This window comes from Archangium sp. Cb G35, from assembly GCF_001896145.1.
Classification (GTDB): Bacteria; Myxococcota; Myxococcia; order Myxococcales; family Myxococcaceae; genus Archangium; species Archangium violaceum.
On record NZ_MPOI01000017.1, the window covers coordinates 239,396 to 297,066 of the forward strand.

Here is a 57,671-nt window from a genome sequence, read left to right on the forward strand (position 1 = left end):
GCTGGTGCACCTGCACCTTCAGCTCGAGCGCACGCACCGCGTCGTTGTACGCGCGCAGCGAGACGAAGAGCGCATGCACGCGCTCCAGGTCCGCCACCGCGTGGGGCTCCACCTCCAGCGCGCGGCGAGCCGCGTCCAGGGCCTCCTCGCGGCGGCCCATGCCCGAGAGCACCTCGGCCAGCCGCAGGCGCAGCGCCTTCACGCCCTCGGCCGACTCCTGCAGCGGAACGAGCCGCCGCAGGATGCCCACCAGCTCCTCCGCCTGCCCCGTCTCCTCGTACAGCTCGCGCAGCGTGTCCAGCACGCCCCGGTGCCGCGCGTCGCGGTCCAGCGCGGCCTTGAGGTAGCTCACCGCCGCCTCGGGCTGCTTCAACAGCCGGTACAGCACCCGGCCCAACCGCTCGTTGAGCCGCACCACCTCGCGCGGATCCAACGTCTGCGACAGGCGGTCCGCCAGGAGCGTGCGCAGCTCCTCGTGCCGGCCGGACTTCTCGAGGAGGGCCTCCAGCGCGGTGACCGCCTGCTCGTTGCGGGGGTTCTTCGCCAGCAGCTCGCGGTACAGCTCGATGGAGCGGTCCAGGTCCTCCAGTCCCTCGGCGGACACCTGCGCCATGCGCGTGAGGACCCGCTCACGCTCCGGGCCGGTGACACGCTCGGACTGCAGCTTGAGGATGTTGTACAGCTTGTCGTGCGCGCCGGCCGAGTCGTAGATGGTCTCCAGCAGCCGCGCCGAGGCCAGGTGCCCCGGCTCCAGCGCCATCACCTGCTCGAACGCGGAGGCCGCGCGATCCATGCCGTCCAGCTTCTCCTGGACCAACTGGCCCAGGCGGAAGAGGAAGCCGACCTTGTCCGCCTTCTCCTCCGCCGTGGAGGCCAGCGCCTCCAGGACGTTGGACAGCTCCGGCCACGCCTCCAGCGCCACGTACAGCCGATCCAGCGCGGCCAGCGCCTTCTGCTGTGCCGCCGGGTTCAGCGTGCGCGCGCGCTCGTAGTAGACGACGGCGCGCTCGGGCTCCTGCAGACGCGCCTCGAACAGATGGCCCAGCTTGAGGCACATGTCCGAGGCGTCCTGGGCCTCGGCCACGCGCGGCAGCGACTCCTCGTAGGCCACCACCAGCTCGTCGTACGAGCCGGCCGCGTCCGTGGCGCTCTCCAGCCGCTTCCGCAGCTCGCCGTCGTTCGGGTCCTCCTTGAAGGCGCGGAAGAGCGCCAGGAAGGTGAGCTCCGGCTCGCCCTGGCTCTCGCGCAACGTGGCCAGCTCGCTCAGCAGCGACTTGCGCTCGAACGCGTCCGGCGACACGCCCACCCGCGTCTCGATGACCGACGCGAGCCGCCCCACGTCCCCGCTCGCCCGGAAGGCGCGCAGCAGCGTCTCCACCGCGAGCAGGTTCTGCGGCTCACGGTTCACCAGCGCCTCCAGCCGGCCCACCGCTCCGGCATGGTTGGGCTGCAGCGAGAGCACCTCGCCGTAGAGCGCCAGTGCCCCCGCCTTGTCCAGCAGCTTCGTCTCGCGCAGCACCGCGAGGCGGAAGCGCAGCTCCAGCCCCTCCTCGGGCGTCACGAGCGCGATGCGGCGGGCCAGCACGTCCGCCATCTCCGGCCAGCGCTCCAGCTTCTGGCACAGGGCGTCCATCCGCGTCAGCGCGGCGGCGTCGTCCTGCTTCACGTCCAGCAGGCGCCGCAGGGTGGCCAGTGCGCCCAGCCCGTCCTGCAGCTTCTCCTCCTGGAGCACGGCGATCTGCAGCAGCACCGACGCGCGGCGGGCCGGCTCCTCGGCGCTCGCGAGCTGGCGGCGCAGCACCTCCAGCAACTCCTGCGGCGTGCCCGTATCGGCCACCAACCGCGCCACGCTGTCGAGCGCGTCCGTGTCCGTGGGCCGCAGCGTCAACACCTTGCGCCACGAGGCCAGCGCCTCGTCGTCCTCGCCCAGGCGCGCCTGCAACCGGGCCAGTGCCCGGTACAGCTCGGCACGGGCCGCGTCACTCGCCCGCGGAGCAATCTCCGAGAGGATGGCCGCGAACTCCTCGGTCGCTCCCGCCTTGTCCACCAACGAGAGGCACAGCTCCAGCGTGCGCGGATCGTCCGCCGCGTCCCGCAGCGCACGCGTGCCGGCCAGGAAGGCCATCTCCGCGTTGTCCAGCGGGCCCGCGTACGTCTCCGCGATGCGGCGCAGCAGCGCCGCGCGCTCCTGGGGCACCGGCTCGGCGGAGACGCGCGACTCCAACATCTGCACCTGCTTGAGGTGGTCGCCCACCGACGCGAACACCGGCTCCAGCGCCAGCGCCGCCTGGCCACGCAGCGGGCTCTCCGAGCGCGCCATCTCCTCCAGCGCGCCCACCGCGCCCGGGTGTCCCTCGCGGCGGCGGAGCACGTCCTGGTACAGCTCCAGCGCCCCGCGCGGATCATCCAGGCGGCTGAACTTCAGGCGGCCCAGGCGCACGCGCAGCTCGCTCCCCTCTTCCTGGGCCTTGCGCGCGTCGGCGAGCTGGATCTCCCGCTCGATGTGCTGCGCCAGCTCAGGCCAGCGCTCCATCTGCGTCAGCACGCGGCCCAGCAGCTTGAGCGCGTTGGCGTCCTCGGGCCGGCGCTCGAGGATGTCCCGGTACGTCTGCGCCGCGAGCGCCTTGTCGGCGAGCGTCTCCTCGGCGAGGTGCGCCAGCTCGAAGAGCAGGTTCACCTGCGCGGGCACGGACGGCTCGGCCGTCACCTGCCGGCGCATCGCCAGCGCCAGCTCGCGGGTCGCACCGGTCCGCCGGTGCACGCGCGCGATGGACTCCAGCACCTGCTTGTTCTGCGGATCGCGCCGGCTGACCTCCTCCAGCGCGCGCACCGCCAGGTCGTACCGCTTCAGGCGGCCGTCGTAGATGCCCGCGAGCCGCCGCCACAGATCGCCCGCCAGGGGCTCGGTGGCTCCGCGCTCGAGCTGATCCTCGTACGCCGCCGCCACCTCCTCGAAGGAGCCGGAGTCGGCCGCGAGCCGCTCCAGGTCATCGCGCACGCCGTCACCCTGCGGGGCCTCGTTGAAGGCACGCAGGCGCGCGGCGAAGGCGAGCGACGTCTGGCCCAGCGCCTCGCGCAGGGTGGCGATCTCCTGGATGCGCTCCAACTTCCGCGCGGGCGACGTGACGGGCAGGAGCAGCTCCAGCACCTCCACCAGCTTCCGGGTGTCGTTGAGCCCGCGGTAGACGGGCTCCAACAGCCGCGCCGCCTCCACCCGCTGCGCATCGACCTGGAGCATGCGCTCCAGACCCGCGACGGACTGCGGATCTCCCGGAGTCAGCGCCAGCAGGTCGCGATACGCGGTCAGCGCCTCGGCGTGGTTGCCCTCCTTCTCCACCAACTGGGCCCGGCGCAGGATGAAGCCGCGGCGGGACTCGGCGTCCGTGGCCTGCTCGGCGAGCAGATCCAACACGTCCGCCTGCTCCGCGAAGCGCCGCGTCTTGGCGAAGAGCTTGTCCAGCGCGAGCAGTCCATCGGCCGCCCTGCGGATGGCCAGCGCCGAGCGCCACGCCTCGATGGCCTTGGCGTCATCACCCGCGGCCGCGTAGGCCTCACCGGACTTCACCAGCAGGGCACGCCGGGCCTCGGGGTCCGTCACCAGCGCCGACTGGGCGGCGTAGACCTCGGAGAGGCTCTTGGCGTTCTGCCCCCGCTCGTACAGCCGCGAGAGGGCCTCGAGCGCCTGACGATCCTGCGGCGCGTCCTGGAGGATCTTCTTCCAGACGCTGGCGGACTCCTCCGTCTGGCCGAGCTGCTCACGCAGCTCCGCGGACCGGCGCAGCAGGCCGAGCCCCGAGGGGTCACCCGTGGGCAGGTCCAGGGCGGCCTCTTCGTACAGCTCGGCGAGCATCTCGAAGGAGCCCGTCTCGCGCGCGAGCCGCTCCAGATCCGGCTGCTGGCCCTCGCGATCCAGGCCCTGGGAGAAGGCCTTCACCGCCGCCATGAAGGCAAGCGACGGCTGCTGCATGTCCTGCTCGTAGATGCGGCGGATGTCCGCGGCGAGCTGCACCTTCTCCGCGCTGAGGGCGGAGGCCATGCGCGCCTCGCGCAGGGCCACGCGGCGCTGGTGATCGCCCAGCCGCGCGAGCACGGGATCGAGCACCTCCAGCGCCCCCGCGCTCATCGGCACGGCGGCCTTCACCCACTCCTCGAGCGCGGAACGGGCACCGGGGTGGCCCGGATCCTCGGAGAGGATGCCCTGGTAGAGCTGGAGCGCGCCGTTGGGGTCATCCAGCCGCGTGCGCTTCAGCTCGGCGAGGCGGAAGGAGACCTCGCGGCCCTGCGGGCTCTGCCCCTCCTGCGTCCGCCGCAGGCCGAGCGCCCACGCCAGATCCTTCTCGCGGCCTGGCTCCGCGTAGAGCCGGTCCAGGGCGACGGCGGCCTCGCGCTGGAGCGGATCCCGCTCGGCGATGGCGCGCCATGCGGCGGCGGCGCTCTCCTTGTCGCTCAGCTTCGACTCGTGCAGCAGGGCGGCCTCGCGCAGGTACGCGAGCTGCTCGGCCACCTCGGGCGCGGCGGCGGCGAGCTTCTCCAGCACCTCGGCGAGCGCGGCCCACTCCTCACCCGCGCGGTGCAGGCGCTGCAACGAGCGCAGGCAGTCGAGATTGCCCGGCTCCAGCGCCAGCAGGGCCCGGAGCGACTTCAACGCGGCGTCGCGATCGTCGAGCTTCTTCTCCTGGACCTCGGCCAGCTCGCGCAGCAGCCCCGCCCGGGCGGGACCCACGCTGCCCTCCTCGGTCAGCTCGATGATGATTTCCGCGTAGGCGTCCAGCGAGTCCGCGTCCTCGGCGGCCTGGCGAGCGGCGGCGCGCAGGGGCATGTCCCCCGGCGCCAGGCGCAGGGCCCGGGCGAGCGAGGCGAAGGCCAGCTCCGGCTGGCGCAGCTGCGTCAGGTGCACCTGCGCGGCCTGACGGAGCACCAGCACCCGGGACGCGTCATCCCGCGCCACCTCGGCGAGCACGTCCAGCGCGGCCACCAGCTTGCGGTGGTCCTTCGTGGCCTCGTAGGCGGGAATGAGGGCACGCGCCGCCTCCTCGCGGGCGTTGCCGGAGCCGAGCATCCCCTCGAGCGCGGCACGGGCGTCCACGTCGGAGGGGCGCTGGCGGAGGATGTCCGCGAAGCTGCGCACCACGTCGGTGCGGTCGCCCGACGAGTCCTGCAGCACCTGCGAGCGCTTGAGCGTCAGACGCGCCACGCGATCCAGGTCACCCGCGTCCTCCGCGAGCGCGATCTGCCGTGCGAGCACCTCGCCCAGCTCCCGGTTGCGTCCGGCCTTCTCGTACAGCTCGGCCAGGCGAGGCAGGTGACGCACCTCGTCCGCGCCGGAGTGGATGGCGGCCTGGAGGGCCTCGGCGGCCTGCTGCGGCCGGCCCAGGCCGGCGTTGAGCTCCACGAGCTGCAGCTGCAGCTCGATCTTCTCCGCCTTCGTGGCCGTGGCGATCCGCTTGCGCAGCAGGGCATCCGCGTCCGCCGCGCGCCCCGCCTTGCCGTACAGGTTGATCAACCGGCCGAGCACCTCGGGAGACTCGGGCTGCCGCTGCAGCGCCGTCTCCAGCGAGCCAATCGCCTCCGGGAGCGCCCCGGACTGCTCGGCCAGCGTCGCCGCCTCGGAGAGCAGCTGCACCGCGAGCGCGGGCACCTCCGCCTCGGTAGCCAGCGCCCGCAGCACGCGCACCAGCTCCGCGTGGGAGGACAGGTCATGCGCCAGACGCGCCGCCTCCGCGCGGCTCACCTCGTCCGCGGGAGCCTCGCGCAGGGTCTTCACGCGCAGGTCGAAGGCGGCACGGCCGTCGGCCAGCTGCTTCTCCTGGATGTTGGCGATCTGACCGGCCAGCCGCTGCCGCAGCGCCACCTCCTTCGTGGCCTCGAGCTGCTGCAGCAACGCGGACACCTGGCGCTGATGATCACCCGCGCGGCCGTAGTGGCCGGCCAGCGCCTCGGAGATCTCCGCCGTGCGAACACCGGCCGCCGAGAGCCGCTCGAGCCCGCCCAGCACCACGCCCGTGGCGACGTTCTCCGCGAGCAGCTGGAGGAAGATGCCCACCGCGTCCTGCGGACGGTTCAGGCGCTCGGCGTACAGACGGGCCTGGCGCGCCGCCCAGTCGCTGCGCTCCACCTGCGTCTCGGCCAGCTTCGCCAGCTTGCCAGCCAGCGCCGCGGCCTCCTCGAACTTCGACAGCGCCACGCACACCGCCTGCAGGCGCCGCACGGGGCCCGGATCCTCCGGAGAGAGCTTCACCAGCTCGCGCACCATCGGCTCCAGCTCGGACGGAGCCACGCCGGTGGCCTCGCGCCGGGAGATCTCCGCTTCCAGGCGTGCCTTGGGGTCATCCGCGAGCGCGGCGGCGGCCCGGAGCGCCTTCACCGCTTCCTGCGCGGTGCTGTCACCCGGAGCACGCGCGAGCACCTCCCGCCAGGCCGCCTCGGCCCCCGCGGGATCCGCCAGCGTTCCCTGGAGCAGCTGCGCGAGGTGCCGCCAGAGCGAGAGGGCCGACTCGGGAGGCGCGACCACGGCCGCCCGGCGCAGCGCCACCGCCAGGGCGGGCTCCGCGTGGGCCTTGCCCGCCTGCTCCATCACGGAGTCCAGCAGCATGGGACGGCCGGGCTCCAGTGCCAGGGCCCGGGCGAGCACCTCGAAGGCACCGCGCGCGTTGTCCGCCTCCTCGTAGAGGAGCGCGAGTCCCTCGCAGAAGGCCACGCGCTCGGCGCGCGGACGGGGGGCGAGCAGCGCCAGATCCAGCAGCGGCTCCATCGCCTCGAAGTTCTCTTCCTCCGCCAGGAGACGGGCCAGCTGGAAGGCCGCGAGCGCGTTGGCCGGGTCCAGCTTGAGCGCGGCCTCGAGGTGCGCGCGCGCCGCGTCTCCATCCTTCTGATGCAGGCAGAGGTCCGCCAGCCGCAGCCGCAGGGCCACCTGCGTCACGCGATCCTTCACCGTGCCGAGGTAGCGCTCCAGCAGGGCGAGGGCGTCCGCCCCCCGGCCCTGCTCCAGCATCAACTCGGCGCCGAGGCTCGCCACGTCCGCGCGCGCCGGATCCACGCTGGTGGCCTTCTCGAAGGCGGCGAGCGCCCCGGCCACGTCGTTGAGCCGGGTGAGGCGCAGCGTGCCCAGCCGCAGCCACAGGTCCACCTGGGCATTGCGCTCGCGCGCCTCGCCCGCCATCGTCTCGAACCAGCTCTGCGCCGGCCCGAAGTCACCGTTGCGCTCGGCCACGCGCTCGATGAGGTTGAGGGCCTCGGGCATGCCGGGCCACAGCAGGAAGCAACGATCCAGCGCCTCCTTCACCTTGTCCGCGGCGGCCGGCTCGTACCAGGCATGCAGCTTGGCCACCAGGAGGGACAGCCGCGCCGCGCTCTTGCGATCGCGCTCCTCCAGGGACATGCCGCGCAGCATGCGCGCGCGCTCGCGCCACGCCTGCTCGAAGCGCTGCAACGTCTGCGTGGCCTTCTCCGCCCGGGCATTCTGCGGATCCAGCTCCCGCACGACGGCCAGCGCCTGCTGGGCGAGCACGTGCTCGGTGGGATCCTCCACCAGCCTCTCGGCGAAAGCGGCGTACTCCTCCACCATGCCCTCGCCACCGAGCGCACCGCGCTCCCGCTCCAGCGACTCGAAGACGGGCTGGAAGCGCTCCTCGGACATCAGGAGCTGACGGGCGCGCTTGAAGGTGGCGCGCTCCGGCTTCGCACGCGCGGCCCGCTGCAGGCACAGCACCGCACGATCCCTCCGGAACAGCTTCTGCTCGTGGAGGTTGGCCGCCTTCATGAAGAAGGCCGCGGCCTCGTCGCCGTGGCTCAGGCCGCCGAGCCGCTCCAGCACGTCCACGAGCCCGGTCATGTCCTGGCGCGCCTCGTAGACGGTCTTCAGCCCGCGCAGCACCGGCCGCGGATCCTCGGCGATCAGCAGCGCGCGCCGCAGCAACTCCTCGGAGCGGCCGGGGTTGCGCAACCGCTCGTAGGCAAGCTGTCCGGCGCGCACCAGCACCCGAACCGCCTCGGCGTTCGGAGTCTCTCGTGCGCGTCCCTCGTAGAGACGGATGAGGTCCTCGACGCGGCCAGCCTTCTCGAGTGAAGCCTCGACCTCGGCGAAGGGCCGGTCGGAAGCGACACGCTCAGCGGGTCGACGGAGGTTCGACTGATCCATGAAGGGCGGGCCTCGCAAAAGAAAGGGGCGGGAGCGGACTCTACAGCCCGCTCACCGCCCCCAGCAATTGCGTAAATCCCGCCAACTGTCGAGATTTATTGGCTTTCTTGCTCGTTTGCAGCCGGAGCGGACGAGCTCCCCTCGGAACCCTTCGCGCCCTCGGCGCCAGTCTCTTCGGCCTCTTCGGCGGCCGCGGCGGCATCCGCGGGCCGCTTGGGCGGCGGAGTAGCGGGCAGGGCCTGGGCACGCTGCACGCCCTCGTTGTCACCGAGCTTGGTGAACAGCTCGGTCGCCTTGTCCCTCAGCTGGAGCTCCTCGGCCAGGGCGGCGGCCTTGGGCAGGTGGCCAATCTGCTCGTAGAGCACCATGGCCTTCTCCTTGCGGCCGATCTCCTCGTAGAGCGCCGCCGCGGTGGCGGACTCCCCGAGCAGCTCCAGCCACCGGGCGCGGCCGGCGGGCTTGTTCTCCGCCTCGGCGCGGGCGAGTTCCTTCTGCGCCAGGGCCTTGGCCTCGTCCGCCAGCTTCAGCCGGTTGAGGAAGTGGAAGGCCTTGGGAGGCGGCAGCGTCCCGAGCACCTCCACGGCCTCCTTGCCACGACCGGCGTTCACCAGCAGGGTGGCCGCACCGAGCCGATCCCCGCGCTCGACCAGGGCCTTCACCTCCAGGTCCCGGACGCGGTTGGCCGCCGCGAAGTCGCGGGTGCGCTCGTACGCCTTGCGCGCCAGCGCCAGCTTCCCGGCACGCTCGTAGGCGAGCCCCGCCTGATCGAACTGACGGGCCCGCTCGTACAGCCGGGCGACGTTCTCGAAGTCACCCTTGCCGATGAAGATCTCCATCAGCAGCTCGTAGGCGCCCGCCTTCTCGAGCACCTGAGGCACCTGATCGGCGGGGATCGTCCCCATGAGGCGGCGGGCAGCATCGTTGTCCTTGCCCGCCAGCGCGCTGCGCAGGGCGCTCTTCACGTCGCCACCGGCCTCGAAGAGCCGGGTGGCCTCGGTGAAGGAGTTGTTGCGCTCGTGCATGCGCGCCGCGTCGCGGGTACGGCCCATGCCCTCGAGCTGCTTCGCCTGCTCCGGCCAGTCACCCGTCAGCTCGGGCAGCGGCTGCCGGCGCTCGCGATCGCCACGCTCGCGATCACCACGCTCCCGGCGCTCGCCCTCGGGACGCTCACGACGCTCGCCACGCTCCCGGCGCTCACCCTCACGGCCCTCACGGCGCTCGCCACGCTCACGTCCCTCGCGGCGCTCTCCCCGGTCCCGACGCTCACCGCGCTCACCCTCGCGGCGCTCTCCCGCGGGAGGACGGGCAGCGGCGGGCTCCTCGCGCTCGGGCTGCGGCTCGCGGCCGCTCAGCGCGAAGGCCGCCGAGGCGCGATCCGGATCTCCAGCGGCGCGCCAGGCACGGCCCACCAGGTACATGACGTCCACGTAGGCCTGGAACTTCTCCTTCGCCGGATCCGCGGCGGGAGCCGCGGGCGTGGCGGCGGCCTCCGCGGGAGCGGCAGCGCCCTCCGCCGGAGCAGCGGCCTCACCCCCGGTGGCCTCCGCGGGAGCCGGAGTGGCCTCGGCGCCCGCCTCGGGAGCGGCCGGAGCAGCTCCGGACTCACCCGCCGCCGGGCTCTCGGGCTGGGGCGGACGCGTCTGGCGCTGCACGCGCAGCAGCGTGGTGATGAGCCGGCCACGCACGTTGAGATCCAGCTCCTCGAGCGACTTCACCCGCATGGCGCGCAGCGAGCGGACGATCGACTCGAGCGGCGACTTCTGGGCGGCGAAATCGCTCTTGCCCAGCGCCTTCTCCAGGGTGCTCAAGTCAGCGATGACGCGCTGGCCCGGACCGATGGGGCCTTCCGCACGATCGCGCCCGCGACCCCGGGGACCATCGCCCCGGCCGCCGCGGCCTCCGTCGCGACCCCCGAAACCCCCGTCGCGACCACCGAAACCACCACCCGGACCCTCACGGCGCGGCCCCTGGCCGGGCCCACCGCCCGGTCCACGCCCACCGCGCGGTCCACCGCTTCCATTCTCCTGAGGCACGTGTTTCTCCCGCTAAAACGCGTAGCGAAGGTTCGGCGTCACCGCGAACCCGAATGACTGAGACCTGACGAAGAAGCTGCCCGTCACCTCGATACCTACCGAGAAGTGGCGAAGGCGTGTGTAGTACTCCAGTCCCGGTCCGGCGAATACCAGAATGTCGGGGTCCGGCAGGAGTTGCTGCGGCCTGAACAGGGCGTACCCGGCGCCGCCGCGGATGTAGATCCACGTACGCTGGACCTCCTGGGCATCGGCCAGACCCACCAGGTGGAAGCGCGCCACCGCGCCGGGCACCAGCATGGAGAAGTCGCCAGAGGCAGCGCCTCCCGAGTTGCCCACGTACTCCGAGCCCGCCCGGTTGGAGGCGCCCATCACGAAGACACCCAGTGACAGGCGCTCGCCGATGTCCACGCCCACCTCCAACTGGGCCGTCAGCCCGGGAGAGAAGGGCCGCGGGCCCGAGGTGGACGGCGGATTGACGATGAAGAACGGGCCACCGAACACCGAGAAGTAGATGCCGCGCTCGATCTCCTCGAAGGACTCGGCTGGCCTGTCACCAGCGGCCTGCGCATGCGCGAGCGCGGGGAGGGTCAGTGCGGCGCAAACGACGAAGGGGCGGAAGGCTTTCATGCGGGGGCGGACGTTAGCCCAGCAGCGCCTGGACGCCAGTGCCAAAAAGCAGATGGGCGGCCCCGCCCTGGCGGAACCGCCCACCTGAATGTTTTCACTGCTCAGCGGAGGCTACTCGCCGGCCGCCTTGAAGATGAACGGATAGGTGACGGTCACCGAGCCGCCGCCCTTGGGCTTGGGGAAGGACCAGGTGCGGACGCGGCCGGCCACGCACTGCTCCAGCTCGGAGTTGCCCGCGGTGGACTGGGCCACGGAAGAGCTGATGACGTTGCCCTCGGAGGCGATGATGAAGCGGACGGACACCTTGCCGCCCAGCTTCGGGAAGCGGTTGAGCAGGCTCTCGTAGCAGTACTTGATCTGCGACTTGTTGCGCTGGATGACCTGACGGATGAGCTCCTTGTCGAGCGAGCCGCTCACCGTGGCGTCCTCGGCCGCGATGCCCACGTCCACGCTCTGCTTGCCACCCAGGCCGCCCACGCCGGAGCCGTAGCCACCCATGCCGCCGCCGCGGCCCTTGGTGCCAACAGCGCCGATGCCGATGACGCTACCGCCGCCACCGCCACCTCCACCGCCGCCCTTCAGACCGAGACCACCGAGGCCGCCCACCATGCTGCCCTTGCCGACGAGGCCGCCCATGGCGCTCTTCAGGTCACCGCCGAGGCCACCACCGCCGAAGAGGCTGGAGGCGCCGCCCTTGCCGCCGAAGATCTTGGCCGCCATGTTCTTGGCAGCCGCCTTCTTGTCGGACTTGGCGGGGGCCGAGGGCTGGTTGGTCTGCTTGACGACCTCCTTCTTGGCCCCATCGTCCTTCTTCGCCTTGGCCTTCTCGGCCTGCTTCTCCGCCTTCTGCTGGTTGAGCTTCTCGAGGAACTTGTTCTTCTGCGTCTCGGGCGGCTTGACGATGAGCTTGGCCAGGCGCGAGTTGTTGCCCGCCAGCTCGTCCGCGTACTCGTCACCGGCAGCGGCGTGGTTGGCCGCGGCGATGACGAACATGGCGCCGAGGAAGAACGTCACCAGGAAGATGTTGATGACGGTGAAGTCCATCGACTCGCCCATCGCCGCGATGGCGCGCTTGGGGGCGGACTCGTAGGCAACCTCCAGCGTCACGCCGCCCAGGTCCACCCAGAGGAAGTCATCCTCCTTGAGGGTGATCGCATAGGCCTCGCCCTCGTGGGTGGCCTTGCCGGACTCGATGACGGCCTTGAGGTCCGAGGTGTCGCCCTTGCGGGTGAGCTCGCCCTTCATCTTGCCGGTGAAGAGCACGGTGTAGCCCTGGCCGTCGGTGCGCACCACCTCGAAGCGCTCGCCGCCCAGCTTGGCGTCACCCATGATGAAGTCGACGCCCTTGGCGGTGCCGACGGTGAAGGAGCGCTTCTGGCCCGGGGAGAGGAAGAAGTCACCCACGCGCTGGTCGCCCCACATGAAGTGGAGGCCCAGGCCGAGCGGACCATTGCCCTTGCGGATGGCACGGCGCACGCGCGGAGCGGGCTCGGCGGGAGCGTGCTCCACGGGAGCCGCCACCGGCTGCGCGACGGCCTTCGGAGCGGGAGCGGCCACCGGCTGCTGCACCACCACCGGCACGGGGGCGGGCGTCACGGCGGCCGCGGCGGCCGGGGACACCGCCGCCTGGGACAGGCCCACGGCCAGCGGGGTCTCGGCGACAGGGGCCACCGGAGCCGGCGCCGGCGGGGTGCTCGCCGCGGCGGTCGCCAGGTTCACCGCGGCCACGGCGGCGGGATTCTCCAGGCGGATGGTGGTGCCACCGACCTTGATCTCATCGCCGAAGGCCAGCTGACCCTTGTTGACGCGCTTGCCGTTGACGTAGGTGCCCTCGACGCTGCCCATGTCGATGATCGACAGGCTGCCGTCGGCGGCTACCTCGATGACGGAGTGAATGCGGCTGACCTTCTCGTCCTCCAGGCACAGGTGTGCGGAGGCGAGACGGCCGATCTTGATGATGTCGCGCTCGAAGTCCTTCGCGGTGACGAGTGTCTCACCCTTGAAGACCTTGAGTGTCAGAGGGACGGGCATGGAAATTCCCCAGTTGGCTTTCGGCGATCTCTAGGACAACGCGTGCGGTGGCGGGTTCCCGGCTTTTTTCTACAGCTCACCCACCGACTGCATCACCTTGTCCTCGAAGTCCTCGCGGATGCGGATCAGGTTGGAGTGCTGGACCTTGCTGCGAGCCTCGACGTACTCGCCGTCGGGCTTGGTGAGGTCACCCTCGATGGTGTCGTCCTCGAAGTCGATGCTCTGGGAGCCGCCCTTCTGGGCCTTGCCACCCCCACCCGCCTCCCGGCGAGGCGCGCTCTCTCCCTCGTCCTGGGCAACGGCCGGGCTCACCGCGAGTACCACGCACAGCATCAGGAGCTTCCGCATGACTTTCTCCGAGCGGTTCCCTCTCCGGGGTTCCGCAGTACGTCCACCAGCGCCGGAATCCGGCGCCAGCGGACGAAGGTTCGCATCATTCCCCCCACCCTCGCCACACACTCCTAGAAGATGTCGTCAGACGGCTCGGCGGGTTCCGCCTTGGCTGGATTCTTCTGCGGAGGCGCGGCGGCGGGCTGGCCGTCGGCGGGCGGAGTGTTGGCGGCGGGAGGCGGCGTGCCACCGGCGGGGGTGGCCTCGGCCGGGGCGCCGGTGCCCGAGGCGGGGGTGACATCGCCACCCTGCCTGGCCTCCTCGGCCTTCATCGCCTCCTGCTGCTGCTTCTGGAGCGCCTCGAGCTGCTTCTGCTGCTCCTCGGCGGCCACGGCCTCGCGCTGGGCCTGGACGATGGTCTCGGCCTCGCGCAGCAGCCCGAAGATGGGGTGCTCGGCGTTGAGGGCCACCTCACCGCCGGACATGGCGATGTACTTGCGGTACAGCTCGATGGCCCGCTCCGGAGCACCCTTGTGGCGGTGCAGCAGGACGGCGCGGTTGAAGTGGACGGCGGCCATGTTCGGGTCGAGCTTCTCCGCCTCGTCGTACTCCTGCATGGCCTTGTCCAGCTGGCCCTGGCCCTTGTAGGCGATGCCGAGGTTGAGGTGGGCGGCGGCGTTCTTGCTGTCGGCCTGGAGGATGCGGCGCAGGTGCTCCTCGGCGCCGGGGTAGTCCTCCGAGTCCAGCTCCATCTGCGCCAGCTGCACGCGCGAGGGCACGTAGTCGGCGCGGACCTCGATGGCTCGCTTGAAGGACAGGCGCGCCGCGTCCTTCTTGTCCTCCTGCAGGAGGACGAGGCCGATGGTGTGGTGCAGCTCGGGATCGTTCTGGTCGATCTTCATGGCGCGCAGGGCCACCAGCTTGGCCATGGCCAGCTGCTTGCGCTCCAGGTAGCTGCGCATCATCACCTTGTAGGCGGTGACGGACTGGGGCTCGCGCATGAGGGCGGCGCGCGCCAGCTCCATGGCCTTCTCCTGGTCACCGGTCTGCCGGTAGATCTCCGCCAGACGGGCGCGGGCGTTGCCGTCGTCCGGGTAGATCTTGAGGATGCCCTGGTAGAGGGACACCGCGCCGGAGACGTCACCGGCGTTCTGGGCGATCACCGCCAGGTTCTCGGAGGCCTGGCGCAGGGTGGGCTTCTTCTTGAGGGCCGCCTGGTAGCGGGAGACGGCATCCTGCGTGTTGCCCTGCCGCTCGGCGAGCACACCGAGGTTGTACTCGGCCTCGGCCACGTTCGGGTCCGCGTCCAGCGCGGCCTTGAACTTGCGCTCGAGCGACGGGTAGTCGAAGGCGTTGGCCTTCTTCTGGGCCTCCATCGCGCCGAGCGCGTCCTCGAAGAGGAGCTTGGCGCGGTTGGAGATGGGGACCGGCTCGTTGGGCTTGAGGTTCGTCTTGCCACCGGTGGTGCCGGTATCCGAGGCGGCCTTGGTGCCCGTGCAGCCCGCGGCGAACAGCGCCGCGAGCGCGGCCAGGAGGAGTGAGCGCATCATGGGGGGGCGATTCATTAGAGGAAGTCCTCCGGTTCCTGCTCGTCCGTCCCGGCCTTCTTGGGCGTCCCCTCCTTGGTGGGAGCGGACGGACCATCGACCTGGGTGGCCGTCTGCTGCTGCAGCCGCTTGGCGAGATCCGACACGTCCTCGGCGGCCTGCTGGGTCTGCGTCTGCTCGGCCGCGGCCGTCTCGACGACGGGCGGCGGCACGTCCTGGATGGCGGTGAGCATGTCTCCACCGATGACCAGGTCACGGCCCTTGGAGAGGGCCACCTTGTCCTCGACCATCGTGGGGAACTGATCCGGGCGGTAGGTGTTGCGCAGCATCTTCAGGCTCTCGGCCGCGCAGTTGTTGAAGATGTCCAGCTCACGAGCCTTGGCCACGGCGTTGCCGAAGGCCTCGGCGGCGCTCTCCTTGAGCGGCTGGGCGTTGTTGCCGAACTCCTCGCGCAGCGCGCCCTCCGTCTCCTCGTCGATGCCCGGGGGCATGGGCGCGTTGATGAGCTTGTCCGCGAAGTTGTCGTAGACGAGACCCAGGCGGTACAGGGCGCAGATGCCGGGCTCGGCCGCGCCGATCTGCACCGTCTGCACGTACTTCTTCTCCACCACCGCGCGCGAGTCGTTCTTGTCCTTGATGGAGGCCTTGAACTTCTCCGGGCTGGCCGGCCGGCCCCAGGACAGCTTCACGCGGGAGTAGAACTGGAAGTCCGGCTCCACGCTGCGGAACTGGGCACGGGCCACCGGCTCCAGCGCCGACTTCTCCAGCGACGTCTGCAGACGCTTGGGCAGCTTCTCGTAGTAGTCGAGGATGCGGTTGTAGAGGCGCTCGGTATCCTTGGGACGGCGCAGCTTGTTCTCGTAGATGTCGACGATGCGGCCCTCGGCCATGAGGAACTTGCTGGGGCTGCGCATGTACTGGCGCTCGTACTCCTCCAGCTGCGTCATGGCCTTGACGTAGTTGCCCATCTTCTCGTGCAGGTCCACGATGGCCAGGAACACGTCCTCGGCGTCCTTGGCCTTGGGCCAGAGCGTCAGGTAGCGCTCGCGCAGGGACAGCGCATCCTTGAACTGGCCGAGCCCCTCGCGGTAGGTGGCCGCGTTGAAGAGCGCCACCTGGGCCTTGGACTCTTCCCACTTCTGCGGAGCGCCGGGCTTGTCGGACACCACCACGGCCTTGGCCTTGCCCTTGCCCTTGCCCTTCTTGGCGCGGGCGGGGGCCGGCTTCGCGGCGCCACCACTCTTGCTGGCCTCGTAGCCGTCCACGTACTGCTCGTACACGTCCGCGGACTCGAGGAAGTCACCGATGGCCTCCAGCGCCTCCGCGTTGTTGTAGATGCACTCCGGCACGAAGCGCGAGGACGGGTACTGCTCGATGATGCGCTGGCGGACCTGGATGGCCTTATCCAGCATCTTCGCCTTGTAGTAGTCCACCGAGGCGTTGAAGAGCGCCACGTCGGCGATCTCCGTCTGCGGGAAGTCCGCCACGAAGGCCAGGTAGGCCTCGGCCGCCTTCTCGAACTGGTTCTTGGCCTCGAGCTGGCTCACCAGCTTGAAGGAGGACTGCTCGATGACCTTGGAGAGCTCGTCGCGGAACTTGCCGGTGGCCAGCTTGTCGTTGGCGTAGAACTTGCGCGCCCACTCGTTCACCTTCGCCCAGTCCTCGAGCAGGTTGTACGAGTCGAGGATCAGGTTGGCGGCGATCTCCGCGGCGCGCTCGCCGGTCTCGAACTTGTACTCGGGCGAGCCCAGCGCGATCTCGCTGAAGCGCAGCACCGCCTCGTCGAAGTGGTTGTGGCGGTAGTAGATGTTGGCCGCCTTGAAGGCGATCTCCACCTTCTTGTCGCCCTTGGGCACGTACTTCAGGTAGCGCTCGCAGGCCTCCAGCAGATCCTTCTTGCCCTGCGGGATGTTGGACTTCTTGCGGATGTCCTTGCTGATCTCATCCTTGAACATCCCCTTGGCCTCGGCGTCCTTCACCATCTCGTCATAGGCGAGCACGGCGTTGTACGCGGCGTTGTTGAGCCACTTGCCCGGCTTGCCGGGCTTGGGGTTGCCCTGCTCGTCCTTGGCCTCCAGCAGCTTCACGTCCTGCAACACGACGAGCGTGTAGTTGGCCGCGGCCTTGTCGAACTTCTGGAGGTTGTCGTTGAGGAGCTCGGCCCAGAAGAAGCGCAGGTCATACGCCTTGGAGCTCTCCGGGAAGAGCGTGAGGTAGTCCGAGTAGATCATGTCGGCGTAGCCGAACGTGGCCTCCTCGCGCGTCTTCTTCGCCTCGTTGTGCCAGGTGACGGCGAGGTTGGACAGGGTGCGCTCGGCCAGATCCTTGGCCTCCGCGAGCGCCTTCTTGTCCTTCTCCTCCTTGATGACGCCGGAGCCCTCGACCTCCTTCATGATCTTCACGAGCCGGCGCACCTGCGTGACGGTGCGCTCCTTGTTGCCCATGCGGAGGACGATGTCGACGATGCGGCCCTGGAAGCCGGGAGCCTCGGGAGAGAGCGGCTTCTCCTTGATGAGGCTGTTGTAGGTGATGGCGGCCTCGCGGTCCTTGCCCTCGCCGTAATACATGTTGGCGAGCGTGCGCATCATCGCGAAGCGGTCATCCGGGTTGGTGGCGACCTTGGAGAAGTCCTCGCGGGCCAGCGTCACGTCACCCTCACGGGCGTAGGCGCGGACGTAGTCGGTGCGCGCCTCGCGCGCCAGCGAGCTGCCCTTCTTGTTGGCCGCGCCGTCCTTCTCCAGGGCCTGCGCGCCGGCCAGCTCGCCGTAGAGCACCACGGCCTTCCACTTGTCCTTGGCGCTGGTGTAGTCGCCCAGGTTGAAGTGGCACCAGCCCTGCTTGTAGAGCGCGAAGGCGTACACCTGGCTCTCGGGGAACTCGGCGGCCTTCTTGTAGGCGGCGAGCGCCTTCTCCAGGTCCGCGTGCTTGCCCTTCGAGTTGTTGAAGTAGTACTCGCCGAAGGCCAGGTAGGCGTCGGGGATGTACTTGGACTTCGGGAACTTCTCCACCAGGCGCTTGAAGGCCACCAGCGCCTTGCGATCCTGACCGTCCTCCATCAGGTACGTGCCGAGGAAGAAGAGCACCTCGTCCGAACGCTCGAAGTCCGGGTAGCCCTGGACGATCTTCGTGTACTGCTCGAGCGCGAGCTTGCCGTACTGCTTCTGCCGGGTGAGGAGCTCGGCCTTGCCCGCCTTGGCGCGATTCTGGGCCGCGGAGTCACCGCGGTTCATCGCCTCGATGAGCTCGTCGTCCTTGCGGTTGGCCTCGAAGAAGTAGAACTTCGACTCCTCCCAGTACAGCTCGCCCAGGCGGAAGAGCAGCGCGGGCTGCTCCTTCTGGTCCGCCGAGAGGGAGATGATCTTCTTGAGCGACTCGATCTGCTCGCGGCGCTTGGTGGCCACCTGGCCTTCCACGCCGAGACGGAACTGGTCGTATTGGAGGGCGGGCGCGTTGTCCTGCTTCTCCTTCTTGCGGCTGATATCGCCAGCGAGCGACTTGTCCACCACGGCAGTGGAGCTCTTCTTGCCGAGGTTGGCGTCGCGCGGCGCTTTCTTTTCCTGCGCGTTGGCCGTCGTGGCCAGGAGCAGAAGGCTGAGGAGGAGCGTGCGGCGCATGGGGTTCCTCTGCGGGGTTCTTCCGGCCCGGCTCCTCGCCTGCTCGGCAAGTGTCCGGGACTCTTCGGGAATTTCCATCTGGAAGGCGCGCACTATGCGCGGTGCGTTGGGGCCGGTCAACAGCCCCTTGGGGGCATGCCGGGCTGCTTGGACTCAGCCGGAAAGTTTTCAGAAGGGCTGTGCGCGAAGCGTTCTGCGGGTTGCGCTGTCAGCCCCTCCTGGTAAGGGGGAACCTTGCGCCCGGACGTCCGGCTGCCCACCAGGGAGATGTAGCACCACATGAGCCTCCTGCCCGAGAGCGCCAGCTTCGAAGAGCTGGTGCAGGACTACTTCCTCGCCATACGTGGCAGCGGATTGATGCTGTCCGCGCTCGACGTGGAGCTTTTGACGTCCTGGGCCGAGCAGGGAGTTCCCTTCGAGGTGGTGGCGCGAGGCATCGCCCGCTCGGCGGAGAAGGCGATGTGGGACGCGCGCCCCGGGGAGCCGGTGCTGCGCAGCCTCCGGGCGTGCCGCAAGCAGGTGGAGGCGGAGATCAAGAAGCACCGGGAGCGCACGGCGGGCGCGGGCACCGAGAGCACCCGGCGCACGGCCCGGATGCGCTCGTGGGAGGAGCAGCGCCATGCCCAGTTGCAGGCCTCGCTGGAGCGGCTGGCCGAGCGGGAGCCGGCGCTGGCCCCCCGTGTCCACCGGCTGCTGGAGGCGGTGCTGCACGAGGTGCCCACCGAATTCGCGAGGATGGAAACCCTGGAGACGCTGGTGGGGCTGATGCTGCTGCGCGCCCTGCCCTTCTCCGAGCGGCGGGAGCTGTGGCGCACGGCCCGGGGGGAGGACATGGATCAGCAGTACATGTCCTTCCGGGCGCGGCGGCTGGCGCGGCGCTTCCGGCTGCTGGCGGTGGTGCGCCGGCGGCTGGGGCTGATGGAGTCCTAGAGCGGTAGGTGGCTGAAGGTTCGTGTAGGAGGCTGACGAGCGTCAGGATGCTCTGCTATGGCCTGCGGACATGGGCATCAAGGCGAGCGGCGAGGTGTGTGGCGAGTGTGGTGGGCGGACCTACCTCATCGAGCGGCGCGGAGACCGGGCGCATGCACGGGTGTGCACGTGCTCTGCCCGGTGCGGGCTGTGTGAGGGACGCGGGTACGCATACGAGGTGCGCGAGGAGACCTTCAGCGCGAAGGTGGGCCCCAAGCGCTACGAGGTGCTGGTGCCGTGCGTCTGCCAGCATCGGGCGAAGCGCATGGATCACTTCAACCAGGTGGGGCTGCCCGGCGTGGTGGCGCACTCGAGCTTCGAGAACTACCGGGCCTTCAACGAGGCGCAGGACCGGGCCCGCAACCTGGCGATGCACTTCGCCCACCACTACAACAAGGGCGGGGTGAACAAGGGCTTCGTCCTCAGTGGCCCGGTGGGCACGGGGAAGACGCACCTGCTGGCCGCCACGCTCAAGCACCTGGTGCTCGAGGTGGGCCTGGAGGCGCGCTACGTGGAAATCTCCCTGCTCTACGCCACCATCCGGCGAGGCTTCCAGGAGGGCAAGAGCGGCGGGGAGATCATCGGCCCCCTGTCGGACGTGGAGGTGCTGGCCATCGACGAGCTGGGCAAGGGCCGCGGCAGCCAGTTCGAGATGGAGACGCTCGATGAGCTGATCGCCCGGCGCTACAACGCGGGGCGCACCACCCTCTTCGCGACGAACTACTCGCTGGAACCGGAGCGCAAGAGCGTCCGGACCGCGGCGCCGAGCGGCTACCGCACCACGGAGGACGCGAAGAACGCGGCCCGCGACGTGGAGCTGCTGCGCGAGCGCGTGGGTGAGCGCATCTACAGCCGCCTCTGCGAGATGTGCAGCTTCGTGGAGCTGCCGAAGGAAACGCCGGATCAGCGGCGCATGCGGCAGGAGCTGGACGTCCGCCCGGGACCTCCTCCGGGCGGCATGCGCGGCCCGGGACGATGAGCCCGCCGGGCGCGGTCTCGCGCAACTTGTCCAACTGTTGGACAAGTTCGTGAAGAGCGCGCCCGGGAGCTCCATCCCCTCTCGGCCACTGACAGGATCAGCTCATGGCGTGATGGCGCGCAGCAGCGCGTTGCCCGATTCCGCCACGTACAGCGTTCCGTCCGGGCCCACCGCGAGCCCCGCGGGCAATACCAGCTCCGCGTCGCCCCCGTTTCCATTCCGCGAACCGAAGCGGCCCGAGCCCGCCAGCGTCGTCACCTCGCCGCTCGGGGTGACGCGCCGCACCCGGTAGTTGCCCGGATCCGACACCGCCAGGCTCCCGTCCGCCAGCACCGCCAGACCCAGGTACGGCAGCATCCGCGCGTTCTCCCCAGAACCGTCCGCGAAGCCGCCCGGCGGAGAGCCCGCCACCACGCTCACCGTGCCGTTGCGCAAGGCCATCACGCGCGACATGCCCGTCTCCACCACGTACACCGTCCCGTCCGGCCCCTGCGCCACCGCCGAGGGCCGGTACAGCCACAGGTTCGCCGGCAGCGTCGTCACCGGGCTGTCCGGAGCCAGCAGATCGATCCGCCGGATGACGCCATTGCCCAGGTCCGCCACCAGCAACTCCCCCTGCGGCGTGATGGTCAGCCCCGCCGGCTGGTTGAAGCGAGCCTGCGCCGCCGGCCCATCCACCAGGCCCGGCTCCATCACCGCCCCGGCGAACACCGTCGTCGTCCCGTCCGGCGTGATGCGGCGAATGCAGTAGTTGTCCGAGTCGGAGACGTAGACGTTCCCCTGCGCATCCGCGGCAATCCCCATCGGGCCGTTGAGCCGCACCGGCGAGAGCGTCGAGATGCTCCCATCCGGCGCCACCCGCTTCACCTTGTTGGCCATCGCGTCCGCCACCGCCCAGCCTCCACCGGGCAGCACCGCCACCGCCACGGGCGCCGCCAGCAGCCCACGCCCCGGCCCTCCATCCTGATCTCCTCGCCGCCCCGCCTCCCCCGCCACCGTGCGAACCACTGGCGCATAGGAGCCTCGCGGCTTCGGCAACGGCGTCGCCTGGAGCACCACCAGGTCCTTCGGCACCGGCCTCCCCAGCGCACGGTAGAGCACGTTCGCCACCAGTCGTGCCGCACGCGGATCCGCCGCGTCGCTCGTCCCCAGCGTGTGCACGAAGTCGATGCCTCCCGAAGAGAACACCCACGCGTTCCCCTTACGGAACACCACCATCTGCCCGAAGCCGAACGCTCCCTGCAGCGACAACGCCGGTGACTCCGCCAGCACCTCCAGCCCCGCTGGCGACTGGCCGTTGTCCACCACCTGGTCCTGCTCGTAACCGTTCGCCTTCCACAGCGTGTCCCCGTTCCTCAGCCCCGTCCCCTCGAATGCCCAGTGGTTCGCATTCGTGATGACCGTGGGGAACGCGAACTGGTGCCACCGGCTGGAGAACATCACCCCCAACAGCGCGTTCTCCGGACGCGGCGTGGCCAGGTCCCTGAACTTCGCCGTCCGATCCGGGCTCCTCACTCCCACCGGGTCCGCCGCGTCGCCCTTGTAGCAGGTGACGATGCGCCTCGACCGCCCATCCGCCGATGGCTCCAGCCGCACCTGCCAGTAGGCCTGGTTCGCTCCGAGATTGATGAGCGACCGGCCCTCGGCCACCGCCTTGTCCGCCCGGTCACGGATCGTCCGGGTCCAATACTCGTCGTGCCCCGACATCACCAGCACCTTCGCCTCGGTCAGTGAGTCCCCGCTCCGATCCAGCTCCTCGTTGGTCACGTACGCCACGTCCAGGCCCTGGGCCTCCAGCCACATGATCAGCCCCTGCTCGTCATCCAGCAGGTGCCCCGAGCCGTAGCCCCGGTGGTACGGCCGATCGTACGAGGACTGGAAGGCACGGCCCTTCCCGGTGACGCGGAACTTGTCGTCGTAGAGGCTCGTGCCACCCCAGGTGTTGTAGGCCGCCCACGTCGCCGTCGGGATGATCACCGTCACCTCCGAGCGCGGCTGCACATCCCTCACGAAGAACGGCACGTAGCGCTGGTAACCGTCATCCCGCACCAGCTTCACCACGTACACCCCGCGCACCCAGCTCGCGTTCGTCTCGAGCTCCAACGTGGGCGTCCAGTTGCACGCGATGATGCCCGTGGGCTTCTGCGGCGGGCACGGCGCCTGCGGCACCGCCTGCAGCGGCCCTCCGCGCACCACCTCCCGGCCTCCCTGCCCTCCGTAATAGCCGAGCCGGTACACCTCCCAGCTGAACTTGTGCGGCCCTCCCGTCACCGAGACCGCGATCGGCACCCGCTCGCCCTGCGTCACCGTGGAGACGAGCGCATACCCTTCAATCTCGTTGTTGTTGGCGGCCCGCCTGGTGATGCGCCACGCATTCGTCCCCGGACGCGCGTTCTCCTTGCGGATCGCCTGCCCGTCATGCGGAGGAAGTGGAACCGGATCCGTCCCCCCGTCCGCGGGAGGAGGCATCGTCGGACCTCCGTCCACGATGTCCGGCTCTCCACCATCCGAACGCTGCACCGGGGAATTGTCGCGCCCGCCACCATTCGGCTCGCCCGTGCCCGTCCCGGTCTCCTCACATCCCCCGGCCAGGCCCAGGAGGCAGAGTACGGCAGCCAACACCCCAATGATCCGAACACCCTTCGCCATGCCCGCCTCCCAGCCCCCTTGGGGTTGCGAGGGTAAGCACGAGCCCCGGCATGGGAAGTGTTTCTCCCTCCCTGGGAGGCATGTCGGACAGATCCAAGCCTGCCTGCCCTTCTCTTCAGACCGCGAAACGATGTCCGGTCAACTCGACCCGTGAGAGGGTCAGCTGGAAGGGTACTCCGTCCCGCTCGAGCCCTCCGAGTGAGACGGAGCGCTCGACGAGCACTCCCTCCAGGCCCGAGTCCTCCGCGAGCTTGGAGGCCACGTTGACGGGATTGCCCGCGATCTCCCGCTCACCGTTGGCCAGGGGGAAGAGGTAGACCTCGCCCCGGGCCACGCCCACGTGGGCCTCGACGCCCAGGGCTCGATGGCCCTCGATGATGTCCCGTGCGAACGCCACCGCTTCACGGCCCTCCTCGAAGAGCACGATCGCCAGCGTGCCGTTGGACTTCACGACGTCCGCCCCGTGCGACGAGGCGATCCGCCGTACCGAGAGATCGATGAGCGACATGTCCGTGAAGGAGTCCAGCAGGAACTCACGCGGGGTGTGCTTCACCTTCACGAACACCACCGTCCGCGTCTTGCGGTACTCGGGGAACGCCTCCTTCCCGAGCTCCTCCACGGACATCGAACGCAGCCGCTGGAAGAACGCCGCGTCGAAGGGCGTCGGGTAGTGGGGGTTGCCGCCTTCCACGGCCTCCACACGTCCGGGGAAGTCCTTCAGCGACCACAGCGCCCCATGCCCCCGGAGATCCTCACGCACCCGGGCCGCATCGCGAAGCCCTCCCGGGAGCCGTTCGAGGACCGCACCCGACAGGACGATCTCTCCTCCCGAGGTCTCGTCCTCCGCGATGGCCTCGATGAAGTCCGCCCCCTCGCCAAAGAGCCCGCCGCCCACCCGGTAGCACTCGCAGGAGTGGATGCCGATTCCCACCTGCACCCGCAGCGCCTTCACCCGCTCTTGCGCCGCGAGCATCTGCGCGACGATCCGCGACGGCGCGATCTCCTCCTCGAAGAACATCTGCGAGTTGTCCGCCGCCCAGATGCCGATGGCCTCACCGCCAATCGCGGTACCGTAGGCGTGGAGCACCTCCTTGGGCTCGGAGACGAGCTTCATCACCTGGGCCAGGGAGTAGCGCTGGGTCAGCGTGGACAGTCCCGCCGAGTCCGTGGAGACCAGCGTGCCCCGCTTCCGGAAGGGCGCCAGCAACTGCTCATGCCGGGCGGAGGTCTTCTCCTGCCCGTTCCAGCTCAGCACAAGCCCGGCCGGGATGAGCCCCGCGATGTCCTGCCGCAGATCCGCCAGGGAGATGTTGTACGTAGCCATCAGGGGGCATTCTTCAACGTCACCCCTCGAAGAGCCAGTGCCGGCCGTCGGACCAGCCCAGGAACCGGCGGGCGATGCCCTTCGGGCCGCCACGGCCGCTCGCGTCGAACGCGTTGCCAGCGGATACCCACTCGAGCCCGGCCAGCACCGGCTCGAAACGGCGACCGAAGGCCTCGCCCTGCTCCTCGACGTGCTCACGTGCCAGGTCGAGGAACTCCCGCCGCGCCGGCGGATCCACGAACGACAGGAAGAACAACATCTGCCGCCAGGCGTAGGCCGTGTTCTTCACCATCTGGAGCTGCGCCTTCCAGTGGTCGATCTTCATCGTCTGCTGCCGGACCAGCCAGAGGAAGCACCGCTCCGCGAGGTGCGGCAGGGCCGGACGCAGCGTCTCCGCGAGCTTCAACTCCTCGAACAGGACCGCGAGGTTGTGCGTGGTGAGGATCTGCGCCTGCTCGAGGATGGTGCCGTTGCGGGCGACCGACCCGCCGCGCCCCCGCTTCGCCCCCGCGCGCTCGGTGCACAGCTCCGCGAAGCCCGGCGAGGTGTCCTTGCCCCACTTCTTCTCGCGATCGTCCAGGGTGAGGAGGTACTTCGTGGGGACATCGTAGTACCGGGCATAGAGCGTGCCCTCGAGCAGCCGTGCCGCCGCTCGCGCCGCGTCGAGGTACTTCATCGAGAACGTGCCCATGAAGATGTCGGCGGCGATCTCCTCCACCAGCGGAAGCCGCAGGTCCGCGTCCTTCGCGAGCGCGGACAACTCCTGGATGAGCTTGTTGGGGAGCAGCGTCTGGGGGAAGGAGGCGATCGCCAGCGTCGAGACCTGCTCGAGCGTCTGGCGCGCCAGCACCCGCGTACCGAGCTCGTTCTTGCGGTACGGACGGATCGCCTCCACCCACGGCAGCTCGTCGAACCGGACCTGGTGCTGCAGGTTCAACAGCAACAGGGAGCGCCGGCGCCGGAACGCCGCGTAGAGGGCGGTGTAGAGCCGGCGCAGCTCCGGATCCTCGATACCCGCCGCCCCCACCTGGGAGGTGATCTGCGGCAGCACGGTGGCGAGCACCTCGCCGGAGCCAATCACCCCGCGCTCCACGAGCTGGTCGATGGGCGCCTCAAGGCAGCGCTCGACCTTCCCGAGCAGATGCGGGGGAATGGGACGGCCGGGCGCGATTCCCAGGCTCGCGCTCTCGTCCTCGCGAACCGGAGCACCGGCGAGGTCCAGCGAGCCGAGCCCCTCATCACCCGGCAGCGTCCGCAGGCGGTTCGCCACCAGGACCGCGAACTCCTTCATGGTGGGTTGTTCGGCCATCCGCGCCTGCTCGTCACGCACCCGCCGGAGCCGCTCCGAGCCGGGGGCTCCGTGGCGCGTCACATACGAGGCGAGAATCTTGCGGATGGAGCCCACGTCCCGGCCCGTGAGCGAGCGCGCATCGGCGACGCACCGCTCCAGGAAGCCGCGCAGCCGGGCGAAGTTTTCCTTCGGGTGCTCGGGCTTGCCGCACAGCTTGTGATTCTGGCGCTCGGCCTGGTAGTCGCGCAGCAACCGCCGCGCTCGCTCGTGCCAGCCTTCCGGCCAGTGCTGGCAGGGCCAGCCGCCCTCGACCCGGCCCTGGCCGTCCGGGCGGCGGACCAGCTCACCGTTCTCCTCCGCCAGATGGGGGAGATCTCCCTCCACGGTCTCGAGGAACAGCTCGACGGCGCGGTCGTAGAGCGGATTCCAGACCCGCAGCGCCTCGTTCATCCTCGCGATCCGCGGGCGCCGCTCGACGGAATCCAGTTGCCGCACGGTGGTCCCCACCGTCTGCACCCGCACCACCGCGCTCGGGGAGAACGGACGGGGGTCCGGCACCGGGTAGAAGCGCAGCCGGTCCGTGAGGGGCGCCAGCGTCTCGAGCAGCTCCAGCGCCCGTTCCGCCTCGCCACGGCCGATCAGCCAGGCCACGGTCAGCAGCGCCCCCTCCTCCGGGATACGCACCCGGTAGCAGCCATTGCGCAGCGCCTCCGCGAGCTCGCGCTGGCCCTCGTCCCCCAGGAACCAGGCGTTCAACCGGGAGCGCTCCGTGGCGTCCTCGTCGGCGGGCGCGGGGAGCGAGTCCAGCCGCTCCCGCTCGTGCGGCTCCAGCGGGCCCTCGGCGAGCAGGTGGCCCGTGGCGAATCCACCCTGCGCGACCTCCAGGGTGACCCAGGCGGGAATCTCCTCGAGCGGCGTACGCGAGCCGACCGAGAGCGTCCCCGACGCCAGTTCCTCCAACACCGAGCGCCACCGCTCGACCTTCGCCGCCGCCCGCGCCCGGACCGCGGGGTCGGAGTGGTTCAGGCTCGTCTCGAGCCCACGGCGGAGCTGATCGAGCACATAGCCGGTGTTCACTCGAGGCGACGAGGAGTCGGTGGGCATCGGGAGCGGAGGGAAAGAGAAGACTTGGAGGCAGGATTCGAACCCGCGCCCTGCCGGTTAAGAGCCGGCTGCTCTACCGCTGAGCTACTCCAAGGATGAACGGACTCTAGCACGGTGGGGACAACCCCGGATCCTCGATACCCTCACCCCGGCCCTCTCCCGAGGGGAGAGGGGGTGACGCTCAGGCTCTGAGGAACTCCCGGTGCAGCCTCGCCGTGAGCGGTTTGAGGTGCTGCTTGTCCACCAGCAACGTCAGCTGCAACGGCGACGTGTGCACCGCGTGCACCCTCGCGCCCAGCTCCTCCGCCACCCCCAGTGCCCTCCTCAGGTAGCTCCAGTCCGCGTTCATCCCCGCCCCCACCGCCGTCACCGTCCCCACCTCCTCCCGCAGCGTCACCGTCTCCCCGAAGCGCGCCCCCACGTCCCGCTTCAGCGCCTCCAGCCCGTGCACGTCCTGCAACGGCACCGCGATGAATGTCCTCCCCTGCCCCATCAACCCGTCGAAGGCCAGCGCCCTCCCGCGCACCCCTCGCGCGTCCAGGAACTCCAGCAGCTCCGGCAGCTTCACCGCCTCCACCGCCTCCGATAGCACCGCCATCTCCGCCTCCGCCGTCACCCCCTTCACCCGCGTGTCCGACGGCGCCACCAGCTCCTGCACCGCCGTCCCCGTCCCCGCCGCATGCGCCGTCCTCGCCAGGATGACGATCCCCTTCGCCTTCGCGAACTCCACCGCCTGCGCGTTCAGCACCTTCGCCCCCGCGCTCGCCAGCTCCTGCATCTCGTCGTACGAGAGCGTCTCCAGCTTCCTCGCGTCCGGCACCACCCGCGGATCCGCGCTGAACACCCCGTCCACGTCCGAGTAGATCTCACACGATTCCGCGCTCAGCGCCGCCGCCAGCGCCACCGCCGTCGTGTCCGAGCCCCCTCGCCCCAGCGTCGTCACCTCCCGCTTGTACGAGACGCCCTGGTACCCCGCGACGATCACCACCTTGCCCTGCGCCAGCTCGTCCTGGATGCGGTACGGCCTCACCTCCACGATGCGCGCCTGCGAGTGCGCGTCGTTCGTGATGATGCCGCTCTGGCTCCCCGTGAAGCTGATGGCCGGCACCCCCTGCTCCTGCAGCGCCATGGACAAGAGCGCCATGGAGATGCGCTCCCCACACGTCAGCAGCATGTCCAGCTCGCGCCGGGGCGGGTCCGGCGACACCTGCTTGGCCAGCGCCAGCAGCTCGTCCGTCGTGTCCCCCATGGCCGAGACCACCACCACCACCTGGTAGCCCCGCTCCCGCGTCTGCTTCACCCGGAGTGCGACCTTGCGGATCTTCTCCACATCGGCGACCGACGAGCCGCCGTACTTCTGAACCACGATTGGCATAAAGCACCCGCTGCTTTGTTCCTAGGGACCGGCGAAGGTCACAGGTAACCTGCCGGGCGTGTCCGCCCAGACACACTGGAAGTCACTCATGCACAAGGCTCGCCAGCGTCCTCCCGTGACCCGCCCACGCCTGCCCGCCCGCCTTGACAGTCCGAGACCGGCTCTTATATCGGCCGCCGGTCGAACGCTTCTTTCCGGAGCTTCCCCATGCCCATGATCGAGGTCCAGAACCTCACCAAGCGATACCGGGAACGGGTCGCGGTGGACTCCCTGAACTTCTCGGTCGCCGAGGGAGAGATCCTCGGGTTCCTCGGCCCCAACGGCGCGGGCAAGTCCACCACCATGAAGATCCTCACCGGCTTCCTGCCCCCTTCCGAGGGCACGGCGAAGGTGGCGGGCTTCGACGTCTTCGAGCAGCCCCTGGAGGTCAAGCGGCGGATCGGCTACCTGCCCGAGACCCCGCCCCTCTACCCGGAGATGACGGTGGCCGGGTATCTGAAGTTCGTGGCCGAGCTCAAGCGGGTGCCCGGCCGCGGCATCCGCGCCGAGGTGGAGCGGGTGTCCGGCCTCACCGGGCTGGCGGACGTCATGGGCCGCGTCATCCAGAACCTCTCCAAGGGCTACAAGCAGCGCGTGGGGATTGCCCAGGCCCTGCTCGGCTCCCCGCCGGTGCTCATCCTCGACGAGCCCACCGAGGGACTGGATCCCGCCCAGCGCGCCGAGGTGCGCTCCCTCATCAAGGGGCTGGCGGGCAAGCACACCGTCATCCTCTCCACCCACATCCTCCCCGAGGTGACGATGACCTGCGAGAAGGTCCTCATCATCAACCAGGGCCGGGTGGTCGCGTACGATCAGATCCGCAAGCTCGCCAAGGTGCACGGTGGCAAGGCGGAGAACGTCTCGCTGGAGGAGATCTTCATCAAGTTGACCGCGGCCTGAGGCCCGCGCGTTCCCCCCGCACACGCTCCTGGAGGCCTCATGCGCACCGCGCTGGCCATCGCCCGCAAAGAGCTGTCCATCTACTTCACCACGCCCTGGGCCTACGCCGTCTTCACGGCGATGCTGGCCGTGTCGTCCTTCTTCTTCGTCAACTCGCTCTTCGATTTCCAGCGCGCCCAGGAGATGGCGCGCACGTACGGCTGGGAGCGCATCCCCCAGGAGTTCCGCAACCTCACCGACGGCGTGATGGTGCCCTTCTGGTCCACGGTGGTGATGATCACCCTCTTCGTGGTGCCCTTCCTCTCCATGAGGCTGTTCGCGGAGGAGAAGCGCAACAAGACGTTCGAGCTGCTGATGACGGCGCCCGTGCGGCCGGTGGAGATCGTCCTGGGCAAGTACCTCGGCGGCCTGGGCATCATCACCACCACCCTGGGGCTCACCATCTTCTTCCCCGTGCTGCTCACCGTCTTCGGCAAGGCGGACGCCGGCAGCGCGCTCGAGTGGAGCACGGTGCTGCTGGGCTACGGCGGGCTGCTCTTGTGGGGCGCCACCTGCATGGCCGTGGGCATGTTCATCTCCTCGCTGACGGAGAGCCAGATGGTGGCCGCGCTCGTCACCTTCGCGGTGTTGCTGCCGTGGATGCTGCTCCAGGGGCTGGCCCAGGCCACCGAGGAGCCCGTGCGCTCCTTCATCAGCTACCTGTCCTTCGGCGCGCAGTTGCAGGGCCTCATGCGCGGCGTGCTGGACCTCAAGGCGATCGTCTTCTTCTGCTCCGTCATCTTCTTCTCGCTGCTGCTCAGCCACCGCACGGTGGAAGCGCAGCGCTGGGCCTGACGTGCCCTCTCGGGACCGCCCATGAAAGCGTCCAACATCGGCAAGATCCTGGGTGGCTTCGGGCTGCTGCTGCTGTTCTCCAGCCCCTTCACCCTCTTCTTCTCCTCGGGCTCCTTCGCCATCGCCGCCGTCAAGGTGGTGGCCGGACTGGTGCTCCTGGGGCTCTACTTCGCCACGAACTTCAAACAGTTCGGCCAGTTCGCCTCGCGGCGCTCCAGCTTCTTCTTCGGCAGCACCACGCTCACACTGCTGCTGACGCTGGGCGCCCTGGTGGCCATCAACTACATCGCCCACAAGAAGAACCTGCGCTGGGACCTGACCGAGCAGAAGATCTTCACGCTCTCGCCCCAGACGATGAGCACGCTCCAGGGCCTGCGCGAGCCGGTGCGCGCCATCGGCTTCATCCCCACGGACCACCCCGCCTACGAGGCCTTGCAGGCCACCTTCGACCGCTACCACGCGGAGGCGCCGGACAAGTTCGACTACTCCTTCAAGGATCCACGCCGCTACCCGGACCTGGCCTCCAAATACGACCTGCACGAGGGCCAGATCACCGTGGTGCTCACACGCGGCGAGGGCGCCAGCGAGTCCCATACCGCGCTCAACGTCATCAGCGAGCAGGAACTCACCAACGCCCTCATCAAGCTCACCCGGACGAGCGAGCAGAAGGTGTACTTCGTGGTGGGCCACGGCGAGTGGCCGCTCAATCAGCCCATGCCCATGCCCGGCCAGCACGGCCGGACGACGAGCCTCTCGGAGATGAAGCAGCAGCTCACGCAGGAGGGCTACGTCTCCCAGGAGCTCAACCTCGCGGGCGGCACCACGGTGCCCCGGGATGCCGCGCTGGTGCTCGTCGCCGGAGCCAAGGGGCGCTTCAGCACCTCCGAGGTGGACTCGCTGCGCCAGTACCTGTCCGCGGGCGGCCGCATGATCTACTTCGCCGAGGCCTACGGTGAGCCCGGCCCGGACCTGTCCGGCCTGCTCGCCGAGTACGGCGTGGGCATCGACCCGGGCGTGGTCGCCGATGCGCAGTTCAACAGCGGCAGCCCCTACGTCGTGCTCTCGCTCTTCTACGGCCAGCACGAGATCTCCCTGCCCCTGAAGCAGCGGGAGCTCAACATCGAGTTCCCCACCTCGCGCGCCCTCAACGTGCTCACCCAGGGGCTGGCCGAGGGCGTGAAGGTGGTGCCGGTCGTCAGCACCTCGCCCTTCGGATGGGCGGAGCTGACGCCGGACGACAAGCCGGAGCCCGGCGAGGGCGAGCGGACCGGTCAGATTCCCCTGGTGACGGCCAGCACGCGCGGCACCGCGGGGGCGCCGGACAGACGCTCCGATGAGGCGCGGCTCGTGGTGGTGGGTGACTCGGAACTCCTCATGGACTCCAACTGGGGCCACGAGGGCAACCGCAACCTGGTGATGAACGCGCTCGGCTGGACCACCAGCCAGGAGGACAAGGTCACCATCCGTCCTCCGGACCGCGCGGCCTCCACCCTCCAGCTGGATGCGGACATGCTCCACCGCATCCGTTTCGTGTCCACCGATGTCCTGCCCCTGTCGCTGCTCGGCGTGGGCCTGGCCATCTGGCTCTCGAGGCGAAACAAGTGAACGCTCAACAGAAGAACCTCGTCACGGTGCTCGCCGCCGCCCTGGTGGCCGGTGGGCTCGGTCTCTACGCGTACTTCGGCGTGATGCAGCCGGAGCAGAAGGAGGCCCAGCGCAAGGCGGTGGAGGAAAAGGTCTTCGCCCTCCAGACTCCCGGAGAGACCGGCACCGACGGCGGCGCCGCGCCCGAGCCCATCTTCACCTGGCTCTCCGTCGAGGTGACCCAGGGTAAGACGGTGATGGAGTTGAAGGACGGCACCTGGCGCATCACCTCGCCCATCTCCGCTCGGGCGGACAAGAACGAGGTGAGCACCCTGATCAGCCAACTGTCCGCCGCGAAGTTCAAGGCCACCCTCGAGGAGAACCCCACCGACGCGGACCTGGAGCGCTACGGGCTGAAGCAGCCCCGCGGCATCATGACGGCCCGCGCCTACGTGCCGGACGCCCAGGGTGGCGGCGCGGACGATCCCTCGCGCCAGCGCTCGACGACCGTCTACCTGGGTGTCGAGAACAACTTCGACGGCTCGGTGTACGTGCGCCGCGAGGGAGATCCGCGCGTGTACTCCGCCCGGGGCGGGCTCCGCTTCGTGCTGCTCAAGCACACCAATGAGTGGAGGGACCGGATGGTCTTCCCCGTGGAGGAGTCCTCGCTGCTGCGCATCGAGGCGAAGGCGAGCAAGAACGCCTTCACCCTGGAGCGCGCTACCACCGAGAAACCGTGGAAGCTGGTGCAACCGGTGGAAATGCGAGCGGCCGCCGACCAGGTGAAGAAGATGGTGTCCACGCTCGAGGGGTACCGGGCTGTCTCCTTCCCCGAGCCGAAGCATGAGGAGAAGGTCCGTCAGGCCCTGGAGAAGCCGATGGTGCAGGCGACCTTCGTGCGCAAGATCGGCGGACCAGTGCGCGTGCGCATCACCGAGCTGGAGCTGGATGGCGTCAAGCAGGTCTTCGCGCTGTCCGAGTGGGACGACGAGTCCGTTCTCTCCCAGGTGGACTTGCGCGCCCTGAACGCGCTGGACCTCGAGCCCAAGGACTTCAAGGACCGCAAGGCGCTCGCCTTCACCATCGGCGAGGTGGCCCGCATCGTCATCCACCCGGCCACGCCCACGGGCGATACGATCTCCGTCGTGCAGGCCCCGGACACCGGCAAGTGGGAGGTGGCCAGCCCCCTGGTGGGCAACGCCAAACAGTTCAAGGTGGCCTCGCTGCTGGGCTCGCTGGAGAAGCTCGAAGCGGCGGCGCTCGGCGAGTCCAACCCGAAGAACTGGGGCAAGTATGGCATCGGAACCACCGGCCGCGGGGTGACGCTGCAGGACTTCCAGGGTCAGGAGCTGGCCCGGCTGAGGCTCGGCACCGAGGTGAAGGGCAACCCTCAGCGCCTGTGGGCCCGTGGCTCGTCCGAGGACGTGCTCGAGCTGGACAAGTCCGTCATCGACGCGCTGCCCCTCGCCCTCACGGAGCTCATGGACGGAGCGCCCGCCGCGGCCGGCACTCCCTGAGTCTTCGCCCCACACTCCTCGGAGCCGTTCGAGGACGAGCCCGGGCCATCTCCCGGGACTCCGTGCGCGCCGCCCTCACCGTCCGAACAACGGCTGCTCGAACAGACGAGACCAGCGGTAGGTCCGGACGTCATAGCGGTTGATGATCCACTCCCCATCGCCGCTGGAGCCCTGCCGGTACTTGAAGAGGAAGTCGCCCCGGGGGCTCCGGTAGAAGCGGGGATAGGTGGCCCGTGTCTCCAGCTCGCCCACCATGGGCTGCCGGGCGAACGAGGACGCAACGAGCCCGCGCGAGCGCCAGTACGTGAGCGGATGGCCGTGCAGGTCCCCCGACAGGTGGACGTCGTGGTTGTCGTCCACTTCCAGCGTCAGGTAGTTGTGGCTGTCCCAGCCCTTGAACTGATCGTCGAGAACCTTGTAGCTCCAGGGCCCCTCTCCGTTGCGGATGGCGACCTTCACCCGCCGGTCGGCGTCGTAGTAGGCGACGAGCTGGTGCCGCTTGAAGACCACGAAGTCGAACGTGGCGGAGCTGCCTCCCCAGGCGCGATCGACCCGGCTGCTCTTCCAGGCATTCGTGACCGGGTCGTAGCGCCAGACGACGAGCTCCGTCAGGAACTTCTCCGGGCAGGTGGTCTCCGAGGGTTGGTACGCGGTGAGGGGCCGGCCCGAGCAGTCATAAGGCTGATCCCGATTGGTGGGCAGGGCCTCCCAGCGGAGGTAGTGCGTCAGGGACGGATCCTGCGTGTCCCAGACCATGGGCCCATCCGTGGCGCCGAGACCCGCGATGCCGCCCGTGCCGGACACATCGGCGGTGCCCCCCTCGAGGCTGTCGCGCAGGTAGTAGCGCTCGGTCACCGGATCCACGATGCCGATTGCGGGCAGGCCGTCCTCGTTCCAGTCCCCCACGAGCGGCAGGAAGGGCGTGGTGGCAGGGCCGAAGGAGAAGCGCTGGGGGCCGTCCCGCCGCTGGAGGAGGAAGGTCCGCGTCTTGGGCAGGAAAAGCCCCGCGCGGTTGCCATCCCCATCCCAGTTGCCCCGGATGACAATGGCCTCCTTCTGGACGCGGGGGCGCAGCAGGCGCAGGGAGAAGGGGGTCACCCACCCCGCCGCGCGGGTCTCCTGCACGCGGGCCTCGGGAGGCAGCGCGGGCACGGGCCGGGTGAAGGTGTCGTAGTCGATGCTGGCGCCCGGCGCCGAGGTCACCGCGAGCGCCGGGCCCGCGGCGGACAGGGTCCAGTTCCCCGAGGCGGGCGAGCCCGCCGTGTCGGCGTCGGCCCGGGAGAAGGACTGGACGACCGCGCCGGTGTTCGTCACCCGGGGCACGGAGTAGGACACCGAGGTGGGAGTGCGTGGCAGTGACCCGCTTCCCGCGAGTACGTGCTGGGTCTTCCACGCGGTCATCTCGTGGATGGTCCATTGAGTGCCCTCGAGCCGGGCGTTGTAGACCTGTGTGGTCCACACGGGCCGCTTGGTCTCGGAATAGACGGCCTTGTACTTCTGGTAGGTCAGGATGGGCCGGCCCTCTGCATCGAAGCCGACGTTCACGTTGTTGAGCACGCCCTGGTTCGTCTGAATGGGATCGACGACAGAGCGCGACGCGGTCGTCAGGGGCAGCGTGAGCTTCTCCCCACAGGTGTTGTACCAATTGACCAGATCCTGGCTCCGAGCCACCGAGACGCTGTGGTTGGTTTCCACGGCGGGCGTCTCACGCCACACCCAGGCCATGTAGACCCAGGGCTGGCCCTGGCCCTGGGCGTTGCCGGAGGGATAGGCGTTGCGCTCGGCGGCGTCGGCCCAGAGCGAGGCCATGCACCCGCGAGGCGCGTCCGCGAGGGGCCGCGGGAAGCGGATCCGCCCCGAGTTCACCAGGGCGGAGTTGCGCACTCCGTCGACGACGCGAAGCCCATGGACGTAGACCGGCTGACCACCGGCCGCCGCGAGCACATGCTCCGGAATGGCCACGTGGAAGCGATAGCGCCCGCTGCCCGCGCCGCACCGCTCGTCCACCGCCGGCTCGGCGAGGAACCGCGACGCCCCCTCGAACATGAACTGGCCCCGGGGCTCGTCATAGGCCGAGGCGCCGGCGTACACGTGGATCTTCAGGGACGCCGCGGCGCCCTGCTGACAGGTCCACCCGTCCAGGAAGTACTGGTCACCCTCGAGCACCAGGCCATCCAACTGGCCGATGACTTCCCCGGGCGTGGCGAGAAGGGATTGCGCCGCGCCCGGAACGGGGAGCAGCAGTGCGAACACGACGAGCAGACGTTGCATGGAGTGCCTCGACACGAACGGCCCCGTGTGACGGCTGGGGCCAACGGGAGATTATCGAGGGAGGCACGAGGAAAGTCGCGTGCGGGGCGCTCTTTGGAGGAGCGCACCGAATCGCGGTCTGCTCACGGGCTACACGCGCTCGTATTCCCGCACCAGACTGATACCCGCCACCATGGGCGCCACGAGCTCCGGCTTGTTCTTCGTGATGCCCAGGCGGGTGGTGGGGTACCACGCCGCCAGCGACGGAGCCGCGAACACGCCAAGCTGCTGCAGCAGCGACAGCATGTCGGGCATGTCCCAGAACTCGGCGATCTTCCCGTGCTCCAGCCGGTAGTGCGGATGGGACACGACCGTGACATTCCGCCCGGTCGCCGGAATGCCCATGAAGGCACCGGTGTGCACCGCATTGACACTGATGCGCGGCGCGATGATGTCCCTCTGGAAGACGAAGCTGTCGATGGTGTAGCGCATCGACGAGAAGGCATCCAGCCAGGACCTGATGACGGCCTTCATTCCATTCAGGCCGGGCTCCATTCCAGGGATGTCCGGGTGCGGCACGACGTCCCTGGTGTAGAAGCGCCCGAGCTCCTCCACGCGGCCCTTCTCGTAGATGGTGGTCACGTAGTCCTGGAAGAACCTGCGTGCGGTCGTCGCGTCCATTTTTCCCCCCTCGGGTGGTGCTGCGTGTTGCGACAGCGGGGTTCATTGCCCCCCCTGCATGCTCAGCGTTGTGCCACGGACGCCGTGAGCGCGCTGTGAGCCAACTCGCAGAGAAAGTATGAACTCCTTCACACACTTCCCCTCCACTTCCACCCTGACGGTGCCCACCCGCCATAGTGGACCTGTGAAGCCCGTCACTTCACATGGCACCACACGCAATACTCTTCCTCGCGTTTCACGAACCCCACGCATTTCCTCTGGAGGATGCATGCGCCCTGGACTGCTGACGTTGTCCCTCGCTTGTCTCGTGCTCACTTCGGGCTTTGGCCCGCCACCCGCTTCCGACATCTTCAAATCCCAGGGCCGCGCGGCGAGCAGTTGCAATACGGCCGGCGGATTCGGCCAGTACGTCCTGGCCCTGAGCTGGGCGCCCAGTTTCTGTGGCTCCAACAAGAGCCATTGCAGCCTGAATGAGTGCAAGAACCTCTCTGGCACCTTCGCTGGCAACCACCTCACGCTCCACGGACTGTGGCCTCAGTACACCGATGCCCAGGCTCCTTCCGGCTGCTCGTATCCATCCAACTGCCCGGGTCCCGCCTACGACCCGAGCACCCTTCCCTCCGACATGGCGACGTACGCTCCGGCCTACGTCCTCGACGGACTGGGCGCGCACGAGTGGCCCAAGCACGGCACCTGCTCGGGCCTGGGCCAGCCGGTCTTCTATCAGACGGCGATCCGCTTGTTTCAGTCGCTCGGTGGCGATCAGGGAACCCCTGGCGCGCTCACCCAGAACATCGGAGGCAAGGTCGCGCTGGCGACGCTCCAGAAGGCTTTCGGGAATGCGCCGCCCGAGAGCGTGACCTTGAGCTGTGACAACTCCTGCAACCTCCAGCAGGTGGGGATCTGCTTCGGCGCGGACGCGCAGGGCAATCCGACGGGCCCCACCGCCTGTCCCCAGAGCACGACGAAGTCTTCCTACGACAACAGCTGCGTCGTGGGCAGCGGCAAGAAGACGCCTCAGCAGCCGATGTGCCCGATGATCAAGATCCGCGCACCGGCGGGCACGTGCGCCACCGGCGCCACCAAGAGCAAGAACCGGTAGCCGACAGGCTCAGCGTCCCGTCCGCTGCCATTCCAGTACGACCACGGATTCGTTTCCTCCCATCAACAGGGGTTCGGTGCTCAAGACCAGCCGGTTCCCTGTCATGGTTGCCTTCCTTCTCTGCACGGTTCCGATCCAGTTCGGGAAGACGCTGCCCGTGATGTGGTGGCAGACCGTTTCCGTCTGCTCTTCGGTCTCGTAGGTCCCGAAGTAGACGGCAGCCCCGTCCAGCGCGTCCTTCGCCTCCTGCGCCAGGCCCCCCTTCAAGTCCGCGGATTTGAAGGGGGTGCGGTCCCGCCTCATGAGTTGCACCGCCATGTTCCCGAGGCGGTCATACATCAGTATCCCCAAGGGATTCTGCCCGTAGGGGTAATCCCGGCTGCCATCTGGCAGGCGCCCCTCCACGGAAATGAGTTGCCAGGTACCAACGAGTCCATCCTTGAGCATCGCTTTGTCTCCCTCGGGGAACCCTGGCATGAGCATGCAGGGTCGCTTCGTGTACGCTGACGGCCGCATGACCCCGCATCAGGGCCGGTGTGCTTGCACATCGATGTGAAACGTGGACAGGAGCCTGCCACTGTCATTGTGGGCCGTGACCATGAAATGGCCGGCCCCTTCCCGGACACAGCTCAGCTGCAGCGGCTCCCCCGGAAGGGACGCGTGCTTGCAGGTGAGAACGCACCGGGTTATTTGATAAGCATCGAATCCAGGGAAGTGGCGCAGAAGAGAGCACACGTTCCCACCAAGGATCGACACAGGACACATCGCCCGTGTGGCGAAGTGACCGGCGAAGTCCTCGCGGCGGAACCCCTCCAGGGTGGCTCGTAGCGCCTCACCGGGTTTTATCCATTCGATTTGCATTGGCCTCACGGGATCCACGTACGGGCCAGGCTGGCCGGGAGCCAGCACAACCGCCGGTGCCGCATCGGTCCCCTTGGCTTTCACGAACTCCTCTTCGTTGAGACCAACGTACTCCACATCCAGGACCGCGTAGCGCTCGCCCTCCGCCGTGAAGCACGTCACGGCCTCCGTATAGAAGGTGAATCGCTTGGACTGCTCGATCCGGTCCACGCGCCCCACGCAGCGGAAGAAGTCCGTGGTGGTGGCGTGGACCGGGAACACCTGAAGGTCCGCCTTGGTGGCGAGGTAATAGTGTCTCGACTTGATCGGATTGGCCACGGCGCAGGCCAGTACGCCGTGGACAGCCAGGGTGCGGAACCCCTCGGAACAGCTCATCAATGTCGTCTCGGCGTAGCGCCGCTGCTCCGGCTTGAACTTGCTGTAGACAACACCATTGTCGACGGCAACGTCATACACCGTGACATAGGGTGCGGATTCTCCAATGAGCTCGAACAGGTTCTCCATCGGCTTCCTGCTTTCGTGGGGGGGGACAACGAAGGTGTTGGGGTCAGGGGAGTGCGTTTGCAGAGCCCATGCCATGCCAGGGAATGCCTCGGACCGAATGGTTGACACCCTAGAAGGGCGGGCTGACATGTCTAAAGGAGCGGGCTGACATGACAGACGGGCGGGCTGACGTGTCACAGCCGATGGAGAGCGGAAGCCGAAGGCCGCTCTCCCCACGAGGAGGCACACGAGCACCTGGCTCCTCGCCTGGGGGTTAATGCCCGGTGTCGCGCATGGTCAACATCCGCCCCGTCATCGACGGACCATGGGCGTTGCCCAGGGGGGAGGGACAGGGGGATGACTCAGCGACAGCAACGGGATTCGTGTGGGGTACGTGCGAGGGGGCTCGTGGGGCTGCTGGTCTTCGTGGCCCTGCCCGCCCTGGCGCAGAACCCGGCCGTGACGGTGGGCATCAACGTGGGCGCTGGCAGGCATGCCATCAGCCCCTTCATCTACGGCGTGGGGTTTGGGACACAAGCCGAGCTGGACGAGCTCAATGCGCCACTCAACCGCAATGGTGGCAATGCCAGCTCGCGTTACAACTGGCAACTCAACGCCGCCAACCGTGGCGGCGACTGGTACTTCCAGAGCCTGGCGTACTCCAGCACCGAGCCGGGTGGAGAGGTGGATGCCTTCATCGCCAGCACCCGGGCGGCGGGGGCCGAGCCCCTCGTCACCGTACCCATGGTGGGCTGGGTGGCGAAGCTCGGCACCAGCCGCTCGCGGATGTGCAGCTTCTCCATCGCGAAGTATGGCGCACAGACGGAAAGGGATTGGCAGTGGTACCCCGATGCGGGCAACGGCGTCCTGCTCGACGGGCGCAACGTCAACAATGATCCCAACGACGCCAATGTGCCCGCGGACCCCTCCTTCCAGAAGGGTTGGGTGGACCACCTGCTCCAACGCTGGGGGCCGGCGTCGAGCGGCGGCGTGCGCTACTACCTCATGGATAACGAGCCCAGCCTCTGGCACTCCACGCACCGCGACATCCATCCCACGGGGGCCACCATGGACGAGGTGCGTGACAAGCACCTGGCCTATGCGGCCATGGTGAAGGCCTCGGATCCGGGAGCATTCGTGCTCGGCCCGGAGGAGTGGGGATGGAGTGGCTATCTCTACAGCGGGTATGACCAGCAGTACGCGCCCCCGACCAACTGGACCCGGTTCCCGGACCGGGAGAACCATGGGGGCTGGGACTACGTGCCATGGCTGCTCGCACAGTTCCGCCAGCACGAGCAGACCACGGGACAGCGGCTGTTGGACGTGCTCACCGTCCACTACTACCCCCAGGGCGGCGAGTTCAGCGACGACACCTCCACGAGCATGCAACTGCGGCGCAACCGCTCGACGCGTTCGCTGTGGGATCCCAACTACGCCGACGAGTCGTGGATCCAGGACGAGGTCGTGCTGATTCCCCGGCTGAAGGGCTGGGTGGGGACGCACTACCCGGGCACGAAGGTGGGCATCACCGAGTACAACTGGGGAGCGGAGGGCCACATCAGCGGGGCCATCGCGCAGGCCGACGTCCTGGGCCTCTTCGGTCGGGAGGGGCTCGACTATGGCATCCGGTGGGAGACACCGGACCCCAGCACGCCCACCTTCAAGGCGATGAAGCTGTACCGCAACTATGACGGCCTCAAGTCGGCCTTCGGGGACGTGAGCGTCTCGTGCACGGTGCCCAATCCGGACAACCTGTCGGCGTTCGCCGCGCAGCGCACCAGCGACGGAGCCCTCACCGTCATGGTCATCAGCAAGGTGCTGTCCGGAGATACCCCGGTCACACTGAACCTGGCGGGGTTCGCGCATGCGGGCATGGCGCGGCGCTGGCAACTCACCGCGGCCAACACCCTCACCCGGCTGGCGGACCTGGGCGTCTCGGGCAGCGGCGTGAGCAGCACCGTGCCCGCGCAAAGCATCACGCTCTTCGTCATTCCCGCCGGCGGCACCAGCGGCAACCCGCCTCCCGTGGCGGATGCCACTGCGACTCCGTCTTCCGGCACGGCACCGCTCGTGGTGAGCCTCAGCGGCGCGGGCTCCACGGACTCCAACGGAACGATCGTGTCGTACGTCTGGGATTTCGGCGATGGCCAGCAGGGCACGGGCCCCACGCAAAGCCATACCTATTCCCAGCCGGGTACCTACACCGCCACGCTCACGGTGACGGATGATGGCGGCGCCACGTCTTCCGACACCGTCAGCATCTCGGTGCTCTCCGGTTCCGTCACCCTGACGGCACCGAGCAACTTCTACACCCAGACCTCCGGCTCGGACGTGACGCTGCGCTGGAAGGATAACTCACAGGGAGAGGATGGCTTCATCCTCGAGCGCTCACCCCAGGTCCAGCCGTACGATTTCCGGGAGGTGGGCCGGGTGGGCGCCAACGTGACGGTGTTCGTGAACACGCAGGTGCCCCGGGGCAGCTATTACTACCGGGTCCGGGCCTACAAGGGGACGTCGTTCTCCGGCTACTCGAACATGGACAGCTCGACGGTGCGGTAGCGGGCCTGGGGCCGCGATGATGACGGCCCGCTCGGGCATGGCTCGACCGCCGCTCCTGGAGGCGTGGTCCCCCGGGAGACCACGCCTCCGGATGCTCAGGACACGCCCACCTTGCAGTCTGGCAAGGCTCGGCGCAGCCGCTCGATTTCCTCCGCAGGAATCGTTGTCCAGTAGAGGTCCAGGGTCCGAAGCCACGGCATCCGGAAGAGGACGGGGGGAAGCGTCTTCAGCCCGGTTGCCTGGAGGTCCAGGAACGTCAGGCGCCGGAGCTGCTCCAGTTCATCGGGCAGCGTGGTGAGCCCCGTGCGGTTCAGGTTGAGTGATTCGAGGGCCTGGAGCTGGCCCAGCTCGGGCGGCAGCGCCGTCAGCGCCGGATTGAAGGACACATCGAGCTTCTTCAGCTTCCCGAGCAGACCCAGCTCCCGGGGAAGCCGCTGGAGGCCCGTGGTCCGCAGCCACAGCGACTCCAACTCGGTGAACTCACCGATCGTCGTGGGCAGCGCTCCCAGCTTCCGTCCGTTCAGCAGGATCTCCTTCGCCGTGCGAGGAAACGCGTCCAGCACAGCAGCCGGGCCGGCCCGGGAGGATTTCCCCTTCTTCACCGGCAGGGACTCGCCCTCCAGCCCCAGCGGCTCGTCTGGCTCCGCGCCCTCCTCCTCTCCCGCGAGCGCTGCTTCCAGCGCACCCAGCTCTTCGGCAATCCAGGTGGAGAACGGTCCCAGCTCGCTTTCGGGAACGCTGTCCTCCACGTTCCAGACCACCAGCTGGTCTCCGCTCTCACTCCTGCCGAAGCAGAACCCGTTGACGTCGTCGATGTCGCGCGAGGCGAACATCACGAACGGGTAGGCATGCGTTCCCGCCTCCCGCTCCGCGCGAACCGTCTCCCACTTCCGTCCGGGTTCTCCCATCTGCTGGGAGAGGCCGATCATCCAGCGGGGAGGGAGGAAGGCGAGTGCCGACGTCCCTGTCGACATCCACCGGTAGCCCAGTGCCTTGACGAACTGGACGTACTCCGGAGGAAGCAGGGGCGCGGGGTCGAACGTCGAGGCGAACGGCATCACGCGGGGCTCCAGCTCCGCGGCGTAGCGGCCCGCTGCGTGTTTGCCCAGCTTCTGGATCGCCGCCTTTTCCAGGCGCTTCCACGCCGTCGCGGGGACGGTCTTCTTCGATACGGCCACGCTAGGCCTCCGCGTAGGTTTCGATGAACTCGTCGATGACGGTCACGATGTGCGTCGAGAAGTCCCGGAAGTCCCGGGCCATCCGGGAGCCCTCCGGCTTCGGGAGCCCGAAGGTCTCGTCATGCTGGTAGGCCACGACGCCCAGCTCGCCCTGCGCGTTGCGATCCCGCGGATTGAAGCACCAGAAGTTCTCCACCGCGTCGTCGTCGATGCGCTGGAAGAACAAGGCCTCGTTGATGGCCTCTTCCACCTCGGGCTCATCTCCGCCCTGGGCGTCACTCGGATCCGGCGCGGCGGCGTGCAGGTGCTGCGGGTCTTCCATCCCGATGAGCTCCGCCCCGCCGTACAGCACCTTGAACGTGCCGTGGGTGCGCAGGAAGTCCACGTAGCTGGGGGGCAGCTTCAGCGAATACTTCCCCTCCAGCGCCGTCACCTGCTTCTCCGAGAGCGGAGCCGTGAACTCCAGCTCCATGCCTTCCTTCTCCTCGACGAAGTTCTTGAGCCGCTCGACGGCCTCCGCGACCACCTGACTTCCCGCATTGCTCGCCATGGGTTCCCCCGTGAATGCCCAACGGATGCCGGGGCATTTCGTCCTCCCCGTATCCTCCTTGGCACCGAGTGAAAAGCGCGAAGAGACACATGGGGCTCGACGCGCGAGGGCGGTGCGCTCAGGAGGGCGCCTCATATGAAATGTTTGGAAATCGAGAAGCCGTATTCCTCTTCGTGGCTCCAGCGGGAGTAGAGAGAATCCGTCTCACGATGACTGAATCTCCCAGTGCGCGGCTGCTCGCCATGTTTCACGAGGCGGGAATCCCCTTCGATTCCGTTGAGGATGCATGGCGAAGGGCCGAGCACCTCTCTCCCCTCCTGGGTTGGCTGACGGCGAGCTTTCCCGGCGAGGAGGCCTTCCGCACCTGCTCGGAATGGCTGCGGCTGTGTGCCTCACGCATCGACGGTGGTGAACCGGCGGCCGCGCTGTTCGCCCAGGCGCGCGGGAATGCTCCCCGTCAGGCCCATGTCGCCGCGGGGAAGCTGGTGGATCTCCGCAACGAATGCATCCTGGCTCGGCGGCCCGCGGCCGCGGCGTTCGCGGACGCCTCCAACCATCTCTGCGAAGTATGGGCCGCCGTGACCACCCATGAAGAGGATGGCGATACCGAGCCCTGGGGACGGGCGAAGGCAGCGGCAGTGGCCATGGTGACGGCCTGGCTGTACCAGCAGGATCTGAAGGAGGAGGACAAGCAGGCGAGGAGCCTCGCGCGGGTCGAGCTCACCCGGCTCCTGCGCGAGGCCCGGGCGTCGGTACGCCCGGATCAATCCTGAGCTGCCTTGTGCATCCTCCGCCTTCTCGCGAGCGCACTACGGAAGCGGCGTGACCGTCACCGGGAACGTGATGACTCGGTTGCCGGCGAACGCGGTGTGCTCCAGGGACACGTCCACCCCCTTTTTCAGGGAGGGTACGTGTGAACAGGAGTGCTCCTCCTGGCCTCGAGCCGCGCTGAGGCCAGGGCCGGGCTCACGGAGCGGCTGAGCGCGGGCGGGAGAGCTCCTCCTGGAGGGTGTCGCGCATCTGCTTGCGGATGCCATACAAGCCCGAGTTGGGGAAGGGCCCTCCGTTCCGGGTCTCCTCGGCAAGGGTGGGATAGAACGGATCGGCGCGCAGCCTGGGCGACTGGTAGACGTCGAGCGCGGCGGGCAGGAGGTACCGGGGCACGCGCGAGGCCTCCGGTGCATCCTCGCTCATCAAGATCCACTCGTAGGTGCTCGCCTGGCTCATGTACTGCACGAACGCGAGCGCCGCCTGCTCACATTCGCCGGTGCAGCGCACTCCCAGGAAGAAGGAGTCCGTGAACAGGATGGTGCGGCTGCCCTCGGCCAGCGGAGCGGAGGAGATCTTGATGGCGGAAGGGCTTTCTCCCGCCGGGAGGCTCTTGATGATGGCATGCAACCGCTCGGAGTAGCCGGCGGTGGCATCGGCCTTGTTCTCGGCGAACAGCCTGGCGGGCAGGTCCGCGTTCTCCTCGAGGTCATACGTCCCGTCGACACAGGGATTGCTTCCGGAGGAGTCACAGGTACCAGCAAAGGCTCGCAAGGACTGGAGCACCTCGGGATCGTAGCTCGAGGTGGTCACGGCGGACCGGACACCTTCCAGGCCATTGGCGTCCGCCCAGGCATCCAGATAGAGCGAGGGAAGGTTCCAACTCCCGAGCATGTTGAAGGCCATATCGGGAACGGCCGTGTTCCGGTCTTCCAGGGCCTGGACCAGAGCACTCGTTGTACGCGCCTGGCGCACGGACTCATCGCGCGACATGACGAAGTGTGTACAGAGCCAGCGTGGTACGCCGTAGACAGTGTTCTGCTCCGCGTGGGTGGATGCCGCGATCCCCGACGGATGCCAATCAATGTTCTTCGGCAACTGCGGCCATGGGCGTACCCCGCCCGCCGCGACCAACTCACCCAATATCGTCGTATCCGTCTCGATGACATCGTAGCCGCACTCCCCCTCCCCCTTCAGGGAGCTGGCGATCTGCGCCGGCTCGTAGAAATCATCCTTGAAGCAGGAGGGATTGAGCACGAGATCGACGTCCGGGTTCGCTTTCTCGAACTCCGTCTCGATTCGCGCGAGCATGGCGTTGAACTTATCGCCAGCCGCATCGGGAATGTAGGGATAGAGCGGAACCCTGAGCACCGTCTTCGCCTGGGGAGGAGTGCAGCCCAGAATCAAAGACATGGCTACACCGCAAATCAAAGACACTCGATTCATTGCATGGAGAGGCATGGAGTCCTTCTAGGATACGCCCTGCATCGTGGGCAAGAGACGCATGCGCGAGGTCCTGGCAGGACACACCTGTCTCAGGGATGCTCCCGCATGGGAAGTAGCCTGCCCTCCCCGTTGGCGTTGGCGGGGGTCGCCTCGGTAACGAGGGCGAAGGTGGAAGAACGGCACCGAGCCCGCCCGTCTCCACTCCCGGCCGTCTGAAGCCGGTAGGATGGGGCCCCCCGAGGAGCGTTTCCCCCATGCATCCGGATTTCGAAGTCGAGTTGCGGGCGGCCCTGGCCGAGGGCCTGGTTTCCGAGCACGAGGTGGAAGCCCTGCGCGAGGAGGCCCTGCGCCTGGAGCGCGGTCCCCTGGCCCTGCTGCGCGAGCGGGGCCGTTTGTCCGAGGGGACGCTCATCTCGATGATGGCGCAGGTCCGGGCCGCCACGCCCCAGGTGGCCGCCGCTCGAGACGCAAGCGCACCCGAGGTCCCCTCCTTCCCCGTCAGCGGTTGGGAGCGTTACCAGTGCGTGCGCTTCCTCGGCGAGGGCGGAATGGGGCGGGTCTTCCTCGCGCATGATCCGCGGCTGAACCGCCATGTGGCCTTGAAGTTCGTCCGGGGCGAGGAGCCCGGGCTCGTCCAGCGCTTCCTCTCCGAGGCCAGGGCCCAGGCGAGGGTGAACCACGAGCGGGTGTGCAAGGTCTACGAGGTGGGCGAGGTCCAAGGACGCGTCTACATCGCCATGCAGTTCATCGAGGGGCGGACGCTGAGCGCGCTCGCCCGCGAGCTGTCCGTGGAACAGAAGGTGCTGGTGCTCCGGGAGGCCGCCGAGGGCGTGCACGAGGCGCACCGCGTGGGCCTCATCCACCGCGACCTCAAGCCCTCCAACATCATGGTGGAGCGCGCGGAGGACGGGACGCTGCGCCCCTACGTGATGGACTTCGGGCTGGCGCGGGACTGGAACGATGGGGCCACCGTCACCGGCGCGGTGATGGGCACGCCCCAGTACATGTCTCCCGAGCAGGCCCGCGGGGAGATCTCCAACCTGGATCGCCGCGCGGACGTCTACAGCCTGGGCGCCACCCTCTACAGTGTGCTGACGGGCCACCCTCCCATTCCCGGCGGCAACGGGCTGGAGGTGCTCAACAACGTCCTCCACCTGGAGCCACGCCCGCCGCGCTCGGTGGATCCGGACATCCCCGTGGACCTCGAGGCCATCACCCTCAAGTGTCTGGAGAAGGAGCGCTCGGCCCGGTACGACTCGGCACGCGCACTGGCCGAGGAGCTCGACCGTTTCCTCTCGGGCGAACCGGTACGCGCCCGCTCCAACAGGCCCTGGTACCGCCTGCGCAAGAAGCTGCGCAAGCACCGGCTCGTGGCGTCCGTGGCCACGGTGGCCGCCGTGCTCGTACTCCTCGCCCTGGGTCAAGCGGGGCTGGCCCGCCGGGAGGCCACCGTGCGCGAGCGCCTGGCCCGGCGGTTCACCGAATCCGTGGAACGCATCGAGGCGCTGGCGCGCTACTCGGACCTCTCCCACCTGCACGACACACGCGCGGACCGGAGCGTCATCCGCGCGCGCATGGCGGCACTCGAGGCGGAGATCCAGGACGCGGGCGAGCAGGCCCTCGGGCCCGGTCATTACGCACTGGGCCGCGGCCACCTCGCGCTCGGGGACGAGGCCCGGGCCCGCGAATCGCTCGAAGCCGCCTGGAAGCACGGCTTCCGAGAGCCCCGGGTGGCCTACGCGCTCGCCCTGGTGACGGGGCACCAATACCAGGAGCAGTTGCTGGAGGCCGAGCGCCTCCGCGACCCCGAGCGGCGCGAGGCTCGCAAGCGAGAGCTCGAAAGCCGCTACCGGGAGCCGGCGCTGGCCTGGCTCCGCCAGAGTGAAGGCGCCGAGGTTCCCTCCGCCGCGTACGTGGCGGCGCTGCTCGCCTTCTACGAGAACCGGTGGGACGAGGCCCTCTCCCAGTTGGACGCCATCGGCACCGGGCTCTCCTGGTTCCATGAGGCGCCCAAGCTGCGCGGAGACATCCTCCAGGCCCGCGCCATGCGGCAGTGGAACCAGGGTGAGCACCCGGGCGCGCTGGCGGACTTCGAGGCGGGCCGCAAGGCCTACGCCGAGGCGGCGGCGATCGGCGAGAGCGTGGCCTCCATCCACACGGCCCAGGGAGCGCTGGAGTACGGCGCGCTCGTGCTGGAGCTCTACGGCAAGGGCGATGTCACGCCCCGCTACACCCAGGCGCTCCAGGCCGTCTCCCGCGCGCTCACGGCCCTGCCGGAGCATCCGGACGCGCTCGTACTGGAGTCCCAGCTCCACCGGCGGCTCGCCGAGCACCAACGCAACCTGGGCGATTACTCCGAGACGTTGCCGGAGAAGGCCGTGACCGCCGCGCGCAAGGCGCTGGAGCTCGCCCCCTCGAGCTCGAAGGCCCGGCTGGAGTTGGGACAGGCCTGGTGGATCTGGGGCTACACCCGCCAGAGCCACTCGCTGGATCCACGCGAGCAGTTGCGCGCGGCCGTCGAGAGCTTCGAGGGCATCGCCCCGGAGGAGCGGGACCAGGATTTCCTCCTCAACCTGGGCATGGTCTACAAGACATGGGCCGATTACGAGGAACAGGTCGGCGCGGATCCGCTGCCCGCCTACGGCAAGTCGATCGAGTCCTATCTCGCCGCCATCCAGCGCGATGCGAAGACGCCGGAGGGGTGGATCAACCTGGGCATCGGGTACTACACCCGCGCCACCCATTCCCGGGCCCCGGCTCCGGACGCGGACCTCACCGAGGCGGTGGCGGCCCTGGACAAGGCCCGGAGCCTCAACCCCGGTCACGTGGTGCCCTATTTCTACGCGGGGCTGGCGCACGCGCTCGTGGCCCAGCGGCTGCGCGGCTCGGGAGGCGAGCCCGGCCCCTCGCTGGAGCGCTCCGCGGAGATGTACCGCAAGGGAATCGAGCTCGGCCCCGGCATTCCCCAGCTCCACAACGGGCTGGGCCTGACGCTGATCCAGCAGGCCCAGGCACGCTGGGACCAGGGTGGGGATCCGTTCCCCGCGCTGGACCAGGCCCGGGCGGCTTGCGAGCAGTCCGTGGCCCTCGCGCCGAAGGGGGGCTTCGGGCACATCAACCTCAGCGAGGTGCTCGCCCATCGAGCCCTGTACCAGCGCGCCCGGGGAGAAGATCCCGGCCCGAGCGTGCGCGAGGCCGACGAGGCCCTGCGGCAGGCGCTCCAGTGGCTTCCCCAGAACGCGGGAGCCATGGCCAACCGCGGCATGGTCCACGCCATCCTGTCCACGTTCGAGCTGGAGCACGGGAAGGATCCCCGCCCCAGCAGCTCACGGGCCGAGGCAGCGCTGCGGCAGGCCCTGGCGCTCAATCCGTCCTATGCAGAAGCCTGGTACTACCTGGGTGAGGCGCTGGGGGCCCGGGCGCTCACCCCCGGAGGGCGCCCCCAGGACTCCGAGGAGGCGCTCCAGGCGTTCCAGAAGGGGCTGGAGCTGGCTCCGGAGCGGCAGGAGTTCCGCATCGGCTTCGGGCATTTCCTTCGCCGCTCGGCCACCCGCTCGATGCAGGCCGGACAGGACCCAGGCCCCTCCCTCCAACAAGGGCTGGCGTTGGCCCAGCAGCTCCTCGCGGTCCGACCCGGATGGCCGGACGCCCGGCTCCTGAGAGGCAGTCTGTTGGCGCTCCAGGCGTCGCTCCCCTCCGCCCCCTCCGGACTGCGGCAGAAGTGGCGCGGACAGGCTCGGGAGAACCTCTCCAGCGCGCTCTCCACCAACCCGGGATTCCAACGGGAATGGGGAAGCGCCCTCCAGCGCCTCCAGTCCAGCGAGCCCTGACTCCCGGGGCCGCGACGTTTCGCGAATGCCGGCGACATGTCGCAGGCAGCCGCTCCACCCCCTCCCAGACCCTTCCCCGTGGGGGCCCTCCTTTGAAGAGCCCCCATGGGCGTGCTGGCACGACACGTGCTCAAGGACTCCCCGAGTTCGCGGAAGATCCCGAACCCCGGAGAACCCCCATGATGCACGCACCTCGTTGGAAGAAGCTGATGTTCGCCGCCAGCCTCGCCGTCCTCCCCGCCTGTGGGATGGAGGAGGCCAACAACCCTGAAGCCAAGGGGCTCGACCCACTGGCCCCCACGGAGTTGGGCGAGGCGCGGGCCGCGCTCACGACCGGCCCGGCGAGCTGCCAGGACATCAAGATCGCCAACCCCGCCGCGGCGGATGGCGCGTACGTGCTGTTCCTCGGTGGCGATAGGTCCAAGCCCTGGTCAGCCTGGTGCCGCGGCATGGCGGGCACCCCCGCGGAGTACCTGTCGCTGCCGTCGACGGGCCCCTCGCTCAACTTCTCCCAGTACACCGCGGGCTACAACAACAGCGGCGGCACCACCGTGCGCACCCTCTTCTCCAAGGTTCGCATCGACCCCGCCACCCTGCGCGTGAGCACYGGCGACCAGACCTTCTCCACCTCCTCCGGCTACCTCACGCACCCGGCCAATCATCCCGTCACCTCGATGTCCTATGCCGCGGCCATGAACTGCGACTTCGGCAACCCTGGAGTAGGCAACGTCGACCTGCGGGGCACGCCCTTCGCGGCCACTCCCAACCAGTTCTTGCTGGTCGGCTCCTACCCCTCTGGCGCGGCCACCTACAGCTCCGACAACCAGGTGGTGGACCTCTGGAGCCGGGGGGATTGCAGCTTTATGTCGGTGCAGGGCGCCGACCATCCCTTCAACGGCCGCGACGCCCAGCTCCAGCTCCAGTACAGGCCGAGCACCCCGGCGAGCTGCCAGGACATCAAGACCGCCCTTCCCGCCGCGGCGGATGGTGAGTACGTGCTGTACGTCAACGGCGACGCGGCCAGGCCGTGGGCGGCCTGGTGCCACAACATGGCGGGCACTCCCGCGGAGTACCTGTCGCTGCCGTCGACGGGCCCCTCGCTCAACTTCTCCCAGTACACCGCGGGCTACAACAACAGCGGCGGCACCACCGTGCGCACCCTCTTCTCCAAGGTTCGCATCGACCCCGCCACCCTGCGCGTGAGCACCGGCGACCAGACCTTCTCCACCTCCTCCGGCTACCTCACGCACCCGGCCAATCATCCCGTCACCTCGATGTCCTATGCCGCGGCCATGAACTGCGACTTCGGCAACCCTGGAGTAGGCAACGTCGACCTGCGGGGCACGCCCTTCGCGGCCACTCCCAACCAGTTCTTGCTGGTCGGCTCCTACCCCTCCGGCGCGGCCACCTACAGCTCGAACAACCAGTTGGTGGACCTGTGGAGCCGGGGGGATTGCAGCTTTATGTCGGTGCAGGGCGCCGACCATCCCTTCAACGGCCGCGACGCCCAGCTCCAGCTCCAGTACGCGCCTCCTCCCGCATCTCCTCCCCAGCCCACCTCGGGCAGCTTCAACTACAGCGCCTCCAACACCAACAGCGCGACGCAGAACACCACCCCCTACGACGTGACGCTCACCGCCGGGCAGACGCTCTCCTTCGGCACGTGCTCGGTGGCCGGCGCGTCCGGCTCGGGTGACACCTACCTGCGGCTGTATGCCCCGGATGGCTCGCACGTGGCCGCGAATGACGACGCTTGCGGTTACCTCTCGTTCGTGGGCTTCACGGCCACCCAGACCGGCACCTACCGGATCCAGGCCGGTTGCTACTCCAGCGGCAGCTGCAACGGCACGGTGGCCTTCACCATCCAGTAGGCCTCCCGTGTAGGCCTCTCGTGCCGCACCCGCACCCGCGGCCCGCCTCGTGCGGTCCGCGGGTGCTTCATTTCGTTCCGCCTCCGGAGAGGTTCCGAGGTCTCCCGGTGAGCGACTCCTGGGGCCGCGACGTTTCGCGAATGCCGGCGACATGTCGCCGACAGCCGCCCTACCCCTCCCAGACCCTTCCCCGCGAGGGCCCTCCTCTGAAGAGCCCCCCTGGGAGTGTTGGCACGAGGCGTGCTCAAGGACTCCCCGAGTTCGCGGAATACGCCTCGAACCCCGGAGAACCCTCATGATGCACGCACCTCGTTGGAAGAAACTGATGTTCGCCGCCAGCCTCGCCGTCCTCCCCGCCTGCGGAATGGAGGAGGCGAACAGCCCTGAAGCCAAGGGGCTCGACCCACTGGCTCCCACGGAGTTGGGCCAGACGCAGGCCGCGCTCACGACCGGCCCGGCGAGCTGCCAGGACATCAAGAACGCCAACCCCGCCGCGGCGGATGGCGCGTACGTGCTGTTCCACGGTGGCGATAGGTCCAAGCCCTGGGCGGCGTGGTGCCAGAACATGGCGGGCACTCCCGCGGAGTACCTGTCGCTGCCGTCGACGGGGCCCTCGCTCAATTTCTCCCAGTACACCGCGGGCTACAACAACGGCGGCGGCACCGACGTGCGGACCCTCTTCACCAAGGTCCGCATCGACCCCGCCACCCTGCGCGTGAGCACTGGCGACCAGACCTTCTCCACCTCCTCCGGCCTGCTGTGGCACGGGGATGCCGTCACCTCCATGTCCTATGCCGCGGCCATGAACTGCGACTTCGTCAGGCCCGGACTGGGCAACGTCGACCTGCGGGGCACTTCCTTCGCGGTGGCGCCCGGTGAGTTCGTGACGGTCGGCTACTACGGCTCGGGCGGGGCCACCTACAGCTCGGACAACCAGGTGGTGGATTTGTGGAACTGGGGCGAGTGCGGCTGGACGTCGGTGCAGGGCGCCGACCACCCCTTCAACGGCCGCGGCGCTCAGTTGCAGCTTCAGTACAAGCAGAGCACCCCGGCGAGCTGCCAGGACATCAAGACCGCCCTCCCCTCCGCGGCGGATGGTGAGTACGTGCTGTACGTCAACGGCGATGCCTCCAAGCCCTGGGCGGCGTGGTGCCAGAACATGGCGGGCACTCCCGCGGAGTACCTGTCGCTGCCGTCGACGGGGCCCTCGCTCAATTTCTCCCAGTACACCGCGGGCTACAACAACGGCGGCGGCACCGACGTGCGGACCCTCTTCACCAAGGTCCGCATCGACCCCGCCACCCTGCGCGTGAGCACTGGCGACCAGACCTTCTCCACCTCCTCCGGCCTGCTGTGGCACGGGGATGCCGTCACCTCCATGTCCTATGCCGCGGCCATGAACTGCGACTTCGTCAGGCCCGGACTGGGCAACGTCGACCTGCGGGGCACTTCCTTCGCGGTGGCGCCCGGTGAGTTCGTGACGGTCGGCTACTACGGCTCGGGCGGGGCCACCTACAGCTCGGACAACCAGGTGGTGGATTTGTGGAACTGGGGCGAGTGCGGCTGGACGTCGGTGCAGGGCGCCGACCACCCCTTCAACGGCCGCGGCGCTCAGTTGCAGCTCCAGTACAAGTAGCGCACCCCGGCCACCGGCTTCCTCACCAACGTGAGCCCTTGGCCAACGTGCCGGTGCACCCCACCACGAACGTGCGGTAACTCGCCCCCGCGGCTCGCCTCGTGCGGCCCGCGGGTGCTCCCGTTCCACCTCCGGGCGTCACCCGGCCCCCGGATGCTTCGTGGGAATATTCTCACGTGCTGGCACCAGGCCAGCGGCCAACACCTCGCACGCTCGACGGACACCTCCCTGTCGCGCTGCCCGTGCCCATCATGACGGGTCCGGGGAGGACATCATGGAACAGACATACGAGCCGATCGCCGCGCTGGACGCGGTCGCCAACCTCGCGGTGAAGGATCTGCGCAGGGCGAGGAAGTTCTACGAGGAGACGCTCGGGTTGAAGCCCGTCCACGAAGAGGGCGGCGAGGTGGTCGTGTACCGGAGCGGAAACTCGACCGTGAACGTCTACCGCTCGGACTACGCGGGCACCAACCAGGCCACGGCGGTCACCTGGACGGTGGGCAACATCGAGGAAGTGGTGAAGGTGCTCCGGTCCAGGGGCGTCACCTTCGAGCACTACGACATGCCCGGCATGCGGCTGGAAGGTGACATCCACGTCTCGTCCGGGGTGAAGGTCGCATGGTTCAAGGATCCGGACGGAAACATCTTGAACCTCATCACCCCCGAGGGCGGTCAGTAGACCTTCCGCGAGGCGGTGCGCGGGGACAGCCTGGCTCCCTCAGGGCTTGGAAGCCGTCAGGGTGCCGGCCTGTCCCTGCCCGACGAAGGGCGCTGGCACGCCCCCCAACGCACTGATGCGCAGATCGTACCGGGACTCTCCCGCGTCCCTGGCAATCGCGGGATCCACCGTGAGGATCACGCTCCCCTTCTGGAGGTCCACTCGCATCACGCCATCACGATGCGGGCCTTCCGGCAGTGGCACGAGCAAGGAGCGCAAGGGGTTCACCCGGTTGTAGAGCCAGAGGCTGCCGCCCTCGCGCTGCTCTTCTGCCAGCACGACTTCCAGCTCGTCCCCTGGAGCCACCACCAGGAACAGATCGGCTCGATCCCTTGGCTCCCACGTCCTCTTCCAGTTGACCACCAGCGTGCGGGTGGTCTTGAGCTGCCCTTCCTCGGAACGGACCGGGAAGTTGCCGTTGATGTCTTTGGAGATGATCAGTTGATGCTTCGCCACGGTGCTGCTCCTTTCGGCTCCACGAGCCAAACCCTTGCAGCCGGTATGCCGCGACTCAGGAGCTCCGGGCGCTCAGGCCCAGTTCCTTGAGGCGCCGGCTGAGCGCCTTCTTGGAGACCTCCAGGCGCTGGACCATCGCGTCCAGATCACCGCCACACTCCCGATGGCAGGCGGTGATCTCCTCCGCGCTCAGGGTCCCCGCCCGGCGGATGTTCGGGTGCTTGTCGATGAGATCGTAGATGGAGGAGCGCGGAATCCCGAGTGTGTCCGCCGCCATCTTGAGATCCCAGGCGTGCTGCCGGAGCGCCAAGAGCAGCTCCTCGCCGGTGACCTCGGTGGACTTGCGGCGAGCCACCGCCGTGGGCGCGGGCGCGGGTGCGGGCTTCGAGGCGGGCCCCGCGGCGTCCAGCTCCTCGGCGAGCCGCGAGTCCAGTTGGAGGACGGACTGCCCCCGGCTCCCAATCACCAACTGCCGGGTGATGTTGCGCAACTGCCGGATGTTGCCGGGCCAGGCGTAGCGCAGCAGGCGCACCGCGAGCGGCGCCGGCAACCACGGCTCGGCATAGGGATCCCTGGGCGTCAGGCGATGGGCCTCGCCAATGGCCTCCAGCTCCTCCCGGGCGAAGTGCTGGAACAACATCCCGAGGTCCTCGCGGCGCTCGCGCAGGGGCGGCAGCCGGATCTCATAACCGGCCAGCCGGTGCAGCAGCGGCGCCTTGAAGCGCCCCTCGCGGATGTGCTCCTCCAGGTTGGCATCCGTCGCGGCGATCAGCCGGACATCCGTCTTGAGGGGGGTGTGCCCGCCCACCGGGTACAGCTCGCCGGTCTCCAGCACCCGGAGCAGCATCACCTGCACCTCCGGGGGCGCCTCGCCCACCTCGTCGAGGAACAAGGTGCCCCCCTGCGCCGCCCGGAAGAAGCCCTCGCGGTCCTGCGTGGCGCCCGAATAGGCGCCCTTCTTCGCGCCGAACAGCTCGGCGGCCGCCAGCTCCTTGGGGATGGAGCCCAGGTTCACGCTGAGGAAGGGGCGCCCCTTGCGCGGGCTGTGCTGGTGGATGGCCCGGGCCACCAATTCCTTGCCCGTCCCCGTCTCTCCCCGGACCAGCACCGGGACCTGGAGGTCGGCGATGCGTTGGATGTGCTCGCGCACGCGCCGGATGCCCGGGCTCTCGCCCACCATGCCCAGCGAGTCCCCGGGTGCCCGCGCTCCGCCCGAGTCCTGGTGCAGCAGCAACACCACCCGGCCCGAGAGCTCCAACGGCACGCCCGCCGCCAGCTCCTCCGGCGTGAACTCACGGCTCGTCACGGGCTGCCCGTCCACCACCACCCGGGTTCCACCCTCGCCCACGCGCAGCCGGAGCCGCCCTCCTTCGCCCGGTGAAAACACGAGGGGATTCCTGCTCACGAAGGGATCCGCCAGGGGCTGCCCGAAGGTCTCTCCAGGCCGGGTGAAGTTCGGGCCGTTGCGAGACAGGGACACCTCCCGGCCTGAGGAGAGCCCCTCCAACAGGAGCCGCTCTCCGGCCCGGGTGGCCATGGGGTGGGAGAGGATGGTCAGCACCTGCACCACCTGGTCGGCGGATGCCACGGAGCGCTGCTCGTTGCCGATGGCCGTGGATACCTCGGCGACCTGCGGGGGGGGCTGGGACTCGCGGGGCTCGGAGCGGGACATCGCTCTCGACTGTAGCACCACCCTCCCCTGGCCCATCCCATGGCGACATGTCGCCGGCAAACGCTCCGGGTCGCCGACAAGCGCTCCGTGGCCTCCGAGGCCTTCGCCGGAGGGGTTCTCCTCGGCAGCGCCCCCGGGGCCATGTGGCACGAAGCCTGCTCAGGGGAAGCCCGAATCAGGAGTATAACCATTAATCCAAGGAAAGCAGGAAGGTACCACCATGAAGAAGAACCCTCCCCGCGGCCCCGCCGCATCCGTTCCCCTGACCTCGAGGAGCCGTCACTGGCGGGCAGCCCTCCTGGGCACCTCGCTCCTGACGAGCGTGGGTTGCGGCCCGGGAGAAGCACTTTCCCTGGAGGAGGAGCTCGGCTCGAGTGCCCAGGCGCTCGCCACCACGGTGCGCCTCTTCGAGCACGGGGGCTACGGAGGCCGCGTCCAGTCACTCCAGCCCGGCCGCTATGACATGAGCCAACTGACCACGGTGGGCAACGACTCGGTCAGCTCGCTCCAGGTACCGAGCGGCTGGAGCGTCACGCTCTACGAGCATGGCGGCTTCAATGGCAGGTCCAAGGTCTTCACCGCGGATACGAGCTGGGTGGGAGACGACTTCAATGACCTGGCCTCGAGCGTGGTGGTGGAGTCGCCCTCCGCGCCGCAGGGCAACACCCTGTATGGCCATTGGAACGGCTCGGGCGGAAGGAACCCGGCCAGCACGGCAAACCGGCAGTTCATCGTGGACTACACCGGACCGGCCACCCCGGTGACGTTCCAGCTCACCGCTCCGCTCGACACGTACCTCTACCTGCTGGATGCCAACGGCAACGTCCTCGCCCAGGACGATAACAGCGGGAGCAACCTCACCTCGCGTCTGACCTCCGTCCTCTCTCCGGGCACCTACAAGCTCGTCGCGGCGACCTGGTCCGCCGGTCAGAGCGGGGAGTTCACGCTGAGCTCGGACAAGGCGGTCATCCGTTACCCTCAGCGGCTCTACGTCCAGGGGGCCACCGCGTTCAACTGGATCTACGACGATCACGACACGGGGGCCGACAACGACGTGGCCGTCTGGCGCGCCAACCTCGCCCAGTACCCCGGTTATTACTCGCTGGGCGACGTGGCCCAGCCCTTCCATGGCTCGGCGCCCCGGACGAGCTTCGTGGCCTCTGGCGAGGGGGATGTGCTGGCGCGGCCCGTCGACTACGCCTGGGTGTGGAGCGACTGGGGCTCGGGCGGCACGCATGACGTCTCCATGTGGGAGCCGGTTCCCGCCGCGGGCTACACCTGCCTGGGCTCCGTCACGGTGCTCGGTTACAACAAGCCCTCGACCGACCTCATCCGCTGCGTGCGCAGCGAGTACGTGCTCCCGGCCAACCCCTCCGGGCTGTGGAATGACGCGGGCTCGGGCGCGGACCACGACGTGGGCATCTGGCAGGTGGAGCCGAGGGATCATCGCGGCCTGCCGCTGTCCACCTTCATCGCCCGGCCCAGCCACTCGGACACCGGCGGCAACCGCTACTGGGTCCTCAACAAGAGCGCCCTCGCCAACCCGGAGATGAAGGGCGTGCCCGTGGATGACATGACGGCCGCCTGGTACGCGCCGCTCGTGTGGATGCATGGCGAGGAGTCCTACTTCCCGTCCTCGGTCGAGTTCTTCCTGCCCAACGTGCACGAGTCCGGTGGGTACATGGTGACCAACCAGGCCCTGGGGTGTGACTCCTGCACGGATCCCCAGTTCCTCGATGGTCAGCGGCCGGGCGCGGTGCCCATCTACGCGGAGATCGTCAACCGCACCCAGGGTGGCCAGCCGACCAACATCACGGACATCGTCTACTGGACCTTCTACCCATACAACAACGGCAAGCGCGTCTGCATCGGCTGGTACTCGCCGTGGGGCTGCGTGGGCGGCTACTCCACCTTCGGCAACCACGTGGGCGACTGGGAGCACTTCACGGTGCGCTTCGTGGATGGCCGGCCGTCCCAGATGTTCCTGAGCCAGCACTCGGGGGGACAGACGTTCAACTACGGCGACAAGAACGTGGCCGTGACGGCGGGCTTCCACGCGGAGGTGTACGCGGCCCAGGGCTCGCACGGCCTCTACCCGGATGCGGCCCGGCACATCTACAAGAACCTCCCCAACGGGGACTTCCTCGCGGACGACACGGGACGCGGCATCCCCTGGTACACCTGGAACAGCACCGTGCCCTTCTTCCGGCAGTCGCCGGGCACGTATGGCGGAAGCCTGTCGTGGCTCAACTCCACCAGCCGCTGGGGCAATCCGAAGTCAGGCTGCGGCTTCTCCGAGCAGGTGAGTGGGGAGTGCGTCCTCAACGACGGGCCCACCGGCATCATGGACAAGGGCGCCTCCAACCCCGAGAACCTGTCGCTGGACTGAGACGCAAGCGCGACGCGCGTTGAGACACAGGAGGCCCCCGCGTGCGCTGGACTGGCGCGCGGAGGCCTCCGTGTCAGAGGACCTTGACGGAGACGGGCGCAGAGGTCGTTACGTTGCCCGCCGCGTCATACGCCCTGGCCGTCAGGGTGTGCGTCCCCTTGGACACGCCCAGCACGTTCCAGCTCAGGCTGTAGGGTGCCGTGGTGTCCGTGCCGATCACCGTACCGCCGTCGTAGAACACCACCTGGGTGACGCCGGCGTTGTCACTGGCACTGGCCTGGAGGGTGGCGCTCAAGAAGAGCGTGGCCCCGTTGGCCGGAGAGGTGATGGCCACCGA

General features: G+C 68.7%; 35 protein-coding genes and 1 tRNA gene (2 of these 36 running past the window's edge). 14 read left to right on the forward strand and 22 right to left on the reverse strand.

Going from position 1 to position 57,671, the window contains the following annotated elements; translation table 11 throughout:
• The 7 genes from BO221_RS43155 to BO221_RS43185 all read right to left on the reverse strand — a co-directional run.
• Window positions 1–8,137, reverse strand: partial view of a tetratricopeptide repeat protein gene (locus tag BO221_RS43155; protein WP_073566757.1) — the 5' portion only. Its footprint begins 4,130 nt before the window's first position; 8,137 of the gene's 12,267 nt are visible here — the first part of the coding sequence; the start codon lies at window positions 8,135–8,137; the stop codon falls past the left edge of the window.
• 95 nt (window positions 8,138–8,232) lie between these two features.
• Window positions 8,233–10,170: a lipopolysaccharide assembly protein LapB gene (locus BO221_RS43160; protein WP_073566758.1), complete on the reverse strand. Its 1,938-nt coding sequence runs from the start codon at window positions 10,168–10,170 to the stop codon at window positions 8,233–8,235.
• A gap of 12 nt (window positions 10,171–10,182) precedes the next feature.
• The gene (cglE, locus tag BO221_RS43165) at window positions 10,183–10,797 is read right to left on the reverse strand and encodes an adventurous gliding motility protein CglE (RefSeq protein WP_073566759.1); all 615 of its coding nucleotides are present in this window, start codon (window positions 10,795–10,797) and stop codon (window positions 10,183–10,185) included.
• A 111-nt stretch (window positions 10,798–10,908) separates the two neighbouring features.
• On the reverse strand, window positions 10,909–12,828 hold the full coding sequence (gene gltG / locus BO221_RS43170; RefSeq protein WP_073566760.1) for an adventurous gliding motility protein GltG: 1,920 nt from the start codon (window positions 12,826–12,828) through the stop codon (window positions 10,909–10,911).
• 69 nt (window positions 12,829–12,897) lie between these two features.
• Entirely contained in the window at window positions 12,898–13,176 is a 279-nt protein-coding gene (gene cglF, locus BO221_RS43175) for an adventurous gliding motility protein CglF (RefSeq protein ID WP_043389790.1), read from the reverse strand.
• 113 nt (window positions 13,177–13,289) lie between these two features.
• Window positions 13,290–14,708, reverse strand: coding sequence for an adventurous gliding motility TPR repeat lipoprotein GltE (gene gltE / locus BO221_RS43180; protein WP_369866036.1), 1,419 nt, complete (start codon window positions 14,706–14,708; stop codon window positions 13,290–13,292).
• Between the two features lie 14 nt (window positions 14,709–14,722).
• Window positions 14,723–18,319 (reverse strand): tetratricopeptide repeat protein, encoded by a 3,597-nt coding sequence (locus BO221_RS43185; protein WP_233166514.1) that lies wholly within the window; start codon window positions 18,317–18,319, stop codon window positions 14,723–14,725.
• A gap of 279 nt (window positions 18,320–18,598) precedes the next feature.
• Between BO221_RS43185 and BO221_RS43190 the strand changes: the two genes are divergently transcribed.
• Both BO221_RS43190 and BO221_RS43195 read left to right on the forward strand, forming a co-directional pair.
• On the forward strand, window positions 18,599–19,249 hold the full coding sequence (locus BO221_RS43190) for a hypothetical protein (RefSeq protein WP_073566762.1): 651 nt from the start codon (window positions 18,599–18,601) through the stop codon (window positions 19,247–19,249).
• Between the two features lie 70 nt (window positions 19,250–19,319).
• Window positions 19,320–20,267 (forward strand): ATP-binding protein, encoded by a 948-nt coding sequence (locus tag BO221_RS43195; RefSeq protein ID WP_073566763.1) that lies wholly within the window; start codon window positions 19,320–19,322, stop codon window positions 20,265–20,267.
• A gap of 102 nt (window positions 20,268–20,369) precedes the next feature.
• On the opposite strand, the gene BO221_RS43200 is transcribed toward BO221_RS43195, so the two are convergent.
• The 5 genes from BO221_RS43200 to BO221_RS43220 all read right to left on the reverse strand — a co-directional run bounded on the left by BO221_RS43200 (window position 20,370) and on the right by BO221_RS43220 (window position 28,010).
• A complete protein-coding gene (locus BO221_RS43200; protein WP_073566764.1) occupies window positions 20,370–22,916 on the reverse strand; it encodes a N,N-dimethylformamidase beta subunit family domain-containing protein in 2,547 nt (848 codons plus the stop codon).
• A gap of 115 nt (window positions 22,917–23,031) precedes the next feature.
• The gene (locus BO221_RS43205; protein ID WP_073566765.1) at window positions 23,032–24,240 is read right to left on the reverse strand and encodes a hypothetical protein; all 1,209 of its coding nucleotides are present in this window, start codon (window positions 24,238–24,240) and stop codon (window positions 23,032–23,034) included.
• A 19-nt stretch (window positions 24,241–24,259) separates the two neighbouring features.
• Window positions 24,260–26,608 carry a hypothetical protein gene (locus BO221_RS43210; protein ID WP_083682338.1) on the reverse strand — a complete coding sequence of 783 codons (2,349 nt, stop codon included), beginning with the start codon at window positions 26,606–26,608 and terminating at the stop codon, window positions 24,260–24,262.
• Between the two features lie 49 nt (window positions 26,609–26,657).
• A tRNA-Lys gene (locus BO221_RS43215) sits at window positions 26,658–26,729 on the reverse strand.
• Window positions 26,730–26,816: 87 nt separating this feature from the next.
• Window positions 26,817–28,010, reverse strand: coding sequence for an aspartate kinase (locus BO221_RS43220; protein WP_073566767.1), 1,194 nt, complete (start codon window positions 28,008–28,010; stop codon window positions 26,817–26,819).
• A 207-nt stretch (window positions 28,011–28,217) separates the two neighbouring features.
• Between BO221_RS43220 and BO221_RS43225 the strand changes: the two genes are divergently transcribed.
• The 4 genes from BO221_RS43225 to BO221_RS43240 are packed head-to-tail and all read left to right on the forward strand — an operon-like array spanning window position 28,218 to window position 32,884.
• Complete coding sequence (locus BO221_RS43225; RefSeq protein WP_233166515.1) at window positions 28,218–28,949, forward strand: ABC transporter ATP-binding protein; 732 nt, start codon at window positions 28,218–28,220, stop codon at window positions 28,947–28,949.
• A 39-nt stretch (window positions 28,950–28,988) separates the two neighbouring features.
• Complete coding sequence (locus BO221_RS43230) at window positions 28,989–29,783, forward strand: ABC transporter permease (RefSeq protein WP_073566768.1); 795 nt, start codon at window positions 28,989–28,991, stop codon at window positions 29,781–29,783.
• A gap of 21 nt (window positions 29,784–29,804) precedes the next feature.
• The gene (locus BO221_RS43235) at window positions 29,805–31,388 is read left to right on the forward strand and encodes a GldG family protein (protein WP_073566769.1); all 1,584 of its coding nucleotides are present in this window, start codon (window positions 29,805–29,807) and stop codon (window positions 31,386–31,388) included.
• Window positions 31,385–32,884 (forward strand): DUF4340 domain-containing protein, encoded by a 1,500-nt coding sequence (locus BO221_RS43240; protein ID WP_073566770.1) that lies wholly within the window; start codon window positions 31,385–31,387, stop codon window positions 32,882–32,884. Before BO221_RS43235 ends, BO221_RS43240 begins: the two co-directional genes overlap by 4 nt.
• A gap of 75 nt (window positions 32,885–32,959) precedes the next feature.
• Here the strand turns inward: BO221_RS43240 and BO221_RS43245 are convergent, their stop codons facing one another.
• Entirely contained in the window at window positions 32,960–35,155 is a 2,196-nt protein-coding gene (locus BO221_RS43245; RefSeq protein WP_073566771.1) for a BNR-4 repeat-containing protein, read from the reverse strand.
• Between the two features lie 129 nt (window positions 35,156–35,284).
• Window positions 35,285–35,815: an ester cyclase gene (locus BO221_RS43250; protein WP_073566772.1), complete on the reverse strand. Its 531-nt coding sequence runs from the start codon at window positions 35,813–35,815 to the stop codon at window positions 35,285–35,287.
• 268 nt (window positions 35,816–36,083) lie between these two features.
• Between BO221_RS43250 and BO221_RS43255 the strand changes: the two genes are divergently transcribed.
• Window positions 36,084–36,917: a hypothetical protein gene (locus BO221_RS43255; protein WP_073566773.1), complete on the forward strand. Its 834-nt coding sequence runs from the start codon at window positions 36,084–36,086 to the stop codon at window positions 36,915–36,917.
• A gap of 9 nt (window positions 36,918–36,926) precedes the next feature.
• On the opposite strand, the gene BO221_RS43260 is transcribed toward BO221_RS43255, so the two are convergent.
• Together BO221_RS43260 and BO221_RS43265 are read right to left on the reverse strand one after the other, a co-directional pair.
• Window positions 36,927–37,364 (reverse strand): lipocalin-like domain-containing protein, encoded by a 438-nt coding sequence (locus BO221_RS43260; protein WP_158080017.1) that lies wholly within the window; start codon window positions 37,362–37,364, stop codon window positions 36,927–36,929.
• Window positions 37,365–37,442: 78 nt separating this feature from the next.
• Window positions 37,443–38,282 (reverse strand): hypothetical protein, encoded by an 840-nt coding sequence (locus BO221_RS43265; protein WP_073566775.1) that lies wholly within the window; start codon window positions 38,280–38,282, stop codon window positions 37,443–37,445.
• A gap of 336 nt (window positions 38,283–38,618) precedes the next feature.
• Here BO221_RS43265 and BO221_RS43270 point away from each other — a divergent pair, with 336 nt between their 5' ends.
• Window positions 38,619–40,820 (forward strand): glycoside hydrolase family 44 protein, encoded by a 2,202-nt coding sequence (locus BO221_RS43270; protein ID WP_143196019.1) that lies wholly within the window; start codon window positions 38,619–38,621, stop codon window positions 40,818–40,820.
• A gap of 95 nt (window positions 40,821–40,915) precedes the next feature.
• On the opposite strand, the gene BO221_RS53140 is transcribed toward BO221_RS43270, so the two are convergent.
• Together BO221_RS53140 and BO221_RS43280 are read right to left on the reverse strand one after the other, a co-directional pair.
• Complete coding sequence (locus BO221_RS53140; protein WP_233166516.1) at window positions 40,916–41,998, reverse strand: leucine-rich repeat domain-containing protein; 1,083 nt, start codon at window positions 41,996–41,998, stop codon at window positions 40,916–40,918.
• Between the two features lies 1 nt (window position 41,999).
• On the reverse strand, window positions 42,000–42,548 hold the full coding sequence (locus tag BO221_RS43280) for an SMI1/KNR4 family protein (protein WP_073566776.1): 549 nt from the start codon (window positions 42,546–42,548) through the stop codon (window positions 42,000–42,002).
• Window positions 42,549–42,757: 209 nt separating this feature from the next.
• Here BO221_RS43280 and BO221_RS43285 point away from each other — a divergent pair, with 209 nt between their 5' ends.
• Window positions 42,758–43,321, forward strand: coding sequence for a hypothetical protein (locus tag BO221_RS43285; protein ID WP_073566777.1), 564 nt, complete (start codon window positions 42,758–42,760; stop codon window positions 43,319–43,321).
• Between the two features lie 193 nt (window positions 43,322–43,514).
• Here the strand turns inward: BO221_RS43285 and BO221_RS43290 are convergent, their stop codons facing one another.
• On the reverse strand, window positions 43,515–44,729 hold the full coding sequence (locus BO221_RS43290; RefSeq protein ID WP_198956301.1) for a hypothetical protein: 1,215 nt from the start codon (window positions 44,727–44,729) through the stop codon (window positions 43,515–43,517).
• A gap of 287 nt (window positions 44,730–45,016) precedes the next feature.
• On the opposite strand from BO221_RS43290, the gene BO221_RS43295 reads away from it, so the two are divergent.
• The 4 genes from BO221_RS43295 to BO221_RS43310 all read left to right on the forward strand — a co-directional run bounded on the left by BO221_RS43295 (window position 45,017) and on the right by BO221_RS43310 (window position 52,778).
• Window positions 45,017–48,592, forward strand: a complete 3,576-nt coding sequence (locus BO221_RS43295; protein WP_073566779.1) for a serine/threonine-protein kinase — start codon at window positions 45,017–45,019, stop codon at window positions 48,590–48,592.
• A gap of 179 nt (window positions 48,593–48,771) precedes the next feature.
• Window positions 48,772–50,463 (forward strand): GON domain-containing protein, encoded by a 1,692-nt coding sequence (locus BO221_RS43300; protein WP_073566780.1) that lies wholly within the window; start codon window positions 48,772–48,774, stop codon window positions 50,461–50,463.
• Between the two features lie 295 nt (window positions 50,464–50,758).
• The gene (locus tag BO221_RS43305) at window positions 50,759–52,099 is read left to right on the forward strand and encodes a GON domain-containing protein (RefSeq protein WP_073566781.1); all 1,341 of its coding nucleotides are present in this window, start codon (window positions 50,759–50,761) and stop codon (window positions 52,097–52,099) included.
• A gap of 274 nt (window positions 52,100–52,373) precedes the next feature.
• Window positions 52,374–52,778, forward strand: coding sequence for a VOC family protein (locus BO221_RS43310; protein ID WP_073566782.1), 405 nt, complete (start codon window positions 52,374–52,376; stop codon window positions 52,776–52,778).
• A gap of 39 nt (window positions 52,779–52,817) precedes the next feature.
• Here BO221_RS43310 and BO221_RS43315 read toward each other — a convergent pair whose 3' ends face one another.
• Together BO221_RS43315 and BO221_RS43320 are read right to left on the reverse strand one after the other, a co-directional pair.
• Window positions 52,818–53,273, reverse strand: coding sequence for a hypothetical protein (locus tag BO221_RS43315; protein WP_073566783.1), 456 nt, complete (start codon window positions 53,271–53,273; stop codon window positions 52,818–52,820).
• A gap of 55 nt (window positions 53,274–53,328) precedes the next feature.
• On the reverse strand, window positions 53,329–54,945 hold the full coding sequence (locus BO221_RS43320; protein ID WP_073566784.1) for a sigma 54-interacting transcriptional regulator: 1,617 nt from the start codon (window positions 54,943–54,945) through the stop codon (window positions 53,329–53,331).
• Between the two features lie 220 nt (window positions 54,946–55,165).
• Between BO221_RS43320 and BO221_RS43325 the strand changes: the two genes are divergently transcribed.
• Window positions 55,166–57,334 (forward strand): Vps62-related protein, encoded by a 2,169-nt coding sequence (locus tag BO221_RS43325; protein WP_233166517.1) that lies wholly within the window; start codon window positions 55,166–55,168, stop codon window positions 57,332–57,334.
• A 73-nt stretch (window positions 57,335–57,407) separates the two neighbouring features.
• On the opposite strand, the gene BO221_RS43330 is transcribed toward BO221_RS43325, so the two are convergent.
• A protein-coding gene (locus tag BO221_RS43330; RefSeq protein ID WP_073566785.1) for an Ig-like domain-containing protein crosses the window boundary here: on the reverse strand, window positions 57,408–57,671 show its final stretch. It continues 5,340 nt past the right edge of the window; only the last 264 of its 5,604 coding nucleotides appear in the window; the start codon falls outside the window, past its right edge — the gene reads right to left on this strand; it ends in the stop codon at window positions 57,408–57,410.

Coding starts and splice junctions, on each gene's coding strand:
- cglE (WP_073566759.1), bottom strand. CDS start 10,797: ATGAAAGCCTTCCGCCCCTTCGTCGTTTGCGCCGCACTGACCCTCCCC.
- gltG (WP_073566760.1), bottom strand. CDS start 12,828: ATGCCCGTCCCTCTGACACTCAAGGTCTTCAAGGGTGAGACACTCGTC.
- cglF (WP_043389790.1), bottom strand. CDS start 13,176: ATGCGGAAGCTCCTGATGCTGTGCGTGGTACTCGCGGTGAGCCCGGCC.
- gltE (WP_369866036.1), bottom strand. CDS start 14,708: ATGATGCGCTCACTCCTCCTGGCCGCGCTCGCGGCGCTGTTCGCCGCG.
- BO221_RS43185 (WP_233166514.1), bottom strand. CDS start 18,319: ATGCGCCGCACGCTCCTCCTCAGCCTTCTGCTCCTGGCCACGACGGCC.
- BO221_RS43190 (WP_073566762.1), top strand. CDS start 18,599: ATGAGCCTCCTGCCCGAGAGCGCCAGCTTCGAAGAGCTGGTGCAGGAC.
- BO221_RS43195 (WP_073566763.1), top strand. CDS start 19,320: ATGGGCATCAAGGCGAGCGGCGAGGTGTGTGGCGAGTGTGGTGGGCGG.
- BO221_RS43200 (WP_073566764.1), bottom strand. CDS start 22,916: ATGGCGAAGGGTGTTCGGATCATTGGGGTGTTGGCTGCCGTACTCTGC.
- BO221_RS43205 (WP_073566765.1), bottom strand. CDS start 24,240: ATGGCTACGTACAACATCTCCCTGGCGGATCTGCGGCAGGACATCGCG.
- BO221_RS43220 (WP_073566767.1), bottom strand. CDS start 28,010: ATGCCAATCGTGGTTCAGAAGTACGGCGGCTCGTCGGTCGCCGATGTG.
- BO221_RS43225 (WP_233166515.1), top strand. CDS start 28,218: ATGCCCATGATCGAGGTCCAGAACCTCACCAAGCGATACCGGGAACGG.
- BO221_RS43230 (WP_073566768.1), top strand. CDS start 28,989: ATGCGCACCGCGCTGGCCATCGCCCGCAAAGAGCTGTCCATCTACTTC.
- BO221_RS43235 (WP_073566769.1), top strand. CDS start 29,805: ATGAAAGCGTCCAACATCGGCAAGATCCTGGGTGGCTTCGGGCTGCTG.
- BO221_RS43245 (WP_073566771.1), bottom strand. CDS start 35,155: ATGCAACGTCTGCTCGTCGTGTTCGCACTGCTGCTCCCCGTTCCGGGC.
- BO221_RS43250 (WP_073566772.1), bottom strand. CDS start 35,815: ATGGACGCGACGACCGCACGCAGGTTCTTCCAGGACTACGTGACCACC.
- BO221_RS43255 (WP_073566773.1), top strand. CDS start 36,084: ATGCGCCCTGGACTGCTGACGTTGTCCCTCGCTTGTCTCGTGCTCACT.
- BO221_RS43260 (WP_158080017.1), bottom strand. CDS start 37,364: ATGCTCAAGGATGGACTCGTTGGTACCTGGCAACTCATTTCCGTGGAG.
- BO221_RS43265 (WP_073566775.1), bottom strand. CDS start 38,282: ATGGAGAACCTGTTCGAGCTCATTGGAGAATCCGCACCCTATGTCACG.
- BO221_RS43270 (WP_143196019.1), top strand. CDS start 38,619: ATGACTCAGCGACAGCAACGGGATTCGTGTGGGGTACGTGCGAGGGGG.
- BO221_RS43280 (WP_073566776.1), bottom strand. CDS start 42,548: ATGGCGAGCAATGCGGGAAGTCAGGTGGTCGCGGAGGCCGTCGAGCGG.
- BO221_RS43285 (WP_073566777.1), top strand. CDS start 42,758: ATGACTGAATCTCCCAGTGCGCGGCTGCTCGCCATGTTTCACGAGGCG.
- BO221_RS43290 (WP_198956301.1), bottom strand. CDS start 44,729: ATGTCTTTGATTCTGGGCTGCACTCCTCCCCAGGCGAAGACGGTGCTC.
- BO221_RS43295 (WP_073566779.1), top strand. CDS start 45,017: ATGCATCCGGATTTCGAAGTCGAGTTGCGGGCGGCCCTGGCCGAGGGC.
- BO221_RS43305 (WP_073566781.1), top strand. CDS start 50,759: ATGATGCACGCACCTCGTTGGAAGAAACTGATGTTCGCCGCCAGCCTC.
- BO221_RS43310 (WP_073566782.1), top strand. CDS start 52,374: ATGGAACAGACATACGAGCCGATCGCCGCGCTGGACGCGGTCGCCAAC.
- BO221_RS43320 (WP_073566784.1), bottom strand. CDS start 54,945: ATGTCCCGCTCCGAGCCCCGCGAGTCCCAGCCCCCCCCGCAGGTCGCC.
- BO221_RS43325 (WP_233166517.1), top strand. CDS start 55,166: ATGAAGAAGAACCCTCCCCGCGGCCCCGCCGCATCCGTTCCCCTGACC.